At 72.1% G+C, this 55967-nt stretch carries 51 protein-coding genes and 2 tRNA genes (2 of these 53 running past the window's edge); 35 read left to right on the top strand and 18 right to left on the bottom strand.

Going from position 1 to position 55967, the window contains the following annotated elements; all coding sequences use genetic code 11:
- Positions 1-651, bottom strand: the 5' portion of a protein-coding gene (gene speB / locus ACIRB4_RS25655) for an agmatinase (protein ID WP_403294515.1). The gene continues 342 nt to the left of window position 1, outside the view; only the first 651 of its 993 coding nucleotides appear in the window; its start codon is at positions 649-651; its stop codon lies off the left edge, out of view.
- An 83-nt stretch (positions 652-734) separates the two neighbouring features.
- Positions 735-2237 carry a sodium:solute symporter gene (locus ACIRB4_RS25650; RefSeq protein ID WP_403294514.1) on the bottom strand — a complete coding sequence of 501 codons (1503 nt, stop codon included), beginning with the start codon at positions 2235-2237 and terminating at the stop codon, positions 735-737.
- A gap of 184 nt (positions 2238-2421) precedes the next feature.
- On the opposite strand from ACIRB4_RS25650, the gene ACIRB4_RS25645 reads away from it, so the two are divergent.
- The 4 genes from ACIRB4_RS25645 to ACIRB4_RS25630 all read left to right on the top strand — a co-directional run bounded on the left by ACIRB4_RS25645 (position 2422) and on the right by ACIRB4_RS25630 (position 5484).
- Positions 2422-3855 carry a PucR family transcriptional regulator ligand-binding domain-containing protein gene (locus ACIRB4_RS25645; RefSeq protein ID WP_403294513.1) on the top strand — a complete coding sequence of 478 codons (1434 nt, stop codon included), beginning with the start codon at positions 2422-2424 and terminating at the stop codon, positions 3853-3855.
- 85 nt (positions 3856-3940) lie between these two features.
- The gene (locus tag ACIRB4_RS25640) at positions 3941-4735 is read left to right on the top strand and encodes a helix-turn-helix domain-containing protein (RefSeq protein ID WP_403294512.1); all 795 of its coding nucleotides are present in this window, start codon (positions 3941-3943) and stop codon (positions 4733-4735) included.
- Positions 4728-4940, top strand: a complete 213-nt coding sequence (locus tag ACIRB4_RS25635) for a DUF397 domain-containing protein (RefSeq protein WP_403294511.1) — start codon at positions 4728-4730, stop codon at positions 4938-4940. The genes ACIRB4_RS25640 and ACIRB4_RS25635 overlap by 8 nt, the downstream gene beginning before the upstream one ends.
- A 76-nt stretch (positions 4941-5016) precedes the next feature.
- On the top strand, positions 5017-5484 hold the full coding sequence (locus ACIRB4_RS25630) for a hypothetical protein (protein WP_403294510.1): 468 nt from the start codon (positions 5017-5019) through the stop codon (positions 5482-5484).
- 3 nt (positions 5485-5487) lie between these two features.
- On the opposite strand, the gene ACIRB4_RS25625 is transcribed toward ACIRB4_RS25630, so the two are convergent.
- Positions 5488-6093, bottom strand: coding sequence for a hypothetical protein (locus ACIRB4_RS25625; RefSeq protein WP_403294509.1), 606 nt, complete (start codon positions 6091-6093; stop codon positions 5488-5490).
- 140 nt (positions 6094-6233) lie between these two features.
- Here ACIRB4_RS25625 and ACIRB4_RS25620 point away from each other — a divergent pair, with 140 nt between their 5' ends.
- The 3 genes from ACIRB4_RS25620 (at position 6234) to tesB (ending at position 9591) form a co-directional block, all read left to right on the top strand.
- Complete coding sequence (locus ACIRB4_RS25620) at positions 6234-7433, top strand: helix-turn-helix domain-containing protein (RefSeq protein WP_403294508.1); 1200 nt, start codon at positions 6234-6236, stop codon at positions 7431-7433.
- 131 nt (positions 7434-7564) lie between these two features.
- Positions 7565-8722, top strand: coding sequence for an acyl-CoA dehydrogenase family protein (locus ACIRB4_RS25615; protein ID WP_403294507.1), 1158 nt, complete (start codon positions 7565-7567; stop codon positions 8720-8722).
- 5 nt (positions 8723-8727) lie between these two features.
- On the top strand, positions 8728-9591 hold the full coding sequence (tesB, locus tag ACIRB4_RS25610; RefSeq protein WP_403294506.1) for an acyl-CoA thioesterase II: 864 nt from the start codon (positions 8728-8730) through the stop codon (positions 9589-9591).
- Positions 9592-9663: 72 nt separating this feature from the next.
- Here the strand turns inward: tesB and ACIRB4_RS25605 are convergent, their stop codons facing one another.
- From ACIRB4_RS25605 to ACIRB4_RS25595, 3 genes are all read right to left on the bottom strand, one after another.
- Positions 9664-10443, bottom strand: coding sequence for a phosphatase (locus tag ACIRB4_RS25605; RefSeq protein WP_403294505.1), 780 nt, complete (start codon positions 10441-10443; stop codon positions 9664-9666).
- An 81-nt stretch (positions 10444-10524) separates the two neighbouring features.
- Positions 10525-10743, bottom strand: coding sequence for a hypothetical protein (locus tag ACIRB4_RS25600; RefSeq protein WP_403294504.1), 219 nt, complete (start codon positions 10741-10743; stop codon positions 10525-10527).
- A 65-nt stretch (positions 10744-10808) separates the two neighbouring features.
- The gene (locus ACIRB4_RS25595; protein ID WP_403294503.1) at positions 10809-11420 is read right to left on the bottom strand and encodes a TetR/AcrR family transcriptional regulator; all 612 of its coding nucleotides are present in this window, start codon (positions 11418-11420) and stop codon (positions 10809-10811) included.
- A gap of 87 nt (positions 11421-11507) precedes the next feature.
- Here ACIRB4_RS25595 and ACIRB4_RS25590 point away from each other — a divergent pair, with 87 nt between their 5' ends.
- From ACIRB4_RS25590 to ACIRB4_RS25540, 11 genes are all read left to right on the top strand, one after another.
- Complete coding sequence (locus tag ACIRB4_RS25590) at positions 11508-13115, top strand: carboxyl transferase domain-containing protein (RefSeq protein WP_403294502.1); 1608 nt, start codon at positions 11508-11510, stop codon at positions 13113-13115.
- Positions 13116-13122: 7 nt separating this feature from the next.
- On the top strand, positions 13123-15060 hold the full coding sequence (locus ACIRB4_RS25585) for a biotin carboxylase N-terminal domain-containing protein (RefSeq protein WP_403294501.1): 1938 nt from the start codon (positions 13123-13125) through the stop codon (positions 15058-15060).
- Complete coding sequence (locus ACIRB4_RS25580; RefSeq protein ID WP_403294500.1) at positions 15057-16004, top strand: hydroxymethylglutaryl-CoA lyase; 948 nt, start codon at positions 15057-15059, stop codon at positions 16002-16004. Before ACIRB4_RS25585 ends, ACIRB4_RS25580 begins: the two co-directional genes overlap by 4 nt.
- Positions 16005-16006: 2 nt before the next feature.
- Positions 16007-17173, top strand: coding sequence for an acyl-CoA dehydrogenase family protein (locus ACIRB4_RS25575; protein WP_403294499.1), 1167 nt, complete (start codon positions 16007-16009; stop codon positions 17171-17173).
- A 344-nt stretch (positions 17174-17517) separates the two neighbouring features.
- A complete protein-coding gene (locus ACIRB4_RS25570) occupies positions 17518-18558 on the top strand; it encodes an ABC transporter substrate-binding protein (RefSeq protein ID WP_403294498.1) in 1041 nt (346 codons plus the stop codon).
- Between the two features lie 4 nt (positions 18559-18562).
- The gene (locus ACIRB4_RS25565) at positions 18563-19402 is read left to right on the top strand and encodes a siderophore-interacting protein (protein WP_403294497.1); all 840 of its coding nucleotides are present in this window, start codon (positions 18563-18565) and stop codon (positions 19400-19402) included.
- Between the two features lie 119 nt (positions 19403-19521).
- Positions 19522-21000, top strand: coding sequence for a pyridoxal phosphate-dependent decarboxylase family protein (locus tag ACIRB4_RS25560; RefSeq protein WP_403294496.1), 1479 nt, complete (start codon positions 19522-19524; stop codon positions 20998-21000).
- On the top strand, positions 20981-22252 hold the full coding sequence (locus ACIRB4_RS25555; protein WP_403294495.1) for a lysine N(6)-hydroxylase/L-ornithine N(5)-oxygenase family protein: 1272 nt from the start codon (positions 20981-20983) through the stop codon (positions 22250-22252). The genes ACIRB4_RS25560 and ACIRB4_RS25555 overlap by 20 nt, the downstream gene beginning before the upstream one ends.
- Positions 22249-22800, top strand: coding sequence for a GNAT family N-acetyltransferase (locus ACIRB4_RS25550; RefSeq protein WP_403294494.1), 552 nt, complete (start codon positions 22249-22251; stop codon positions 22798-22800). The genes ACIRB4_RS25555 and ACIRB4_RS25550 overlap by 4 nt, the downstream gene beginning before the upstream one ends.
- Positions 22797-24572, top strand: a complete 1776-nt coding sequence (locus ACIRB4_RS25545; RefSeq protein ID WP_403294493.1) for an IucA/IucC family protein — start codon at positions 22797-22799, stop codon at positions 24570-24572. Before ACIRB4_RS25550 ends, ACIRB4_RS25545 begins: the two co-directional genes overlap by 4 nt.
- A gap of 180 nt (positions 24573-24752) precedes the next feature.
- Positions 24753-25400 carry a hypothetical protein gene (locus ACIRB4_RS25540; RefSeq protein WP_403294492.1) on the top strand — a complete coding sequence of 216 codons (648 nt, stop codon included), beginning with the start codon at positions 24753-24755 and terminating at the stop codon, positions 25398-25400.
- Here ACIRB4_RS25540 and ACIRB4_RS25535 read toward each other — a convergent pair.
- Together ACIRB4_RS25535 and ACIRB4_RS25530 are read right to left on the bottom strand one after the other, a co-directional pair.
- The gene (locus ACIRB4_RS25535) at positions 25390-26403 is read right to left on the bottom strand and encodes a hypothetical protein (protein ID WP_403294491.1); all 1014 of its coding nucleotides are present in this window, start codon (positions 26401-26403) and stop codon (positions 25390-25392) included. The genes ACIRB4_RS25540 and ACIRB4_RS25535 overlap by 11 nt on opposite strands.
- Positions 26404-26481: 78 nt before the next feature.
- Complete coding sequence (locus tag ACIRB4_RS25530) at positions 26482-28098, bottom strand: beta-N-acetylhexosaminidase (protein ID WP_403294490.1); 1617 nt, start codon at positions 28096-28098, stop codon at positions 26482-26484.
- A 187-nt stretch (positions 28099-28285) separates the two neighbouring features.
- Between ACIRB4_RS25530 and ACIRB4_RS25525 the strand changes: the two genes are divergently transcribed.
- Together ACIRB4_RS25525 and glmS are read left to right on the top strand one after the other, a co-directional pair.
- Positions 28286-28561, top strand: a complete 276-nt coding sequence (locus ACIRB4_RS25525; RefSeq protein WP_356894081.1) for a hypothetical protein — start codon at positions 28286-28288, stop codon at positions 28559-28561.
- Between the two features lie 57 nt (positions 28562-28618).
- Positions 28619-30436 carry a glutamine--fructose-6-phosphate transaminase (isomerizing) gene (glmS, locus tag ACIRB4_RS25520; protein ID WP_403294489.1) on the top strand — a complete coding sequence of 606 codons (1818 nt, stop codon included), beginning with the start codon at positions 28619-28621 and terminating at the stop codon, positions 30434-30436.
- A gap of 253 nt (positions 30437-30689) precedes the next feature.
- Here glmS and ACIRB4_RS25515 read toward each other — a convergent pair whose 3' ends face one another.
- Positions 30690-31253, bottom strand: a complete 564-nt coding sequence (locus tag ACIRB4_RS25515; RefSeq protein ID WP_403294488.1) for a GPR1/FUN34/YaaH family transporter — start codon at positions 31251-31253, stop codon at positions 30690-30692.
- A 161-nt stretch (positions 31254-31414) separates the two neighbouring features.
- A complete protein-coding gene (locus tag ACIRB4_RS25510; protein ID WP_403294487.1) occupies positions 31415-31936 on the bottom strand; it encodes a universal stress protein in 522 nt (173 codons plus the stop codon).
- Positions 31937-32252: 316 nt separating this feature from the next.
- Between ACIRB4_RS25510 and ACIRB4_RS25505 the strand changes: the two genes are divergently transcribed.
- The 5 genes from ACIRB4_RS25505 to ACIRB4_RS25485 all read left to right on the top strand — a co-directional run bounded on the left by ACIRB4_RS25505 (position 32253) and on the right by ACIRB4_RS25485 (position 37214).
- Entirely contained in the window at positions 32253-32636 is a 384-nt protein-coding gene (locus ACIRB4_RS25505; RefSeq protein ID WP_403294486.1) for a hypothetical protein, read from the top strand.
- 480 nt (positions 32637-33116) lie between these two features.
- A complete protein-coding gene (locus ACIRB4_RS25500) occupies positions 33117-34286 on the top strand; it encodes a helix-turn-helix domain-containing protein (RefSeq protein ID WP_403294484.1) in 1170 nt (389 codons plus the stop codon).
- 151 nt (positions 34287-34437) lie between these two features.
- Complete coding sequence (gene orn, locus ACIRB4_RS25495; RefSeq protein WP_403294482.1) at positions 34438-35040, top strand: oligoribonuclease; 603 nt, start codon at positions 34438-34440, stop codon at positions 35038-35040.
- A 104-nt stretch (positions 35041-35144) separates the two neighbouring features.
- Positions 35145-35217, top strand: a tRNA-His gene (locus ACIRB4_RS25490).
- Positions 35218-35339: 122 nt separating this feature from the next.
- Positions 35340-37214, top strand: a complete 1875-nt coding sequence (locus tag ACIRB4_RS25485; protein ID WP_403294481.1) for a rhamnogalacturonan lyase — start codon at positions 35340-35342, stop codon at positions 37212-37214.
- Here the strand turns inward: ACIRB4_RS25485 and ACIRB4_RS25480 are convergent.
- Positions 37201-38193 carry an endo-1,4-beta-xylanase gene (locus ACIRB4_RS25480; RefSeq protein WP_403294479.1) on the bottom strand — a complete coding sequence of 331 codons (993 nt, stop codon included), beginning with the start codon at positions 38191-38193 and terminating at the stop codon, positions 37201-37203. The genes ACIRB4_RS25485 and ACIRB4_RS25480 overlap by 14 nt on opposite strands.
- 115 nt (positions 38194-38308) lie before the next feature.
- Here ACIRB4_RS25480 and ACIRB4_RS25475 point away from each other — a divergent pair, with 115 nt between their 5' ends.
- Positions 38309-39109, top strand: a complete 801-nt coding sequence (locus tag ACIRB4_RS25475) for an alpha/beta fold hydrolase (protein ID WP_403294478.1) — start codon at positions 38309-38311, stop codon at positions 39107-39109.
- A gap of 94 nt (positions 39110-39203) precedes the next feature.
- Here the strand turns inward: ACIRB4_RS25475 and ACIRB4_RS25470 are convergent, their stop codons facing one another.
- From ACIRB4_RS25470 to ACIRB4_RS25460, 3 genes are all read right to left on the bottom strand, one after another.
- The gene (locus ACIRB4_RS25470; protein ID WP_403294477.1) at positions 39204-40691 is read right to left on the bottom strand and encodes a cellulose binding domain-containing protein; all 1488 of its coding nucleotides are present in this window, start codon (positions 40689-40691) and stop codon (positions 39204-39206) included.
- Between the two features lie 141 nt (positions 40692-40832).
- Positions 40833-42245 carry an ATP-binding protein gene (locus tag ACIRB4_RS25465; RefSeq protein WP_403294476.1) on the bottom strand — a complete coding sequence of 471 codons (1413 nt, stop codon included), beginning with the start codon at positions 42243-42245 and terminating at the stop codon, positions 40833-40835.
- Positions 42242-42949 (bottom strand): response regulator transcription factor, encoded by a 708-nt coding sequence (locus tag ACIRB4_RS25460; RefSeq protein WP_403294475.1) that lies wholly within the window; start codon positions 42947-42949, stop codon positions 42242-42244. Before ACIRB4_RS25460 ends, ACIRB4_RS25465 begins: the two co-directional genes overlap by 4 nt.
- 78 nt (positions 42950-43027) lie before the next feature.
- Between ACIRB4_RS25460 and ACIRB4_RS25455 the strand changes: the two genes are divergently transcribed.
- Entirely contained in the window at positions 43028-43582 is a 555-nt protein-coding gene (locus tag ACIRB4_RS25455) for a hypothetical protein (RefSeq protein WP_403294474.1), read from the top strand.
- A gap of 13 nt (positions 43583-43595) precedes the next feature.
- Here ACIRB4_RS25455 and ACIRB4_RS25450 read toward each other — a convergent pair whose 3' ends face one another.
- Both ACIRB4_RS25450 and ACIRB4_RS25445 read right to left on the bottom strand, forming a co-directional pair.
- Complete coding sequence (locus ACIRB4_RS25450) at positions 43596-44471, bottom strand: spermidine synthase (protein ID WP_403294532.1); 876 nt, start codon at positions 44469-44471, stop codon at positions 43596-43598.
- Positions 44472-44645: 174 nt separating this feature from the next.
- Positions 44646-45086: a hypothetical protein gene (locus tag ACIRB4_RS25445; RefSeq protein ID WP_403294473.1), complete on the bottom strand. Its 441-nt coding sequence runs from the start codon at positions 45084-45086 to the stop codon at positions 44646-44648.
- A gap of 225 nt (positions 45087-45311) precedes the next feature.
- On the opposite strand from ACIRB4_RS25445, the gene ACIRB4_RS25440 reads away from it, so the two are divergent.
- Positions 45312-46604 (top strand): tetratricopeptide repeat protein, encoded by a 1293-nt coding sequence (locus ACIRB4_RS25440; protein ID WP_403294472.1) that lies wholly within the window; start codon positions 45312-45314, stop codon positions 46602-46604.
- Positions 46605-46645: 41 nt separating this feature from the next.
- Here the strand turns inward: ACIRB4_RS25440 and ACIRB4_RS25435 are convergent, their stop codons facing one another.
- On the bottom strand, positions 46646-47239 hold the full coding sequence (locus ACIRB4_RS25435) for a histidine phosphatase family protein (protein ID WP_403294471.1): 594 nt from the start codon (positions 47237-47239) through the stop codon (positions 46646-46648).
- Between the two features lie 498 nt (positions 47240-47737).
- Between ACIRB4_RS25435 and ACIRB4_RS25430 the strand changes: the two genes are divergently transcribed.
- The 6 genes from ACIRB4_RS25430 (at position 47738) to ACIRB4_RS25405 (ending at position 53238) form a co-directional block, all read left to right on the top strand.
- Entirely contained in the window at positions 47738-48928 is a 1191-nt protein-coding gene (locus tag ACIRB4_RS25430) for a hypothetical protein (protein WP_403294470.1), read from the top strand.
- 34 nt (positions 48929-48962) lie between these two features.
- A complete protein-coding gene (locus ACIRB4_RS25425) occupies positions 48963-50552 on the top strand; it encodes a hypothetical protein (RefSeq protein WP_403294469.1) in 1590 nt (529 codons plus the stop codon).
- Positions 50553-50585: 33 nt separating this feature from the next.
- Entirely contained in the window at positions 50586-51914 is a 1329-nt protein-coding gene (locus ACIRB4_RS25420) for an AAA family ATPase (protein WP_403294468.1), read from the top strand.
- A gap of 100 nt (positions 51915-52014) precedes the next feature.
- Positions 52015-52371, top strand: a complete 357-nt coding sequence (locus ACIRB4_RS25415; RefSeq protein WP_403294467.1) for a hypothetical protein — start codon at positions 52015-52017, stop codon at positions 52369-52371.
- A 167-nt stretch (positions 52372-52538) separates the two neighbouring features.
- Positions 52539-53174, top strand: a complete 636-nt coding sequence (locus ACIRB4_RS25410) for a bifunctional DNA primase/polymerase (protein WP_403294466.1) — start codon at positions 52539-52541, stop codon at positions 53172-53174.
- A tRNA-Lys gene (locus tag ACIRB4_RS25405) sits at positions 53165-53238 on the top strand. The genes ACIRB4_RS25410 and ACIRB4_RS25405 overlap by 10 nt, the downstream gene beginning before the upstream one ends.
- 119 nt (positions 53239-53357) lie before the next feature.
- On the opposite strand, the gene ACIRB4_RS25400 is transcribed toward ACIRB4_RS25405, so the two are convergent.
- Positions 53358-54584, bottom strand: a complete 1227-nt coding sequence (locus ACIRB4_RS25400; RefSeq protein ID WP_403294465.1) for a M6 family metalloprotease domain-containing protein — start codon at positions 54582-54584, stop codon at positions 53358-53360.
- A 734-nt stretch (positions 54585-55318) separates the two neighbouring features.
- Between ACIRB4_RS25400 and ACIRB4_RS25395 the strand changes: the two genes are divergently transcribed.
- Positions 55319-55967 carry the beginning of a putative bifunctional diguanylate cyclase/phosphodiesterase gene (locus ACIRB4_RS25395; protein WP_403294531.1) on the top strand. It continues 1061 nt past the right edge of the window, so the window shows 649 of its 1710 coding nt (coding positions 1-649); its start codon is at positions 55319-55321; the stop codon falls past the right edge of the window.

Genomic DNA, 55967 nt, shown 5'->3' with positions numbered 1-55967 from the left:
GTCCGCCGACGTGACGATGCCGAAGCCCATCTTCTCGTCATCGGTGAGGTCCTGCTTGCCGTACAGCGGGCCGCGCGTGCCGACGTGCGAGAGGGCGGAGGTGTCCAGGATGCCCTCCTCGACCGCGCGGCGGAACGGCGTGCCGTGCGTGTACTCGGCGCCGAAGTACGTGTCCCAGGTGTCGAGGTGCGCGTCGAAGTGGAGCAGGGCGACCGGGCCGTGCTTCTTGGCGACGGAGCGCAGCAGCGGCAGGGCGACGGTGTGGTCGCCGCCGAGGGTCATCATGCGGGCGCCGGTGGCGAGGAGGTCGTCGGCGGCGGCCTCGATCGTCTCGACGGCCTCGTTGATGTTGAACGGGTTGGCGGCGATGTCACCGGCGTCGGCGACCTGCGCGAGGGCGAACGGCGAGGCGTCCTGCGCCGGGTTGTACGGGCGGAGCAGGCGGGACGCCTCGCGGATCGCGTTGCCGCCGAAGCGGGCGCCGGGCCGGTAGGAGACGCCGCTGTCGAAGGGGATGCCGACCACGGCGATGTCGGCGGTGCCGACCTCGTCGAGCCGCGGCAGCCGGGCGAACGTCGCGGGACCGGCGTACCGCGGGATGCGGGACGAGTCGATCGGGCCTCGGAAAGCGCTCTGGTCGCTGCTGCTCATGGTCGGGTCCTCCAGGGGTGTGTCGGTGGGGTCCGGTCGGGGGCCTCGGGTCTCGGGGCCCCCGACCGGAAGTCTGCGGTGCGTCAGCCGGTCGGGGCGGCCGGCACGGTCTTCGGCGTCACGTCCGCCTCGCCGCCTTCGGCGGCATGCGCGGCTTCGGGGTCCTGGCCCGCCAGCCGCGCCCGCCAGGTCGCCAGCACGGCGGCGTCCGTCGGGCGGGTGACCAGGGAAACGATCACATATGCGGCGAGCGACGCCAACAAACCATAGTAAACAGGCTCATTTGCCAGGATTCCGTAAGCCCCCATCAAGCCGATGACGGACAGGCCGCCGACCGTCACCGCCGCCAGCGCGCCCTGCACCGTGCCGCGGCGCCACAGCAGCCCGCCGAGGATCGGCACGAGCAGTCCGCCGACCAGCAGGTTGTAGGCGACGGTCAGGGCCTGGACGACGTCGTTGAGGGCGATGGCGATGCAGATGACGGCGGTGCCCATGATGAGGATGAAGAGGCGGTTGCCCTTCACCTCGTCGTGCCCGTCCTCCTTCGACGACACCACCACACCGCGCAGACGCGACCAGATGTCGTTGTTGGCGACGGTGGCGCAGGCGATGAGCGCGCCGGAGGAGGTGGACATGACGGCGGCGAGCGCCGCCGCGAGCACCAGTCCGCGCACCCCCATGGGCAGTTCGTCCTTCACGATGGTCGCGAAGGCGTCGTCGGCGCTGGGCAGCTTCGGGTACAGCACCTTGGCAGCCGTGCCGATGACGGCGCCGGCGAGCGCGTACACCAGGCAGTACGTACCGGCGACGGTGCCGCCCCACTTGGCGACCTTGTCGGTCCGGGCGGTGAAGACGCGCTGCCAGATGTCCTGACCGATGAGCATGCCGAAGGTGTAGATCAGCACGTACGTGAAGATCGTCTCGCCGCCGATGCCGAGAGGCGCGAAGTACTCGGTGGGCAGCTGCGCCCTCATCTCGGCGAACCCGCCGGCCTTGATGACCGCGATGGGGAGCAGCAGGATCAGCACGCCGATGGTCTTCACCACGAACTGCACCATGTCGGTGAGGGTGATGGACCACATGCCGCCGAGCGTCGAGTACGCGACGACGATGGCGCCGCCGAGGACGATCGCGACCGTGCGGGGCAGGTCGAAGAGGACGTCGAAGATGGTGGCGTACGCGATGGTCGAGGTGACGGCGAGCATCAGCGTGTACGCCCACATGACCACACCGGAGATGACGCCGGCCCGGCCGCCGTAGCGCAGGTCGAGCATCTCGGAGACGGTGTAGACCTTCAGGCGGGCGATCCGGGCGGAGAAGAAGAGGGAGAGGGCCAGCAGGCCGAGGCCGATCGTGAAGACCATCCAGGCGCCGGAGAGGCCGTACTTGTAGCCGAGGCCGACGCCGCCGATCGTGGAGGCGCCGCCGAGGACGATGGCGGCCATGGTCCCGGAGTACATCCAGGGCCCGAGCCGGCGGCCCGCGACCAGGAACTCGCTCTTGGACTTGGCGCGGCGCATGCCCCACCAGCCCATCGCGAGCATGCCGGCCAGATACAGGGCGATCACTGCGTAGTCGACGGCCATGGGCCCTCCCTCGTTCACTTCGGTGGCGTGTCGTGCGGGTGGAGTGACTCCAGTGACTGATCGCGGGGACATCCGCCCGTACCCGCGGCCGCTGGATGCCACGACAGTAGGTGGCCGGAAAGCGACGCAGAAGTGTACGTTTCATCCATCGTTCCCGCTCCGGATGTACGAAGGATCCATGGCGATGCCCGTGACGCAGGAGCCCGCCTCCACTCCCCCGGCACCACCGGTCTCGCTGGCGGCACTGCTCGGCCGCCGGGACCTCGGGCTGCGCATGCTCGCCGGGCCGGAGGACGCCTCCGTCCACTGGGTGCACACCTCGGAGATGGCCGACCCCTATCCGTACCTCCTCGGGGGCGAGCTGCTGATGACGGCGGGCGTGCAGCTCACCGACCCGGCGCGGTATGTCGAGCGGGTGGTGGAGGCGGGGGCGGCGGCGCTCGGTTTCGGCGTCACACCGGTGTACGACACGGTCCCGGCCGCGCTGGTCGAAGCGTGTGAGCGCCATGGGCTGCCGCTGCTCGAAGTGCCCCCGCACACGCCGTTCACGGCGGTGGCCCGGGCGGTCTGGCGGCTGATGGCGGAGGCCCGCCACCAGGAGCTGCGCCGGGTGACCGAGGCGCAGCAGTCGCTGGCGACGGCGGCGGCCCGGCCCGCCCCCGTTCCGGCGGTGCTCGGCGCACTGGCGTCCCGGCTCGGCGGGCGGGCGGCGCTCTTCACGGCGGACGGCACGGAGTACGCGGCGGCGGGCCGCGCGGTCCCGCCGGAGGTGAGCGACGCGCTGCGGCAGCTGGTGGGGGTGGTGGGCCCGCGCCCGGGCGGACCGGCCTCCGCAAGCGGCGACGGGGGCGGGCTGCGGCTCGCGGTGTACGCGCTGGGCGGCGGCGAGGGGCTGGCCCTGGGCCTCGCGGCGGAGCGCCGGGAGGCGGCGGACCACACCATCGCCGGGGTGGCGGTGGTCCTGCTGTCACTGCTGACCGCCCCGCACCGGGGCGCCGACGTCTCGGCGCGGGACGCGGCCCTGGTCCGCCTGCTGCTCGGCGCGTCCCCGGCGGACGCGGCGCCGGCCCTGGGCCCCGGCCCCTGGACCGTGATCCACGCGCGCGGCGGCGACGGAACCGCCTTGTCGGCGGCGACCCTGGCGGCGGCCCTGGGTACGCCCCTGGTCGACGCGCCGACCGAGGGAGCGGTACGGCTCCTCCTGCCGGCCGGGCGGGAGGTCGAGCCGCAGCCGGGCTGGGTCCTCGGGGCCAGCGCCCCGGTCGAGGCCCGCGACCTCGCCGCCGCCGACACGCAGGCCGCGCGGGCGCTACGGCGGGCCGAGGCGACCCGGACCCCCCTCGCCCGCCACCGGCCCGCCGGGTTCGGCGGCCTGATGGACCCGGCGGAATCGGCCGCGTACGCCCGCACCCTGCTCGCGCCCCTCTCCGAGCCGCTGACCGAGACCCTGCGCGCCTGGCTCTCCCTCCACGGCAACTGGGACCGCACGGCCGTCGCCCTGGACATCCACCGCAACACCGTCCGCCAGCGCATCGCCCGCTGCGCCACCCTCCTGGACAGGGACCTGGACGACGCGGACGTACGGATGGAGCTGTGGTTCGCCCTTGGCGCTCTGTAGCGATTCCCTCACAGCGTGAGACCGGCAGGGCTAACCTGGCCAGCGGGTTCGGCGTGACGGCGCTTTCGCCGCAAGGGAGTTGACCATGACCAACGTCTACGGCCAGTGGCTGAAGGCCCAACGCGAGGCCGCCGGCCTCACCCAACAGGAGGTGGCGGACAGCGCGATCATGACCCGCTCACACATCGCCCACATCGAGGCGGGCCGCCGGATCCCCTCACAGGAGGACGCCCGCCGACTGGACAGGGCGCTGGGCACGGGGGATGTGCTGCAGAGCTTCCTGCCGAAGCAGGACGTGGCGGTCGCGGACTATTTCGAGGCGGCGCTGGTCCTCGAACGACAGGCGACGGTGATCCAGGAGTTTGCCCTGTCCCTCGTGCCAGGCATCCTCCAGACAGAGGGGTACGCCCGTGCGGTTCTGCGGCCGAGTGTCACTCCCAGAAGCGAAGAGGAATGCGACAGGCTCCTCGCCACACGACTGAAGCGAGGACAGATCCTCTCCGACCCCGTCACACCGCTAATCTGCGCCCTCGTGGACGAGGCGGTACTGCGCCGCCACGTGGGGAGCCCGGAGATCATGGCGGAGCAACTGACCCACATCGTCGGCATGGTGGAGTGCGAGCGGGTTCGCGTGCACGTACTGCCCTTCGGGGCTGGCTATCACCCCCTACTCCAGGGCATGTTGTCGCTGATGATGTTCGACGACCAGCCGCCGGTCGCCTACGGCGAGGGCGTGCTCATGGGCAAGCTGCACGACTCCCCCGTCCTGGTCGAGACGTTGCAGCGGACCTACACTCTCGCCTTGGGCGACGCCCTCCCCCGCAAGGAATCGCTGGCCCTACTGAGGGCGACGGCAAAGGAATACAAGCGCCATGACTGACCGCACGATCCCGAACGCGGCCGCACTGAGCGGCTGGCGCAAGTCGTCCTACAGCAGCGGGGATGGCGGCAGCTGTGTCGAGGTCGTGGACGACTACCGGTCAGGCGTTCCCGTCCGCGACTCCAAGAACCCCCACGGCCCCGCGCTCGTCTTCACCGCCGCCGGTTGGGCCGCGTTCGTCGCGGACCTCAAGGCCGGGCAGTAGACATCCACCCCCTTTGACCGGCGCGATGCCCACCCGTAGCGTTTGACCCAAGCCTGAACCGCCGGTGGGGTCGCTCATGAGCATCAACGGAGACACGCGGAAGTCGGCGCGGTCCGCCATGGGCATCGTCGCGGCCACCGCGTGCCTCCTCTCCGTACCGCTGACAGCCTGCGGATCGGGCACCCCGGAGCCCGATCCGCAGAACAGCGAGAGCACTCACGTCTCGCTCGTCGCCGAGGCCCGCGCCGTGGGTGAGAGCCTGCAGCGCCAAGCCACAGCCCAGCACGCGGCGGCGCAGAAGGCGGCGAAGGCCGAGGAACCCGCGGAGAAGGGTCTCTGCACCACCGACCCCGCCGACCGGGCGAACTGTCGGAACCCGGGCGGCAGGATCGACCCCGACGGCGGGGATCTGGACGGAGACGGCGTGTTCGAGGACCACGAACCCGTCGGGCCCGGCTACCGGGACCCCCGGGCGTACGACGGGGGCAGGACGTCGGGCGAGACGCAGTGCGACTGGCTTCGCTCTCAGGGGCTCACCTGCTGAGGCTCACCAGAGCTTGTTCACGGCGGTACGGGTGGTGTTCTTGAAGTCCCGCAGGGGCGCGTCCTTCAGGTCGCCCATCTGTCCCCAGCGGACGAGGGTGACGGTGCGGCCGTCGCGGCCGACGGAGAAGAGGTGGATGTCGGTGATGCCGATCTGCGGGTCGGCGGTGTCCAGGCTGTAGACCCAGGCGCCCTCCTCGACGGCGAGCTTGCCGTGGGAGGCGCTGACGGCGTCCAGGCCCGGGTTCTGCTGCTCCAGCAGGGGCCCGCAGCCGGCGAGGGCCTTGCGGAGGGTGTCGACCAGCTTCACGGCGTCGGCCTCGGTGCGGGCGACGGTGGTGATCTGGACGCCGTTGGTCTCGAGCTCGGTGGTGAACTCGCGGTAGCGGGTGTTCTGCGCCGGGATCTTGTACGGGGCGCAGAGGGCGCCGCCGTTCTCCGGGACGCCGGTGAAGACCTGGGTGGCGGTCCACGGCGTCGACGACGGCGGCATCTGGGAGGCGGCGAGGAAGGCGGGCTGGGCGGCTGCCTGCGCCGGGGCCGTGGCGAGGGCCGCGAGGCCCAGTGCGGCAGCGGCGGCGGTGGCGAGTGCGGTACGGAGCTTGTTCATGGTGGTGGATCCCCCGTCGGGTCATTCGTTCGGTCAGTGCTCAACCAGCGTGGGGCCGGCGCCCGCCGCCTGCAACGATCACGCGCCCACCATCCGTCCCGGAACCATTCCACCCCTGTTGACGTGCAAGGACGTGAAGCATGGGACGCAGGGTCGAGGGGGATGGAATGCCGAAGGACGCCGCCGTGGAGGAGTTCGCGCGGCTCGTGCGCGCGCTGAAGGCGCGGGACGGGCGCAGTTACGAGGCGCTGGGCCGGCGCCTGAGCGTCAGCGCGTCCACCCTCCACCGCTACTGCTCGGGCGCGACCGTCCCGGAGGAGTTCGCCGTGGTCGACCGGTTGGCCCTGCTGTGCGGGGCGGACGAGGAGGAGCGGGGGGCCCTGGAGGTGGCCTGGAGCCGCGCGGACCGCACCCGTCGCCCTCCGGTGCCGGAGCCCGACGCGGAGCCCGTGCCCGGCCCGGAACCGAAGCCGACGCCGACGCCGACGCCGAAGCCGACGCCGGAGCCGGAGCCTGCGTCCGAGCCCGAACCCGAGCCCGAGCTGGAACCCGTGCACGCGCGCGTGCCGGGCCTCCCGTCCGAGCGGCGGAGGCGCCGGTGGGGGTGGTTGGGCTTGGTCGGCGGGACGCTGGCGGTCGTGGGGACGATGACGCTCGGAGCCGTACTCCTGCCCGGGAAGACCCGGGAGCGGGCCGCCGAACCACCGGCGCCGCTGACGTGGACGGTCGCCTCGCACATCTATGAGGACGGGTGCGGCCACACCTACCTCGTGGAGCGGACACCCCCTCCCCCGCCGGGGTCGGCCGACGCGCGGAGCTGGGCGGCGGCGCAGGGGGCCGTGGACGGCGGGGAGACGCTGGTGCGGGTGTCGGTGCAGGGGAAGGGCGCGGCGGCGGTGGTACTCCAGGCGCTGCACGTGCGGGTGGTGGAGCGGGGCGCGCCGCTGCCGTGGCCGGCGTACCGGATGGGCGGCGGGTGCGGCGGGGCGGTGACGCCGCGCCGTTTCGAGGTGGACCTGGACCGGCCGCGGCCGGTGGCGCGGGCGCTGGACGGGTACGACGCCTCCGGACAGGAGGGCCGGACGCTCCCGGCCATCTCCTTCCCGTACGCGGTCAGCGCCGCCGAGCCGGAGGAGCTGCTGGTCTCGGCGGGGGCGGCGGGGTGCGACTGCCGCTGGTACCTGGAGCTGGAGTGGAGCTCGGAGGGGCGCCGGGGCACGGTCCGGATCGGGGACGAGGACGGCGCACCCTTCCGGACGAGCGGTCTGCGGGGCCGCCCGGCGTGGGAGTACGACTCCGTCGGCCTCCGCTGGGTCCCCGGCGAGGTGCCCGAGGCGTGAGCCGAAGTGATGTGGACAACCCTGGGGTCCCAGATCTGGACAGCGGCGCGAACCGATGGGTAACTTGACTGAGCAAGCGCTTAGGCATGCTGCGTCAGTCACTCAGGACAGGACTCCGAAGGAGGCGGCTCGTGCGCCGTACCGTATTCAACGAGGACCACGAGGCGTTCCGGGAGACCATCCGCGCCTTCATCGAGGCCGAGGTCGTCCCCGTCTACGACGAGTGGTTCGCCGCGGGCCAGGCGCCGCGCGAGTTCTACTACAAGCTCGGTGAGCTGGGCATCTTCGGCATCAACGTCCCCGAGGAGTTCGGCGGCGCGGGCCTGGACACGCACAAGTTCGAGGCCGTCCTCTACGAGGAGACCGCCCGCGCGGGCGTGCAGTTCGGCGGCTCCGGCGTGCACGTGCTGCTCGCCCTGCCGTACCTCAAGATGCTCGCCACCGACGAGCAGAAGAAGCGTTACCTCCCGAAGTTCGTCTCCGGCGAGGAGATGTGGGCCCTCGCGATGACCGAGCCGGGCACCGGCTCCGACGTCGCGGGCATGAAGACCACCGCCAAGCTCTCCGAGGACGGCACGCACTACGTCCTCAACGGCGCCAAGACCTTCATCACCGGCGGTGTGCACGCCGACCGCGTGATCGTCTGCGCCCGTACGTCCGCCCCGACGGCCGAGGACCGCCGCCACGGCATCTCGCTCTTCGCCGTGGACACCACGTCCGAGGGTTACTCCATCGGCCGCAAGCTGGACAAGCTCGGCCTGCGCACCTCCGACACCGCCGAGCTGGCGTTCGTCGACGTCAAGGTGCCCGTCGAGGACCTGCTCGGCGAGGAGAACAAGGGCTTCTACTACCTCGGCCACAACCTCGCCTCCGAGCGCTGGGGCATCGCCTTCGGCGCGTACGCGCAGGCCAAGGCCGCCGTCCGGTTCGCGCAGCAGTACGTGCAGGAGCGCACCGTCTTCGGCAAGCCGGTCGCGCACTTCCAGAACACCAAGTTCGAACTGGCCGCCTGCCAGGCCGAGGTGGACGCCGCCGAGGCCGTCGCCGACCGCGCCCTGGAGGCCCTGGACGCCGGCGAGCTCACGCCCGCCGAGGCCGCCTCCGCCAAGCTGTTCTGCACCGAGGTCGCGCACCGCGTGATCGACCGCTGCCTCCAGCTGCACGGCGGCTACGGCTACATGAACGAGTACCCGATCGCCCGCCTGTACGCCGACAACCGCGTGAACCGCATCTACGGCGGTACCAGCGAGATCATGAAGTCGATCATCGCCAAGTCGATGGGCCTGTAGTCCAGGTGCCCGAAGCGCTCGACGACCTGCTCGATCTGCTCGACCTGGAGCAGATCGAGCAGAACTTCTTCCGTGGGCAGTCCCGTTCGGCCCTCGTTCCCCGCGTCTTCGGCGGCCAGGTGGCCGCCCAGGCGCTGGTGGCGGCGGGCCGGACGGTCCCCGGTGACCGGCTCGCCCATTCCCTGCACGCGTACTTCCTGCGTGCCGGGGACCCGGGCGCGCCGATCGTGTACCAGGTCGACCGGATCCGGGACGGCCGCTCCTTCACCACCCGCCGGGTCGTCGCCGTCCAGCACGGGCAGCCGATCTTCCACCTCTCCGCGTCCTTCCAGACGTACGAGGAGGGGCTGGAGCACCAGGACGACATGCCGGCCGCCCCGGATCCGGAGACCCTGCCGACGGCCGCCGAGATGCTGCCCCGGCACCTGCCGGAGGACGTGGCCCGGCGGCTGATCGAGGCGCGGGCGGCGGTGGACCTGCGGTACGTCGACACACCCCCCTGGGGCAGCGTCGGGGAGCCGCGCGCACCGCGCTCGCAGGTGTGGTTCCGTACGAACGGCAAGCTGGCCGACGACCCGCTGCTGCACGTCTGCCTGGCGACGTACGTCTCCGACATGACGCTGCTCGACTCGGTGCTCCTCGCCCACGGGCGGGGCGGCTGGGCGGTCGGCGACGTCGTCGGCGCGTCCCTGGACCACGCGATGTGGTTCCACCGGCCGTTCCGCGCCGACGAATGGCTGCTGTACGACCAGGAGTCGCCGTCCGCCTCGGGCGGGCGGGGCCTGGGCCAGGCCCGGATCTACACCCAGGACGGGAAGCTGGCGATCTCCGTCATCCAGGAGGGTGTCGTCCGCGTCCCGCGCGGCTGAGGCAGATGGGAAAGCCCCCCGACCGAGGGGCTCTCGATCGTATGGACGGATGCCGGGTCCGCCCGGTGAGCGTCAGAGCAGCCCGGACGCGTCGAGCAGGTAGTCGGTGAGCGGCTCGTAGTAGCGGGGGTCGACGACGTGGTCGTCCAGGGGGATCGTGACCTGCATGGTGCCCTCCGCCTCGCCGATGAAGAGCGCCGGGTCGTTGCAGTCCGCGTAGCCGATGGAGTCGATGCCGCGCTGGGCCGCCCGGCCGGCCCAGCCGTGGTCGGCGACCACGAGGTCCGGTCGCGGCTCGCCCATGAGCTCCAGGCCGTCGAGGACCGCGTTCATGGGCTCCGGCGAGTGCGTGTGCCACAGGGTCGCGCCCCGCTCGAAGACGGCGACGTCGGCGAACTGCACGACGTACCCCTCGTCCGCCGTGAGCCCGCCGGGGATCCGTACGATCTCGCAGCCCGCCGCCCGCAGCCCCGCCGCCACCCGGCTGTGGACGTCGATCAGCGCGCCCGGGTGGCCCGTCGCGAACAGCACCCGCTCCTTGCCCGCGGCCGCCTTGCGCAGGCGGGCGGCCATCCGGTCGAGGCCGTCGACGGTCAGCTCGGGGTCGATGGTGTCCTGCCCGGCCCGGTGGGCGGGATCGTCGTTCACGCCGCACCGCTCGGCCATCACGGCGAGCACGTCCTGCTCGTCGGTCCACCGGTCTCCGAGCTCCAGGCCGAGCCAGTAGTGCCGGTCGCCGTTGGCGAGCTTGCGGTAGTGGGAGAGGTTGTTGTCACGCGGGGTGGCGACGTCTCCCGCGATCCGGGTACGGACGAGGTGCTCGACGAGGGCGGGGCGGCTGAGTATCGGCATGGCCCCCATTGTGCCGTCATGTGCCGCCGGGGTCCGTCCGTCTCGAACGCCGGACGGTCGGCGGCGCCGCCCCACAGGCCCTCACAAGCGCCACTTGTACTTGCCGCCGCCGACCCATCTCACTTGCGCGGGGTCATCGAGATCGACGTGCTTCCAGCCGACCTGACGCGCCAGCCTGATCACGTCCATCATGTCGTGGGCCACGCCCAGTGTCTCCCCGCCGGCCTGGACCGGACGGAACGGTGGGTCGCCGGGCACGACTCCCAGGACGACGACCGGCCTCCGTACGTCGTCACTCATGCCTCCAGCATGAGCCCCCGGCCGGACACACGCATGTGCTCCGGCACCGTCCCGTCAGACCCCCGTCACACCCCGTCGGCCGCCGCCGCGAAAGCGCCCCGCGCCAGGCGGTGGAGGAGCTCGGCCGTCGCGGTGCGGCCCGGGAGTGAGCCCGCGGGGGTGAGGTGAGGGGTCGAGTTCAGCAGGCCGAAGACCGCGTGCACGGCGGCTCGCGCGTCCGCCTCGACGAGGGCGGGGTACGTCTCGCGGACGGCCTCCACCCACAGCTCGACGTACTGCCGCTGCAGCTGACGCACCAGCTTCCGGTCGCTCTCCCGGAGGCGGTCCAGCTCACGGTCGTGGAGGGTGATGAGCGGACGGTCGTCGAGCGCGAAGTCGATATGGCCCTCGATGAGCGCGTCGAGCAGCGCCTCGGGCGGGGCCGAGTCCTTTTCCCGCTCCATGGCGCAGCGTTTGCCGCCGGTCAGCAGCCGCTCGCTGATCCCGACGAGGAGCTCCGCGAGCATCGCGTCCTTGCCCGCGAAGTGCCGGTAGAGCCCGGGGCCGCTGATTCCGACGGCCGCTCCTATCTCGTCGACGCCCACGCCGTGGAAGCCGCGCTCGGCGAAGAGGCGGGCAGCCTCCTTGAGGATCTGCTCGCGTCGCGTCGGGGCGTCGGTCCTGGCGGTCGTGGTCATGCGATCGATTCTAGACAACGCGGTTAGCGGTCGTTAACCTGAGCGATATACGTTAACGCTCATTAACCGAGCAAGGGAGCTCAGTCGATGCAGCAGGCACCTGTGCTGACGAGCGCGGCGGACCCCGCCTCGCCGGCCTGGCAGGCCAACGAGGCAGCCCATCACGAGCTGGCCGCGACCCTGCGCGCCAAGCTCGCCGAGGCCGCTCTCGGCGGTGGAGAGAAGGCACGCGCCCGGCACACCGCGCGCGGCAAACTGCTGCCCCGGGACCGGGTGGACGCGCTTCTGGACCCCGGCTCGCCCTTCCTGGAGCTCGCCCCCCTCGCCGCGAACGGCATGTACGGCGACCAGGCACCGGCCGCCGGGGTCATCGCGGGCATCGGACGGGTCTCCGGCCGCGAGTGCGTGATCGTCGCCAACGACGCGACGGTCAAGGGCGGCACGTACTACCCCATGACCGTGAAGAAGCACCTGCGGGCCCAGGAGGTGGCGCTGGAGAATCGTCTCCCCTGCCTCTACCTCGTGGACTCGGGCGGCGCCTTCCTGCCGCTGCAGGACGAGGTCTTCCCCGACCGGGAGCACTTCGGCCGGATCTTCTACAACCAGGCCCGGATGTCCGGCGCCGGCATCCCGCAGATCGCGGCGGTCCTCGGCTCGTGCACGGCCGGCGGCGCCTACGTCCCGGCGATGAGCGATGAGGCCGTGATCGTACGGAAGCAGGGCACGATCTTCCTGGGCGGACCGCCGCTGGTGAAGGCCGCGACGGGCGAGGTCGTGACGGCCGAGGAGCTCGGCGGCGGCGAGGTCCACTCCCGTACGTCCGGGGTCACCGACCATCTCGCCGAGGACGACGCCCACGCGCTCCGTATCGTCCGCAACATCGTCGCCACGCTCCCTGAGCGCGGCCCGCTGCCGTGGTCGGTCGAGCCGGTCGAGGAGCCGAAGGTCGACCCGGCGGGGCTCTACGGCGCGGTGCCGGTGGACTCCCGCACCCCCTACGACGCCCGCGAGATCATCGCGCGGGTCGTGGACGGCTCGCGCTTCCAGGAGTTCAAGGCGGAGTACGGGCAGACGCTGGTCACCGGGTTCGCCCGGATCCACGGCCACCCGGTCGGGATCGTCGCCAACAACGGCATCCTGTTCTCCGAGTCCGCCCAGAAGGGCGCCCACTTCATCGAGCTGTGCGACCAGCGCGGCATCCCGCTGCTGTTCCTGCAGAACATCTCGGGCTTCATGGTGGGCCGGGACTACGAGGCGGGCGGTATCGCCAAGCACGGCGCCAAGATGGTGACGGCGGTGGCGTGCACGCGCGTGCCGAAGCTGACCGTCGTCGTCGGCGGCTCGTACGGCGCGGGCAACTACTCCATGTGCGGCCGGGCCTACTCCCCCCGGTTCCTGTGGATGTGGCCCAACGCCAAGATCTCCGTCATGGGCGGCGAGCAGGCCGCGTCCGTGCTCGCCACGGTCAAGCGCGACCAGCTCGGCGACGACTGGAGCGCGGAGGACGAGGACGCCTTCAAGGCCCCGATCCGCGAGCAGTACGAGACCCAGGGCAACGCCTACTACGCGACGGCCCGGCTGTGGGACGACGGGGTCATCGACCCGATGGAGACCCGGCAGGTGGTCGGCCTCGCGCTCACCGCCTGCGCCAACGCCCCTCTGACCGAACCCGCCTTCGGCGTCTTCCGGATGTGAGTGACAGATGACCATGTTCGACACAGTTCTGGTCGCCAACCGCGGCGAGATCGCGGTCCGCGTCATCCGTACGCTGCGGGCGATGGGCGTGCGCTCGGTCGCCGTGTACAGCGACGCGGACGCGGAGGCCCGTCATGTACGGGAGGCCGACACGGCGGTACGGATCGGTCCGCCGCCCGCCTCGGAGTCCTATCTCTCGATCCCGGCGCTCCTGGAGGCCGCACGGCGGACCGGGGCCCAGGCGGTCCACCCGGGGTACGGATTCCTGGCGGAGAACGCCGGGTTCGCCCAGGCGTGCGCGGAGGCCGGTCTCGTCTTCATCGGGCCGCCGGCCCCGGCGATCTCGCTGATGGGCGACAAGATCCGGGCGAAGGAGACCGTGAAGGCCGCGGGCGTCCCGGTCGTGCCGGGCGCCGCCGACCCCGAACTGGAGGCCGCCGCCCGGGAGCTGGGCGCGCCCGTACTGCTGAAGCCCTCGGCGGGCGGCGGCGGCAAGGGCATGCGCCTGGTGCGCGATCTGTCGACGCTGACGGAGGAGATCGCGGCGGCGCGGCGCGAGGCCCGGTCGTCGTTCGGTGACGACACGCTGCTGGTGGAGCGGTGGATCGACCGGCCCCGCCACATCGAGATCCAGGTGCTCGCGGACGCGCACGGGAACGTCGTGCACCTCGGTGAGCGCGAGTGCTCGCTCCAGCGGCGCCACCAGAAGATCATCGAGGAGGCGCCGAGCGTCCTGCTGACGCCCGAGATCCGCGCGGAGATGGGCGCGGCGGCCGTGGAGGCGGCCCGCTCCTGCGGCTATGTCGGCGCGGGCACGGTGGAGTTCATCGTCCCGGGCGTGGACCCCTCCTCGTACTACTTCATGGAGATGAACACCCGTCTCCAGGTCGAGCACCCGGTGACCGAGCTGATCACCGGGATCGACCTGGTCGAGTGGCAGCTGCGGGTGGCGGCGGGCGAGGAGCTGTCGTTCGCCCAGTCGGACATCACGCTGACCGGTCACGCGATCGAGGCCCGGATCTGCGCCGAGGACCCCTCCCGCGGCTTCCTGCCGTCGGGCGGCACGGTCCTGTCGCTGCGCGAGCCGCAGGGCGACGGCGTGCGGACGGACTCGGGCCTGAGCGAGGGCACGGAGGTCGGCAGCCTGTACGACCCGATGCTCTCGAAGGTCATCGTCCACGCCGCGGACCGCCCGACGGCGCTGCGCAAGCTCCGGGCCGCGCTCGCGGAGACGGTCACCCTGGGCGTTCCGACGAACGCGGGCTTCCTGCGCCGGTTGCTCGCACATCCGTCGGTGGTGAGCGGTGACCTGGACACGGGTCTGGTGGAGCGCGAGGCGGACAGCCTGGTCCCGAAGTCCGTACCGGACGAGGTCTACGCGGCGGCGGCCGCCGTACGGCTCGCCCGGCTGGCCCCGGCCCCCTCGGCCGGCTGGACCGACCCGTTCTCCGTACCGAACGGATGGCGCCTCGGCGGCCGCCCGGCCCCCCTGGACTTCCCGCTGCGCGTGGCGGGACTCGAACCCGTCACCGCGCAGGCGCCCGCCGGGGCGAGCGTCACGGCCGACACGGTCACCGTGCACCTCGACGGGCTCACGCACCGCTTCCGGCTCGCCCCCTCCCCGGAGGGCATCTGGCTCGGCAGGGACGGCGACTCCTGGCACGTACAGGATCACGACCCTGTCGCCGCCGCCCTGTCCGGCGCCCGGCACGGGGGCGCCGACACCCTCGCCGCGCCCATGCCGGGAACCGTCACCGTCGTGAAGGTGGCCGTCGGGGACGAGGTGGAGGCCGGTCAGAGCCTGCTCGTCGTCGAGGCGATGAAGATGGAGCACGTCATCTCCGCCCCGCATGCCGGCACCGTCACCGAGCTGGACGTCACGCCCGGCACCACCGTCGCCATGGACCAGGTCCTCGCCGTGGTGACCCCCAGGGAGGAATCATGACCACGGGCCTGCCCATGAAGGTGCCCGCCCCCGGGCTCCCCGCCCGCGTCCGGATCCACGAGGTCGGGCCCCGCGACGGGCTGCAGAACGAGCAGACGGTCGTCCCGACCGCCGTGAAGGCCGAGTTCGTCCGGCGGCTCGCCGACGCTGGTCTGACGACCGTCGAGGCCACCAGCTTCGTCCACCCCAAGTGGGTGCCCCAACTCGCCGACGCCGAGCAGCTGTTCCCGCTCCTCCAGGGCGTCCCCGCCCGGCTGCCCGTCCTCGTGCCCAACGAGCGCGGCCTCGACCGCGCCCTCTCCCTCGGCGCCCGCGAGATCGCCGTCTTCGCCTCCGCCACCGAGTCCTTCGCCAAGGCCAACCTCAACCGGACGGTCGACGAGGCCCTCGCCATGTTCGCGCCGACCGTCACCCGGGCCATAGAGCAGGGCCTGAAGGTGCGCGGCTATCTCTCGATGTGCTTCGGCGACCCGTGGGAGGGCCCGGTCCCGGTCGACCAGGTCGTCCGGGTCACCAAGGCCCTGGCCGAGATGGGCTGCGACGAGCTGAGCCTCGGCGACACCATCGGCGTCGCCACCCCCGGGCACGTCGAGGCGCTGCTCACGGCGCTGAACGAGGCCGGCGTCCCCACCTCCCGCCTCGCCGTGCACTTCCACGACACCTACGGCCAGGCCCTCTCCAACACCCTCGCCGCGCTCCGGCACGGCGTCACGACCGTCGACGCCTCCGCCGGCGGCCTCGGCGGCTGCCCGTACGCCAAGAGCGCCACCGGCAACCTCGCCACCGAGGACCTCGTGTGGATGCTCGACGGCCTCGGCATCGAGACCGGGGTCGATCTGGCCGCCCTCACCGCCACCAGCGTGTGGATGGCCGAACAGCTGGGCCGACCGAGCCCTTCCCGTACCGTCCGCGCGCTCGCGGCGAACTCTCACAAGGAGTCCTAGCCATGTCCCTCGACCACCGGCTCTCCGAAGAGCACGAGGAACTCCGCCGCACCGTCGAGGAGTTCGCCCACGACGTCATCGCCCCCAAGATCGGCGACTACTACGAGCGCCACGAGTTCCCGTACGAGATCGTCCGCGAGATGGGGCGCATGGGCCTGTTCGGCCTGCCCTTCCCGGAGGAGTACGGCGGCATGGGCGGCGACTACCTCGCGCTCGGCATCGCCCTGGAGGAGCTGGCCCGGGTCGACTCCTCGGTGGCCATCACCCTGGAGGCGGGCGTCTCGCTCGGGGCGATGCCGGTCTACCGCTTCGGCACCGAGGAGCAGAAGCAGGAGTGGCTGCCCCGGATGTGCTCCGGGGAGATCCTGGGCGCGTTCGGGCTGACCGAGCCGGGCGCCGGCTCGGACGCGGGCGGGACCCGGACGACGGCCGTGCGCGACGAGTCCACGGGCGAGTGGGTCATCAACGGTTCGAAGTGCTTCATCACCAACTCCGGTACGGACATCACGGGTCTGGTCACCGTCACCGCCGTCACCGGCCGCAAGCCGGACGGCCGACCGCTGATCTCCTCGATCATCGTGCCCTCCGGCACCCCCGGCTTCACGGTCGCCGCCCCCTACTCCAAGGTGGGCTGGAACGCCTCGGACACCCGCGAGCTCTCCTTCGACGACGTACGGGTCCCGGCGGCGAACCTGCTGGGCGAGGAGGGCCGGGGGTACGCGCAGTTCCTCCGCATCCTCGACGAGGGCCGGATCGCGATCTCGGCGCTGGCGACCGGTCTCGCGCAGGGCTGTGTCGACGAGTCGGTGAAGTACGCCAAGGAGCGCCAGGCGTTCGGGCGCCCGATCGGTGACAACCAGGCCATCCAGTTCAAGATCGCGGACATGGAGATGCGGGCTCATATGGCCCGGGTCGGCTGGCGGGACGCGGCGTCCCGGCTGGTGCTCGGCGAGCCGTTCAAGAAGGAGGCCGCGCTGGCGAAGCTGTACTCGTCGACGGTGGCCGTGGACAACGCCCGCGAGGCGACCCAGATCCACGGCGGCTACGGCTTCATGAACGAGTATCCGGTGGCCCGGATGTGGCGCGACTCCAAGATCCTGGAGATCGGCGAGGGCACGAGCGAGGTGCAGCGGATGCTGATCGCACGGGAGTTGGGACTGTCGGGCTGAGTTGCCCGGGGAGGGGCGACCGGGGCGGGCCAGGCGTGTGAGCTTCTGGGTCGGCCGCCCTCGCTCCGAGTATGGCGCCCTCCGCCGGGCGCCTTTTCACACTCGGACAGAGGGCGGCCGACCAGGAATTCCCGGCCCCGGTCAATCCAGGCGCCCCGCCCTCCCGTTCACGAACGCGCCGCACACGACCGCCGCCACCAGGACCCGTAGCCCCCCGCCTATGCCACCGGCATGTGACGTACCGCCTCGATACCGGCCCTACTGATCCACGTGAGGTTAGGCTAACCTACCCTCGAATTGCTCAGCCCAGGCCGACCCCGGCACGTACCGAAAGCGACTTCGCCATGCCCAGCAACGCCCGAGCCACTCATCTCACCCGTCGCGGCCTCCTCGCCGCGGGCGGCGTCCTCGGGCTCGGTGCCGCGATCGCCGCCTGCGGCGGCGAGTCCAAGACCGGCACCGGTGCCGCCGAGAAGTCCGGCTCCTGGGAGTTCAAGGACGACCGCGGCCAGGTCGCCAAGTCCGCCTCCACGCCGAAGAACATCGTCGCCTTCACCGGAACCGCCGCCGCCCTCCTCGACTTCGGCATCGAGGTCGCGGGCGTCTTCGGTCCGACCACGGTCAAGGACCCCAAGACGAACGAGGACAAGCCCGACGTCCAGGCCGGCGATCTCGACATCAAGAAGGTCAAGATCATCGGCAACGTCTGGGGCGAGTTCAAGATCGAGGAATACCTCAAGCTCAACCCCGAGCTCCTCATCACGGACATGTGGGAGAAGAACGACCTCTGGTACGTTCCGGCCGAGCAGAAGGACAAGATCCTCAAGGTCGCCCCGAGCGTCGCACTGTGGGCCGCCGACCACTCGATGCCGCAGGTGCTCCAGCGCCACGCCGACCTCGCCGCCTCGCTGGGCGCCGACGTCAAGACCAAGAAGATCCTCGACGACAAGGCCCGCTTCGAGGCCGCCGCCGAGCGGGTGCGCAAGGCCGCCAAGGGCAAGAAGGACATCAAGGTCCTGATCGGCTCCGGCTCGCCCGACCTGTTCTACGTCTCCACCCCGGTCCGCCCGACCGACACGCTGTACTTCAAGGAGCTGGGCGTCAACATCGTCGTCCCCACCAAGCTCGACCAGGGCGGCTGGTTCGAGGGCCTGAGCTGGGAGAACGTCGACAAGTACCAGGCCGACATCATCATGCTCGACAACCGCACCTCGGCCCTGCAGCCCGAGGCCCTGAAGGCCAAGCCGACCTGGGCCGCGCTCCCCGCCGTCAAGGCCGGCCAGGTCATCCCGCGCGTGACCGAGCCCATCTACTCCTACGCCAAGTGCGCCCCGCTCCTCGAGGACCTGGCCAAGGCCCTGGAGAACGCGAAGAAGGTGGCCTGACCCGATGACGACCGCCGAGACCGCCCCGTTCCAGTTCTTCTCCCTCCAGGTCGACCGGACGAGGCGGCTCGGCCCGTCCCTGGTCCGGATCACCTTCACCGGGGAGGACCTGAAGGCCTTCGCCTCCGGGGGCCGCGACCAGTCGCTCTCCCTCTTCCTGCCGCACCCCGGGCAGCCGGAGCCCGTCCTGCCCCCGCTGGACGACCCGGACCTGTACGCCGTCCTCGGCGCCTGGCGGGCGATGCCCGACGACGAGCGCGCGGTGATGCGTTCGTACACCGTCCGCGAGCAGCGCACGGCGCCCGACGAGGTCGACATCGACTTCGCGCTGCACGAGGACGGCGGCCCGGCCTGCCGCTGGGCGCAGCAGGCCGAGCCGGGCGACAAGGTCGTGGTGCTGGGACCGGCGGTCGCCGACAACACGGGCGTCCGCTTCCGCCTGCCGGACGATGCCGACTCCGTACTGATCTGGGCGGACGAGACGGCCCTGCCGGCCGCGTCCGCCGTCCTGGAGTGGCTGCCGGCCGAGACGCGGGCGCAGGTGTATCTCGAAGTCCCCTGCTCGGGTGACCGGCTGGAGCTGGCGACGGAGGCCGACGCGACCGTGACCTGGCTGGTCCGGGAGGAGGGCGCGCCGTCGGCCGTGGACGCGGTGCGCGACGCCGAGCTGCCCGGTGACGCTCCGTACGTCTGGATCGCGGGCGAGTCGGGTTCCGTGAAGGCGCTGCGCCGTCATTTCGTGAACGAGCGTCAACTGGATCGCCGTCGGATCACGTTCGTCGGCTACTGGCGCAAGGGCCTGTCCGAGGACGCGCTGCGCGAGACGCCGGAGGACGACTCGTAGTCGTACGTCACCACTGAGTCCCCTGGGGGGCGAGGGTCGTTGCGATGCGAAGTTAGGTTAGGCTAACCTTACTTTCGCATCACCCCCTCGCCCCCTCTTCCGTCCGGAGGACCATCCCCATGCGCTCGCACCTGCTCAACGACGCCACGGCGGAGAGCTATCGGCGCTCCGTCATCGAAGGAGTCGAGCGGGTGGCGGAGAAACTCGCCACGACCCGACAGCCGTTCACCGGCGTCACGCCCGCCGAGCTCGCCCCGGTCATCGACGCCGTCGACCTCGACCAGCCGCTCGGCGACTCCTCCGCCGCCCTCGACGAGCTGGAGAGCGTCTACCTCCGCGACGCCGTCTACTTCCACCACCCGCGCTACCTGGGCCACCTCAACTGCCCGGTCGTCATCCCCGCCGTCCTCGGCGAGGCCGTCCTCTCGGCGGTCAACTCCTCGCTGGACACCTGGGACCAGAGCGCCGGCGGCACCCTGATCGAGCGCAAGCTCATCGACTGGACCACCGGCCGGATCGGCCTCGGACCGGCCGCCGACGGCGTGTTCACCAGCGGCGGTACGCAGTCCAACCTCCAGGCGCTGCTGCTGGCCCGCGAGGAGGCCAAGACGCGGGACCTGGCGAAGCTCCGTATCTTCTCCTCCGAGTGCAGCCACTTCAGTGTCCAGAAGTCGGCCACCCTCCTCGGCCTCGGCGCCGACGCCGTCATCTCCATCCCGGTCGACCGGACCAAGCGCATGCAGTCCGTCGTCCTCGCCGCCGAGCTGGAGGCCTGCCGCGCCGAGGGCCTGGTCCCGATGGCGATCGTCGCCACCGCCGGCACCACCGACTTCGGCTCCATCGACCCGCTGTCCGAGATCGCCACCATGGCCGCCGAGTACGGCGCCTGGATGCATGTGGACGCGGCCTACGGCTGCGGACTTCTCGCCTCCCACACCCGCCGCCACCTCCTGGACGGCATCGAGCGGGCCGACTCGGTCACCGTCGACTACCACAAGTCCTTCTTCCAGCCGGTGAGCTCCTCCGCCGTCCTGGTCCGCGACGGCGCAACCCTGCGCCACGCGACCTACCACGCGGACTACCTCAACCCGCGTCAGACCGGAGACATGGGGGCACCTCCCGCGTCCGAAGGACTGTGGGGGAAGATCCCCAACCAGGTCGACAAGTCGCTGCAGACCACCCGCCGCTTCGACGCGCTCAAGCTGTGGATGACGCTGCGCGTGATGGGCGCCGACGGGGTCGGCGAGCTCTTCGACGAGGTCTGCGACCTGGCCGCGGCCGGCTTCGAGCTGCTCGCCGCGGACCCCCGCTACGACGTGGTCGTCCAGCCGCAGCTCTCCACCCTCGTCTACCGCTACATCCCCGAGGCCGTCACCTCCCCCGCGGAGATCGACCGGGCCAACCTCTACGCCCGCAAGGCGCTCTTCGCCTCCGGCGAGGCCGTCGTCGCCGGGACCAAGGTCGACGGCCGCCAGTACCTGAAGTTCACCTTGCTCAACCCCGAGACGACCGTGGCCGACATCGCCGCCGTCCTCGATCTGATAGCCGGCCACGCCGAGCAGTACCTGGGAGAGAACCTTGTCCACGCAGCCTCTTGATTTCATCGGCATCGGGCTCGGTCCGTTCAACCTCGGCCTGGCCTGCCTGACCGAGCCGATCGACCATCTGAACGGTCTCTTCCTGGAGTCCAAGCCCGACTTCGAATGGCACTCGGGCATGTTCCTCGAAGGCGCCCACCTCCAGACGCCGTTCATGTCGGACCTCGTCACCATGGCCGACCCGACCTCGCCGTACTCCTTCCTCAACTATCTGAAGGAGAAGGGCCGGCTCTACTCCTTCTACATCCGCGAGAACTTCTATCCGCTGCGGACGGAGTACAACGACTACTGCCGCTGGGCCGCCGCCAAACTGAGCAGCATCCGCTTCTCGACGACCGTCAGCTCCGTCTCGTACGACGAGGTGAGCGAGGAGTACGTCGTCGCGACCGAGGCCGGAGAAACGTTCCGCGCCCGCCGGATCGTGCTCGGCACCGGCACCCCGCCGCACCTGCCCGAGCCCTGCCAGGGCCTCGGCGGCGACCTGATCCACAACTCGCGCTACCTCCCGAACAAGGAGGCGCTCCAGAAGAAGAAGTCGATCACCCTGGTCGGCAGCGGCCAGAGCGCGGCGGAGATCTACTACGACCTCCTCGCCGAGATCGACGTACACGGCTACCGGCTCAACTGGGTGACCCGCTCCCCGCGCTTCTTCCCGCTGGAGTACACCAAGCTCACCCTGGAGATGACCTCGCCGGAGTACGTGGACTACTTCCACGCGCTGCCCGAGCAGACCCGCTACCGCCTGGAGGCCCAGCAGAAGGGCCTGTTCAAGGGCATCGACGGCGAGCTGATCGACGCCATCTTCGACCTGCTCTACCAGAAGAACCTGGCGGGCCCGGTCCCCACCCGGCTGCTCACCAACTCCGCGCTGCACTCCGCCGCGTACGACGACACGAGCGGCACGTACACGCTCGGCTTCCACCAGGAGGAGCAGGAGAAGGACTTCACGGTGGAGACCGAGGGCCTGATCCTCGCCACCGGCTACAAGTACGCCGTCCCCGCCTTCCTGGAGCCGGTCCGCGACCGCCTCAAGTGGGACGGCCAGGGCCGCTTCGACGTGGCCCGCAACTACTCGATCGACACGACGGGCCGCGGCGTCTTCCTGCAGAACGCCGGTGTGCACACGCACTCCATCACCTCGCCCGACCTCGGCATGGGGGCGTACCGCAACGCCTACATCATCGGAGCCATGCTGGGCTCCGACTACTACCCCGTCGAGAAGACCATCGCTTTCCAGGAGTTCGCGGTATGAGCACCACCCTCCCCGCCGCCGGCATAGGCACCTTCGCCTTCCGGCCCCTCGACCCGCTCGCCGACGCCGAGCTGATCCACCCCTGGGTCACCCACCCCAAGGCCGCCTTCTGGCTGATGCAGGACGCGAAGCTCCAGGACGTCGAGCGCGAGTACATGGCGATCGCCGCGGCCGAGCACCACGACGCCTTCCTCGGTCTCCACGACGGCGAGCCCGCCTTCCTCATGGAGCGGTACGACCCCTCGAAGGTCGAACTGGTCGGCCTGTACGACGCCCAGCCGGGCGACGTCGGCATGCACTTCCTGGTCGCACCGAGCGACACCCCCGTGCACGGCTTCACCCGCGCCGTGCTCACCGCCGTGATGCGCGAGCTGTTCGCCGACCCGGCGACCGCCCGGGTCGTCGTCGAGCCGGACGTCCGCAACACCGCCGTCCACGCGCTCAACGCGGCCGTCGGCTTCGCCCCCGAGCGGGAGATCGCCAAGCCGGAGAAGAACGCGCTGCTCAGCTTCTGCACCCGCGCCCAGTTCGAGGCGGCGACGGCATGACGAGTCCGGTCTCCCACCTCACGCCCGCCCGCTGGGCCGACGCCAACCGCGCGCTGATCCGCAAGGGCCTCGCCGAGTTCATCCACGAGCGGCTGCTCGACCCGCGGGAGCTGGGCGAGAGCCGTTACAAGGTCCTCAGCGACGACGGCACGATCGAGTACCGCTTCACGGCCGACCGGTTCGCGCTCGACCACTGGCAGGTCTATCCCGACTCGATCAGCTGCCACCGCGGCGACGAGCAACTCCCCCTCGACGCGCTGCGGTTCATCACCGAGCTGCGCGGCTCGCTGGGCCTGAGCGACGAGATCCTGCCGGTCTACCTGGAGGAGATCTCCTCCACCCTGGCCGGTACGGCGTACAAGGCGACCAAGCCGCGCGTCCCCGCCGCCGAGCTGGCGCGCGCGGACTTCCAGGCCATCGAGACCGGGATGACCGAAGGCCACCCCTGCTTCGTCGCCAACAACGGCCGGCTCGGTTTCGGCGTGGACGAGTACCACGCATACGCCCCCGAGGCCGCGTCGCCCCTCCACCTGATCTGGCTGGCGGCGCGCCGCGACCGCACCACCTTCACGGCGGGCGCGGGCCTGGAGTACGAGACCTTCATCCGCGCCGAGCTGGGCGACAAGGCGGTCGACTGCTTCGCCGCGATCCTCGCCGAGCGGGGCCTGGACCTGGCCGACTACCTGCTGATGCCGGCCCACCCCTGGCAGTGGTGGAACAAGCTGTCCGTCACCTTCGCCGCCGAGGTCGCCCAGGAGCGGCTGGTGTACCTGGGCGAGGGCGACGACGCCTATCTGGCGCAGCAGTCGATCCGTACCTTCTTCAACACCTCCGACCCGGCCAAGCACTATGTGAAGACGGCGCTGTCCGTCATCAACATGGGCTTCATGCGCGGGCTCTCGGCGGCGTACATGGAGGCCACCCCGGCGATCAACGACTGGCTGCACGGTCTCATCGAGTCCGACCCGGTGCTGAAGGCCGCCCGGTTCTCGATCATCCGGGAGCGGGCCGCGATCGGCTACCGGCACCTGGAGTACGAGGCCGCCACCGACCGCTACTCGCCCTACCGCAAGATGCTCGCCGCGCTCTGGCGCGAGTCGCCGGTGCCGTCCCTGGCGCCCGGCGAGCGGCTCGCCACCATGGCCTCGCTGCTCCATGTCGACCACGACGGCGCCTCGTTCGCGGGCGCGCTGATCAAGGACTCGGGCCTGGCCCCGACGGAGTGGCTGCGCGGCTATCTGAACGCGTACCTGCTGCCGCTGCTGCACTGCTTCTACGCCTACGACCTGGTGTACATGCCGCACGGCGAGAACGTGATCCTCGTTCTCGACGAGCGGGGCGCGGTCGTCCGGGCGGTGTTCAAGGACATCGCCGAGGAGATCTGCGTCATGGACCCGGACGCGGTCCTGCCGCCCGCCGTGGAGCGGATCCGGGCCGAGGTCCCGGAGGACATGAAGCTGCTGTCGATCTTCACGGATGTCTTCGACTGCTTCTTCCGCTTCCTCGGGGCGACGCTGGCGGCGGAGGGCGTGCTCGACGAGGACGCGTTCTGGCGGACGGTCGCGGAGTGCGTGCGCGGCTACCAGGAGTCGAAGCCGGAGCTCGCGGACAAGTTCGCGCAGTACGACATGTTCGCGGAGACGTTCGCGCTGTCGGCGCTCAACCGGCTCCAGTTGCGCAACAACAAGCAGATGGTGGACCTGGCGGACCCGTCGGCGGCGCTCCAGCTCGTCGGCGACCTGGTGAACCCGATCGCGCGGTTCGCCCACTGAGGCCGGCGAGGGCCCGGGCGGAGTTTACGGTCCTCCGCCCGGGCCCTCGCCGTACGTCCCCCCTCCATTCAGGCGATCACGCTGTGTCACCGAGTCAATCGCGTCCACTACGTCCGGTAGTTGTGCCAGGTTGGCCCCGGGCCGGACCCGCCGGCCGGTAGCGGAGGTGCTGACGCCGTGATGCCTCGAATCACCCGTGTCCTCGTCGGAACGGCGGTGACCGTGGCCCTCGCCGGGGCGGCCGCCTGCGGGGGCGGAGGCGGCGGCGGCACGGAGCAGGGGGACGGAACGGAGACCGCGGCCTCTCCGACGGAGACGGGACAGGGCGAGACCCTGGGGACCATCTTCCCGGGGAAGGGCGGAGGCGGCCAGGCGGCCCCGGTCCGCGTGCCGACGGCCAAGGTGAACCAGCGGGTGGGCGGGAAGATGAGGGTCGTGAACGATACCGACAAGGCCGTCCCCCTGAAGGATCCGCAGCCGCAGCCCGACGACCCCGGCCAGGGGCAGACGCTGGCGGGGCGCGGCAACTGCCCCGATCCGCTGCCCGCTGGGCAGGCGTGTGAGATGACCATCGGTCACACGTCGTTCGTGGCGGGGTCCTACTCCGGAGTGGTGACCATCCCGACCGGAGAGGGCGAAGCGATGACCGTGCCCTACTCGGGGGAGGCGGTCGAGAACGGCCCCACGGAAACCGTGTCACCGACGACCGACACCCCGACGCCGACGACGACCGATCCCACCACCGATCCGACCACCGATCCGACCTATATCCCGCCGACCGACACCCCGCCGACGGACCCCGGGACCGAGGGCGACATCATCCCGTAGCGGCGGGCGAGGTCAGCTCCACGCGCACGGTGTCGTCGTCGGGCAGCACGACCGTCAGATAGTCCCTGTTCCGTGAGGCGTAGGAGACCAGATAGAAGCGGGACGGCGACTTCACGAGCAGGTGGAATCCGACGTACCGGTGCTGGTACGGGCCCTTGCCGGTACCCATGTCCCGGTATGCGATGGCCTTCGCGTTGTGGACGATCGGGATACGCGAATAGACCACCACCGGCAGGCTCTCCTGGTACCCCCCTTGGATCTCGTCCCAGGCATGGGTCTGCCCCTGCATCGCCACGTACCGGGTCGTGCCGAAGAACAGGCTCAGGGCCAGCAGCCCGATCAGCAGGGCGCCACCCGCGGACCACATCCGGTCGGCGGTTCCGTCGCCCCCGGCCGGGTCGTCCGCGCTCCGCTGAAGACGCTGCTGCACGGAGAAGAACGCCAGGGTGGCGCCCAGCGCCGCCACGAGCGACGGGACGATCGGGGTCACCCACCAGCTCGCGGGGAGAGGGACGGGAAGCCCTCCGAAGAAGAGCGGAAATCCCAGCAGCACCATGAGGATGCCGACGGCGAGGAGCCACCGGCTCACCGTGCGGCGCCGGCGCTCCTTCCCTGGGCGGGCCAGGACATGGCCGATCCGGCCGAGCACCAGCAGCACGGACAGTCCGCAGACCAGCAGGAACCACACCGGGCCGAAGACCGCGTCCGGGCTCTTGGCCAGGTAGGCCTGGACGGAGAGCTGCAGGTCGGCGGAGGGGACGCCGAAGCCGGCGTAATAGGCGTCGGTGTACACGCTGCCGAAGTAGTACAGCAGCCCGATGGCGGCGGTGCCCGGCGCCACCACGTACGCCGCCTTGTCGAAGAACGTCCCCGTCGGCGGCGGTGGCGCCGACGCCGGGGACGCGGGTGGTGGCGCGGGTTCGGGCGGTGGCGCCGGGTGTGGCTCGGGCGACTGCGCGGGCTCGGGTGACGGCCGGGACGGCTCCCCTTGCGGCACGGACATGCCGTCAGTCTCGGGGCCGCCGCCCGGCCGCGCACGCAGAGCGCGCCACCCGGCTGATCTCCGGCTACCCCCTACCGCCTACCGCCACGGAACCTGCGGCGAGCGGTAGAAGCCGATGCCGAGCGCCTCGAACCTCGGCCCCTGCTGCGCCAGCCGCTCCCGGTACGCCGCCCAGTCGTGGGAGGCCGCAGGCGACCAGCCCAGTTCGGCGATGCCCGGCAGGCGCGGGAACGCCATGTGGTCGATGTGGGCGCTCTCGGAGACCGTCTCCGTCCACAGCGGCGCCTCGACGCCCGCGATGCCCGACTCGGGCAGGCCGGGCAGGAGGGTGGCCGGGTTCCAGTCGTAGGACCGCTGGACCTCGACGTAGCCGGCCCAGGAGAGGCCGAGTTTGGTGTCCTTGGTGTACTTCATGTCGAGATAGGCCCGGTCGGCGGGCGAGAGGATCACCTTGGTCCCGGCCCGCGCGGCCGCCGCGACCTGCTCCTTCTCGGCCCCCGACGAGCGGTCGAGGCCCCAGTACTGGGCGAGCGCGCCCTCGGCCGGCCGGGCCCCGGTCAGCTGGTGCCAGCCGATGACGGTCTTGCCGTACTTCGCCACGACCGGCTGCACCCGGTCCATGAAGGCGACGTAGTCCTCGTGGGTGGTGGAGTGCGCCTCGTCGCCGCCGATGTGGAGGTACTTCCCGGGGGTCAGCGCGGCCAGTTCGCGGATCACGTCGTCCACGAAGTCGTACGTGACCGGCTTCGGCACGCACAGCGAGCTGAAGCCGACGGCGGTGCCGGTGTAGAGCGGCGGCGCGACGCCGTCGCAGTTCAGCTCGGCGTACGAGGCGAGGGCCGCGTTGGTGTGTCCCGGCATGTCGATCTCGGGGACGACCTCCTGGTAGCGGGAGGCGGCGTAGCGGACGATCTCCTTGTAGTCGTCCTTGGTGTAGTGGCCGCCGGGGCCGCCGCCGACCTCGGTGGAGCCGCCGTAGGTGGCGAGCCGGGGCCAGGAGTCGATGGCGATGCGCCAGCCCTGGTCGTCGGAGAGGTGCAGATGCAGCTTGTTGATCTTGTAGAGGGCGAGCTGGTCGATATAGCGCTTGACCTCGTCGACGGTGAAGAAGTGCCGGGAGACGTCGAGCATCGCGCCCCGGTAGGCGAAGCGGGGGGTGTCGGTGATGGTGCCGCCCGCCACCGTCCAGGGTCCCGGCCGCACCGTGTCCGCCTCGACGGCGGCGGGCAGCTGCTGGCGCAGGGTCTGGACGCCGCGGAAGAGTCCGGCGGGCCGCTGGGCGGTGAGGGTGATGCCTCCCGGGCCGGACGTCAGCCGGTACCCCTCCTCACCGAGGGCCCGGTCGCGGGGCGACAGACGCAGCAGGATGCCGCCGCGCCCCTTGTCCTCGTCGACGACGGGCAGCGGGTGGCCGGTGGAGGGGCGAAGGACGCCGGCGAGGTAGTCGCCGATGGCACGGGACTCGCGGGAGTCCTCGTCGACCCGGATGCGGGTGGCGGCGGTGATGGCGTACGGGGCACCGCGCGGCGCCACGGAGGCGGGGGCGGGGACGATCTGGCCGAGCGGGCGGGGGGCGGCTGCGGGGGCCGGGGCGGCGGCGGGTGCGGTGGCTCCGACGGAGGAGATACCGGCCGCGGCGACCAGGAGCACGGCACCGAGCACACGGGGGAACGTTCTGCACTGTTTCACAGGCATGGTCCCTTTCGACGGGCTTCGCGACTGTGGGATGCGTATCCGTTCGGTCACCATCCGTACCGTGAGCCCCTACACCGGTCAAGGTGTAGACCAATTTCGGGGGGCAAAAGCGTCGACCATGAGGACCCCTGCCCGATAGCGGGCAGGATTCTTGCAAAGAACCACCGGTACCCCTCAGTATTCACGGGTGCTCGAACGCCGCCCGTCACACGACGACCTCATCGACCATCTGGTGCGCAGCACCGCGCTCCAGCGCGGTGAGGCGGCCCGCGTGGTCCTCGATGTGCTGGCGTACTTCGACGAGTCGACCGAGGACTTCGTCCGTCGGCGCCACCGGGAACTGCAGTCCCGTGGAGCCGTGAACGCGGAGATCTTCGAACGCATCGCGGCCGAACTGCCGCACCGCGCGGTGGCGCCACCAGAGCTCTCGCTCCGGCAGCTGCGCCGCATCGTCTACGGCTGAGCGTCGTCCGCGGCTGAGTGCCGAGCACACCCACTGACTTGGAGGGGTTAAACCTTTATGTGCGGAATTGTCGGTTACATCGGAAAGCGTGACGTCGCCCCGCTGCTGCTCGAAGGACTCCAGCGGCTGGAGTACCGGGGGTACGACTCCGCGGGCATCGTCATCACCAGCCCGAAGGCCGGCGGCCTGAAGATGGTCAAGGCCAAGGGCCGGGTCCGCGACCTGGAAGCCCGCGTCCCCAAGCGCTTCACCGGCACCACCGGCATCGCCCACACCCGCTGGGCCACCCACGGCGCCCCCAGCGACATCAACTCGCACCCGCACCTCGACCCCGAGAACAAGGTCGCCGTCGTCCACAACGGCATCGTCGACAACGCCTCGGAACTGCGCGCCAAGCTGGAGGCCGACGGCGTCGTCTTCGCCTCCGAGACCGACACCGAGGTCATCACCCACCTGATCGCCCGCTCCCAGGCCACCACCCTGGAGGAGAAGGTCCGCGAGGCGCTCAAGGTGATCGACGGCACGTACGGCATCGCCGTCATGCACGCCGACTTCAACGACCGCATCGTGGTGGCCCGCAACGGCTCCCCGGTCGTCCTCGGCATCGGCGAGAAGGAGATGTTCGTCGCCTCCGACGTCGCCGCGCTGATCGCCCACACCCGCCAGGTCGTCACCCTCGACGACGGCGAGATGGCCACCCTCAAGGCCGACGACTTCCGTACGTACACCACCTCGGGCGCGTCGACCACCGCCACCCCGGAGACCGTGGAGTGGGAGGCCGCCTCCTACGACATGGGCGGCCACGACACGTACATGCACAAGGAGATCTCCGAGCAGCCCGACGCGGTCGACCGCGTGCTGCGCGGCCGGATCGACGACCGCTTCTCCACCGTCCACCTCGGCGGCCTCAACCTCGACGCCCGCGAGGCCCGCACCATCCGCCGGATCAAGATCCTCGGCTGCGGCACCTCGTACCACGCCGGCCTCATCGGCGCGGGCCTGATCGAGTCCATGGCCCGCATCCCGGCCGACGCCGAGCCGGCCTCGGAGTTCCGCTACCGCAACCCGGTCGTGGACCCCGACACCCTCTACATCGCCGTCTCCCAGTCCGGTGAGACGTACGACGTGCTCGCCGCCGTCCAGGAGCTGAAGCGCAAGGGCGCGCGCGTCCTCGGCGTCGTCAACGTCGTCGGCTCGGCGATCGCCCGCGAGGCCGACGGCGGCGTGTACGTCCACGCCGGCCCCGAGGTCTGCGTCGTCTCCACCAAGTGCTTCACCAACACCGTCGTCGCCTTCGCCCTGCTCGCCCTGCACCTGGGCCGCATCCGGGACCTCTCGGTGACCGACGGCAAGCGGATCATCGAGGGCCTGCGCAAGCTGCCCGAGCAGATCAGCGAGATCCTGAAGTCCGAGGACGAGATCAAGGAGCTCGCCGCTCAGTACGCGGGCGCCCAGTCGATGATGTTCATCGGCCGCGTGCGGGGTTACCCGGTGGCCCTGGAAGCGTCCCTGAAGCTCAAGGAGATCTCGTACATCCACGCCGAGGCGTACCCGGCCTCCGAGCTGAAGCACGGCCCGCTCGCGCTGATCGAGCCGGCGCTGCCGACGGTCGCCATCGTCCCCGACGACGACCTGCTGGAGAAGAACCGCGCCGCGCTTGAGGAGATCAAGGCGCGCAGCGGCCGCATTCTCGCCGTCGCACACCAGCCGCAGGAGAAGGCCGACCACACCATCGTCGTGCCGAAGAACGAGGACGAGCTCGACCCGATCCTGATGGGCATCCCGCTCCAGCTCCTCGCCTACCACACGGCGCTCGCCATGGGCCGCGACATCGACAAGCCGCGCAACCTGGCCAAGTCCGTCACGGTCGAGTAGCCCTCCGGGCCTGTCCCCCGGAGACTCGACCACGGTCGAGCGGTGAGTCCGGCCTGTCCCCGGACGCTCGACCGGACACCACGAAGCGGTCCCTGCACGCAGGGACCGCTTCGTCTTTTCTGGGGGCTCGGTTCACCTCCGGGCGCTGTGTGCCGGACTCCCAGGGCCGCGCGTGCTCGGCCCCTCGTTCCTCGGGGGCTGCGCGTGCTCGGCCCTGTTCCCCCGGCGCGCCCTTCGGCTCACTCGCCCCGCGTCAGGTCGTGGCCGTCGCGTTCTTCCTCGACATGCGGCCGAGCGACATCGGCCAGTGGGCCACCGCCGCCGTCGCGCCGTACCAGGCCGCGAGGCCCGCGACCGCGGCGATCCAGCCGCCCGCCTTGGCGAGGCCGCCGTTGCCCGCGAGGGCGCCTATGCCGTCCAGCAGCAGCGCCACGAACAACAGCCCGTACACGCCCTGCCCGAACAGACCGCTGCCCTTGGCCGCCATCGTCAGCGTGAGCGCCAGCATCGCCCACAGCAGCAGGAAGAGCCCCGACGCCTCGGCCGACGCGCCGCCGGCCCCGGTCCCCCAGGTGAACCAGAAGGCGCCGAGCGCCGCGTGGGCGGTGCCGGTCCCGCCGTTGCCCGCGTGCAGGGCGAGCAGACCGGCGAGGAAGAGCGCGACCCCGCCGACCCAGGTGGCGAGGGCTGCGGCGTCGGACGCCGCGACGTTGTCGATCACACCGGTGCCGCCGAGCCCGAAGGCCAGCAGAGTGAGTCCGAGTGCGAGTTGGCCGAGCATGGAGGTGGTGTTTCCCGCGGCGACGTCGTTGTCCACGGCGGGCTCCCTTCAGACGGGCAGTTGTGCTGCTTGGGCCGCTTTGTTCCGGTGACCCTTATCTACCCTTCACAAGCGCACAATTCACCTGAGGATGGCCGAATTTATGGCCGAGTCAAGGGAGTTGAGGAGGGTGGCGAGGGAGGCGTGCTACGGGATGACTACGGGATCACGACGACGGGCCGCTGGGCGCGGCGCGCGAGCCGTCCGGCCACGGAGCCGAAGATCCGGCCGACGATGCCGTGCGTGGAGCCGACCACGATCGCGTCGGCCGAGTACTCCCGGCCGACCTCCTCCAGTTCATGACAGATGTCGCCGCCGCGCTCGACGAGGATCCAGGGGACCTCGGCGAGATAGTCGGCGCAGGCGAGCTCCAGACCGAGGACCTCGGTGCGGTGGTCCGGTACGTCGACGAAGACCGGGGGCTCGCACCCCGCCCAGACCGTGGTGGGCAGCCGGTTGGCGACATGCACGATGATCAGGCCGGAGCCGGAGCGGCGGGCCATGCCGATGGCGTACGCGAGGGCTCGCTCGCTGGAGGTCGAGCCGTCGAAACCGACGACCACTCCGTGCCGGAAAGCGGGATCGCAGGAGTGACGTGGTTGTTCCGCCGCCAAGGGGTCCACCGTGGAATCGGCGACGCGCTTGCGGTCCGCGGGTTCGGAGAATTCGTGACCGGCCATCGGTGTCTCGGCGAAGAAGATCCTTCTGGGAAGGGAACGGAACAACGGTTGGCGGCGGAGCTGTGTCCGGGAATCATCTTCCCAACCCCATACCCCCAAGGGTACGGCGACACTCCTCCCGTGCCCAGAGCCGGCCGTGCTGCGCGCGGTGGTCGCACGGCGCCCCAGGGAGCATGCACGAGCCCGTCCCGTTATGGCAATGCCGGTTGTGTCCTACAGGTGTCCGTACGGGGGCCGAACGGACGCCTCCGGCAGTGACCGGAACGTTCCGCTCCTCGTTGCCACTGGTCCAGCCACCGTCGCAGGGAGACCGCCCGTGCCCGCACCAACGGCAGCCACCGCCGCCCAGCCCCCCGTCCCCGCTCCACCGCGCGGCCGTCGCCGCGCACCGGGCCGACCGGCGTCGGCGGCGGGAGCGACGACGGAGCCCGCGGGAAGAGCGAGCGGCTCCGCGGGGGTGGCGGGGGACACGGCGGGCGACGTCGTCCGCTGGGCGGTCTTCTGCTGTGTGCTCGTCCCGGTCGTCCTCGTCGTCTACGGCACCTCGCTGGCCGGGGCCGCGGGCGCGGCGCTGGGACTCCTCGCGGTGACGGCGGCCTGCCGGGTGCTGCTGCGCCGCTCCGAGCGCGGGCTGCGGGCCGAGGCCACCGGGCGCCACGCCATGCGCCCACCGGGCGGCCGGCGGCACCGTCAGGGCTGACCCGGGCCGACGCGGGCCGGTCGGACGACCGCTCGCGCCACCGCGCGCGCCACCCCGGCCCGGCACGCTCCGCCCCGACCTGACGAACCCCCCGTAGAGCTGACAGGTTCGTACACCTACACCCGTATGTTTTCAGCCAACTTCCACAGGTCGGCGAGTCCTTGACGGAACCGCTCCCCAACCCCGTTGCCACCAGGCGAGAAAGCCCCGCGGCGGGCCCGCGCACCCTACGGGGACGGGCCATGCACCGAACGCGCACTTCCCTGCGCGGGCCGTGAGTGGAACGCTTCGTGATCGAATGCTTCGCGCCAAGTTGCCTTGTCGACAATGTGCCGGATCGAGAACTTGTCACGCCGGCGCCACGGAACGCAGTAGATTCGATCATGGGTATCGAAGACTGGGGTCTCGTGCAAAACCGAGGGGAAACGTGCAGGAGCGACAGGACCAGGGAGACGCGAACACCGAGGGGGGCTTAGCGTCATGAGCCAGGACTCCGCCGCACCGGAGGCCGCCCGGAAACTTTCCGGGCGCCGCCGTCGCGAAGTCGTCGCGGTGCTGCTGTTCAGCGGCGGCCCCATCTTCGAGAGCTCCATCCCGCTCTCCGTGTTCGGAATCGACCGGCAGGACGCCGGGGTGCCCCGCTACCGGCTGCTCGTGTGCGCCGGCGAGGACGGCCCGCTGCGGACCACCGGGGGGCTCGAACTCACCGCGCCGTACGGCCTGGACGCGATCAGCCGGGCCGGCACCGTCGTCGTACCGGCCTGGCGGTCGATCACCTCGCCGCCGCCGCCGGAGGCGCTCGAAGCGCTGCGCCGGGCGCACGAGGAAGGCGCCAGGATCGTCGGACTGTGCACCGGGGCGTTCGTCCTGGCCGCCGCCGGCCTCCTGGACGGCCGGCCCGCGACCACGCACTGGATGTACGCGCCGACGCTCGCCAAGCGCTACCCCTCGGTCCATGTGGACCCGCGGGAGCTCTTCGTCGACGACGGCGACGTCCTCACCTCCGCCGGAACAGCGGCCGGAATCGATCTCTGTCTGCACATCGTGCGGACCGACCACGGCGCGGAGGCCGCGGGCGCCCTGGCGCGCCGGCTGGTCGTCCCGCCGCGGCGCAGCGGCGGTCAGGAGCGCTATCTCGACAGGTCTTTACCCGAGGAGATCGGCTCCGACCCCCTCGCGGAGGTCGTGGCCTGGGCGCTGGAGCACCTTCACGAGCAGTTCGACGTGGAGACGCTCGCCGCGCGCGCCTATATGTCGCGGCGGACGTTCGACCGCCGGTTCCGCTCGTTGACGGGCTCCGCGCCGCTGCAGTGGCTGATCACGCAGCGGGTGCTGCAGGCTCAGCGGCTCCTCGAGACCTCCGACTACTCCGTAGACGAGGTGGCGGGCCGCTGCGGCTTCCGCTCCCCGGTGGCGCTGCGCGGCCACTTCCGGCGCCAGCTCGGCTCCTCGCCCGCCGCCTACCGCGCCGCCTACCGGGCCCGTCGCCCGCAGAGCGAGACGGCCACGGCGGTCATGGACCCGGTCGTGCCCCCGCAGGTCTCCCCCGCGGTCCGGCGCCCGGGGGCCCCGATGGAGCACGGCAAGCCGCAGTCCGACGTGTACGCGGCCGGCCGCCCGGCCCTGCCGGGCCAGCGGAGCGCTCACTAGACCGCGCGCCACAAGCCGCGCACCGCAAGACGGCGGGCGCCCGGGGACACCCTCCTGGGCGCCCGTCGGCCTGTCGGCCCCGATCCGCCGGACAGGCGCCGGGAGCCACGAGCCGGGTCCGATCACCGACCGACCCCATAAGGTAGGACGCATGAACGATCGCATGGTGTGGATCGACTGCGAGATGACCGGGCTCTCGCTGACGGACGACGCACTCATCGAGGTGGCCGCGCTGGTCACCGACTCGGAACTGAACGTGCTCGGCGAAGGGGTGGACATCGTGATCCGCCCGCCGGACGCGGCGCTGGAGACCATGCCGGAGATCGTGCGCCGGATGCACACGGCCTCCGGCCTCCTCGACGCCCTGCCCGGCGGCACGACCCTCGCCGACGCCGAGGCCCAGGTCCTGGCCTACGTACGCGAGCACGTCAAGGAGCCCCTCAAGGCGCCGCTGTGCGGGAACTCGGTCTCCACCGACCGCGGCTTCCTCGCCCGGGACATGCCCGCTCTGGAGAGCCACCTCCACTACCGGATCGTCGATGTGTCCTCGATCAAGGAACTGGCCCGCCGCTGGTACCCGAGGGCTTACTTCAACAGTCCGGAGAAGAGCGGCAACCACCGTGCGCTCGCCGACATCCGCGAATCCATCGCCGAGCTGCGCTACTACCGCGAGGCGATCTTCGTCCCGCAGCCCGGCCCGGACTCCGACACCGCGAAGCAGATCGCCGCACGCCACGTCCTGCCCGCCGAATGAGCCCGCGCTCGCGCCCGACCTAATGCGGGCGCGAGCACCCGCCGGGACCCTGTAGACTTCTTCTCGGCCGGTCGGGGAAACCTTCGGGAAAACCGCCGGTCGTGGTGGGTATAGCTCAGCTGGTAGAGCACCTGGTTGTGGTCCAGGATGTCGCGGGTTCGAGTCCCGTTACTCACCCTGATGGCTCAAGGCCCCGGTTCTTCGGAACCGGGGCCTTGAGCGTTTCTCCGGGCAACCGATCCCGGCGCGGCGGCGACTGTGGGATACGCAACGGCTCTCTTCCCCCCGCAGGAGGACTCGTGCAGCACCCGCAACCACCCCGCCCCTCGCGTCGCCGCGGCCTTCCGGCCCTGCTCATGGCCGGGGTCCTCGCCGCCGCCGGGCTCGCCGTCGGCAGTCCCGGGGCGGCGGCCGCCCCCACCGCGCGGCAGGCGGAACGGCTCGACCGGGGTGTGGTCAGCGTCCACACCGGCACCGGGAACCTCGTGAGCTGGCGCTGGCTGGGCACCGACCCGGACACCGTCGCCTTCAACGTCTACCGGGCCGGTACGAAGGTCAACGCCACCCCGATCACCGCCTCCACCAACTACTTCCACGCCGGCGCGCCCAGCCACGCCGACTACACCGTCCGCGCCGTCGTCGGCGGCGTGGAACAGGGCGACTCCGTCCACGCCGTCCAGTTCCGCACCGGCTACAAGGACGTGCTCCTCACTCCCCCGGCCGGCGGCACCACGCCCGACGGGGTGGCGTACACCTACGAGGCCAACGACGCGTCCGTCGCCGACCTCGACGGGAACGGCTCCCTGGACTTCGTACTCAAATGGCAGCCGACCAACGCCAAGGACAACTCGCACTCCGGCTACACCGGCAACACGATCGTCGACGGCATCCGGCTCGACGGCACCCGGCTGTGGCGCATCGACCTCGGCCGCAACATCCGCTCCGGCGCGCACTACACCCAGTTCCAGGCGTACGACTACGACGGCGACGGCCGCGCCGAGGTCGCCATGAAGACCGCCGACGGAACCGTCGACGGGCGCGGGACGGTGATCGGCAGCCCGTCCGCCGACCACCGCAACAGCAGCGGGTTCGTGCTGGCCGGGCCCGAGTACCTGACCATGTTCGACGGCCTCACCGGCGCCGCGCTGGGCACCACCGGCTACGTCCCCGCACGCGGCACCGTCTCCTCCTGGGGCGACAACTACGGCAACCGGGCCGACCGGTTCCTCGCCGGAACCGCGTACCTGGACGGCGCCCGGCCCTCGCTCATCATGGCGCGCGGCTACTACACCCGGTCCGTGATCGCGGCCTGGGACTGGCGCGGCGGCCAGTTCACCCGCCGCTGGACCTTCGACTCGTCGAGCTCCACCAACGCCGGCAAGGGCTTCGACGGGCAGGGCTCGCACAGTCTGTCCGTCGGTGACGTGGACGGCGACGGCAAGGACGAGATCGTCTACGGGTCGATGGCCGTGGACGACAACGGCAACGGCCTGTGGACCACCAGGAAGGGCCACGGTGACGCCCAGCACCTCGGCGACCTCGACCCGTCGACCCCGGGCCTGGAGTACTTCAAGGTGTCGGAGTCGTCCTCCCAGCCCTCCGAGCTCTACATCAACCCGGCGAACGGCGCGATCCGCTGGCAGCTCGCGGCCTGCTGCGACAACGGGCGCGGGCTCGCGGGCGACATCTGGGCGGGGAACGCCGGCGCCGAGATGTGGTCCTCGGCCGACACCTCGATACGGGACGAGGCCGGGGCGGCCAAGGGGCGCGAGCCCTCCTCGGCGAACTTCCTGAACTGGTGGGACGGCGACACCACCCGCGAGCTGCTCGACGGCACCCGGATCGACAAGTACGGCACGGGGGGCGAGACCCGGCTGCTCACCGGCGCCTCGGTCGCCTCCAACAACGGTACGAAGGCGACTCCGGCGCTCTCCGGTGACATCCTCGGCGACTGGCGCGAGGAGGTCGTGTGGCGCACGGCGGACAACCGCGCGCTGCGGATCTACTCCACCCCGCACCAGACCGGTACGAGGATCACGACCCTGCTGCACGACACGATGTACCGCACGGGTCTTGCCTGGCAGAACACCGCCTACAACCAGCCCCCGCACCCGAGCTTCCACCTGGGCGCCGCTATGCGGACCGCCCCGCGTCCGCTGATCACGACCCCGTAGTACAGGAGAGATCGGTCGGGGGCGGATTCGTCCCCGACCAGGCGCCGTGGAGTCCGAAGCTGACCGAACCGCCCGGCGGCACCGAGGCGTTGAAGGAAAGGTTCGTCGCCGTGACCCGGGCCGCCGTCTGGGTCACGGTGGCGTTCCAGGCCTTGGTGACCCGCTGCTCAGGCGCGTAGGCCCACTCGGCCCGCCATCCGGCGAGCGCCGTCGTGCCGGTGTTGCGGATGGTGATCTGGGCGGTGAAGCCGGTGTTCCAGGTGCGCTTCACGGTGTACGTCACGGCGCACGTGGCCTTCGCCGGCGGGGGGTCCGTGACCGGGGCCAGCGCCTCGGCGATGCCGTGGTACGCGGGCTTCGGGGCGAGGTCCTCGTCGTACGGGGTGGCCGCGCCCTCGCCGGGGAAGAAGTCGGGGATCCACGAGTCGGAGTCGGTGAAGCCCCAGACCGTGACGCCCGTGCAGCGCTTGACGGCGAGGCAGGCGCGGATGACGGCGGCGTAGTCGGTCTTCTGCTGGGCCAGTTTCGCCTCCGTGGCCGGCAGCCGCATGCGGATGTCCAGCTCGGTGACGGCCACGTCCACGCCGAGGTCGGCGAAGCGCTTGAGGTTGGCCTCCAGGTCGGCGGGGACCTGCCCCAGGACCAGGTGGGCCTGGAATCCCACGCCGTCGACCGGTACGCCCTGCGCGAGGAGCCGCGCGACCAGGGCGTACATGCCGTCGCTCTTGGGGCCGACCGCCTCGGTGGAGTAGTCGTTGAGGTACAGCTTCGCCGCCGGGTCGGCGGCCCGCGCCGCGCGGAAGGCGTCGGCGATGTACGACTCGCCCAGCGCGGTGGCCCACATCGAGGGCCGCAGGGTTCCGTCGTCGGCCAGGGGCTCGTTGACGACGTCCCAGTGGTCGATCCGGCCCTTGTACCGGCCGACCACGGCGGCGATGTGGTCGGTCATGATCCCGCGCAGCTCGTCGGGCGTCCACACGCCGAAGCGGGACGATGGTCCGTCAGGCGGCGCCCCAGTGCGGCGTTGTGACATGCTGGCGCCATATTTTCGTAGCGCTTACTACAGATGCGTGCCACAGATGCGGGGGATCTCCATGACCACGTCCAGGACGACATCCGTGACGGCTGCCGGGACGGCGGACGCGGCCGGCCGCGCGCTGCTGCTGGCCCATGGCTCCGGCGGGGGCATCGAGTCCAACTACGGCCCGATCCGGAAGGTGCTGGCCGCGGACGGCCGCCGGGTCGTCGGGTTCGACCTGCCCGGGACGGGCGCCGCGCCGCGCGCCACGGCTCCGCTGGAGCTGGACGCGCTCGCCGACGGCCTGGTGGCCGCCGCCGACGCGGCGGGCGTCGAGCGGTTCGCCGTCTGCGGCTACTCCCTGGGGACGACGATCGCGATACGGGCGGCGGCCCGGCACCCGGACCGGGTGACCGCCCTCGTCCTGACCGCGCCCTTCGCCTACGCCGACCACGCGCTGCGGCAGGCGTCCCTGCTCTGGCGGGACCTCGCCGACAGCGGCCGGCACGAGCTGGTGGCCCGGCTCCTCGTACCCATGGTGTTCAGCCCCGCCATGCTCGATCCGATGACACCGGAGGTCGTGGAGGGTGTCGTCCGGCTGACGGGCGAGTCGATCCCGGCGGGGACGCCCGAGCACGCGGACCTCGTGGCCCGGGCGGACGTCCGGGACGACCTGGCGCGGGTGGCCGTGCCCACCCTGGTCATCTCGACGACCGAGGACCGGCTCGTCGCACCCGCCCTGCACCGGGCGGTCGCCGACGGTATTCCGGGCGCCCGCCTGTCCGAACTGGCTACGGGACACGCGCCGTTCGCCGAGAACCCGGCCGTGTGGGGAAAGCTGATCGGCGAGTTCCTGACCGAGGTGGAGGCGGGCTGAGGGGAGCGTCATGAGGTGCGCGCCCCGGCCGGTGGTGGGGTGGATCCGGCCGGGGCGCGCGGTGTGGGGGGGGTGTGGTGGTCCTGGTCGGCGGTCAGTTGTAGGCGGAGAAGGCCCTGGTGAAGGCCAGTGGCTGCTGGAGGATCGAGGAGCAGGTGGCGTCGGCGTGGTTCACGGCGCCGGCCGCGCACTGCTTGTCGCGGGTCGAGGACCACATCGACAGCCAGCCGATGCCCTTGGACTTCGCGAAGTCGACCAGCTGGGTGGCGTCGTCGACCCTGAAGATCTCGGTCGTGACGTCGTTGACGCCGATCATCGGGGTGACGGCGACGGTCTTCCAGGAGGCCGCGTCGGAGAGGCCGAGGACGCTCTTGATCTGGGCCTGGGTGGCGGTCGCGGCCTGGATCGCGTACTGGCCCATGTCGCCGCTGTAGGCGGGTCCGTAGTCCATCGCCATGATGTTGACGGCGTCGACCCGGACACCGTTCCGGCGCGCGTCGGCGAGCAGGTCGACGCCCGGCTGGGTCAGGCCCTCGGGCATGACGGGCAGGGTGAAGGAGACGTTCAGGCCGGGGTGGGACTTCTGGAGCCGGGCGATGGCCTGGGAGCGGCGGGTGTTGGCGGCGGTGTCCGGCAAAGCCGCGCCCTCGATGTCGAAGTCCACCTTGGTCAGCTTGTACTGGTCGACGACCTTGCCGTAGGCGGCGGCGAGATCGGCGGCGGTCGCACAGTTGAGGGCGAGCTCACGGCCCGCGGCGCCGCCGAAGGAGACCCGGACGTCACCGCCCTTGGCCCGCAGGGCGCCGATCTGGGCCGCGACCTTGTCGTCGGCGAGGCCGGTGATCCCGCCCCACAGCGGGGCGCAGGCGCCGCCGGAGGTGATGAAGGCGAGGTTGAACTCCTTCACACCCGTCGCGGCGGCGGTGGCGAGCAGGTCGTACGCAGGATGGAGGGAGGTGTCGACGTACGGCGCGTACTTCGCGGCGGTGGCGGGTGAGCCGGTGGCGGTCGCGGTGGGTTTCGGGGAAGCCGTCGGGGTGGCCGGCCGGCTCGGCGTGGCCGACGCGGTGGGGGTCGCGGAGGACGTCGGTGCGGCGGTGGCCGTGGGCTGCCCGGTCGGGCGGCCGCTCGGGGTCGGGGTGGCGCCGCCGACCGAGCAGGCGGCCTTGTTGATCAGGCAGTCGGCGGGGTCGCCGGCCTCGCCGGCGGCCGAGGTCACGAAGCCGACGGTGACGGACTGGCCGGGGGCCAGCCGCTTGTTCCAGCTCGCGGGCGTCACGGTGACGTGACGGCCGGAGACCGTGTGCTCGCCGTTCCAGAGGGAGCCGACGGTCGTCCCGGCGGGCAGGTCGAACTCCAGCGTCCAGTCCGACTGCGCCGTGGAGGTCTCGTTGGTGATGACGTACTGGCCGGTGTAACCGCCGGTCCAGGAGCTGGTCCTGGTGTAGGCGGCGCCGACGGCCGCCGCCTGGGCGGTGCCGGTGAACGCGAGGACCGCGCCGCCGATCACCGCCGCCGCGACGACCGCGCCGACGGCCTTGGTCCTGCCGCTCGCCGTGCGCCGGTGCGAACTGGTGCCCATCGCGTGCCTGCCTCTGTGCCGGGGGTGGGGGGTGGGTGCGGCAGCACGCTAGCGAGGGGGAAACGGACAAATGCGTACGGGGAGTGCAGGGTTCAGGATTCTTAGGCTCCGCTTAAGGGAGCCATCGGGAGGGCGAAAGGTTCAGCCGTCCGAGGCCCTGCGGAGGCCCGGCCCGCCCCGTCTGCGGCGGCCCTCCCGCTGTCCGCGCCGGCCTCCCGTACCGCCCGAGCGCCTGCCGTCGAGCCCGATCCAGACGCGGACCTCGGTGCCCCCGAGGACGGAGTGGCCGATGCGGACGTCACCACCCGTGGACTCGGCCATCCGGCGCACGATGTCCAGACCGAGGCCGGTGGAACCGTCACGGTGGCCGCTGTTGCCCCGGGCCAGGGCGGCCGCCGGGTCGGCGATGCCGGGCCCGGCGTCGGAGACCAGGACGATGACGGCGTCGTCGCCGTTGTGGACGTCCACGGAGAAGGCGGTGCCCTCGGGGGTGTGGCGGAAGACGTTGCCGAGCAACGCGTCCAGGGCGGCGACGAGTTCGGGCCGGGCGACCGGGATGCGCACCGGCCGTTCGACGCCCGCCACCCGTACCTTGCGGTCCTCGTCCTCGGCGAGCGCGGACCAGAACTCCATCCGTTCCCGTACGACTTCGGAGGCGTCGCACCCGGCGCCGGGCCCGGCCGCCCGCGTCTGCGGCTTGGCGTCCCTCGCCGTACGGATGATCGTGTCGACCTCGCGCTCCAGCTGCTCGACGGCGGCCCTGGTCTGCTCGGCGGCCGGACCGGAGCCGAGGGAGGCCGCGTTGAGCCGGAGCACGGTCAGCGGGGTGCGCAGCCGGTGGGAGAGGTCGGCGGCGAGCTCACGCTCGTTGGCGAGCAGCTGCACGACCTGGTCGGCCATGGAGTTGAAGGCGATCGCGGCCGACTTGAGCTCCGGCGGCCCCTCCTCGGGGACGCGGGCGCCGAGCTTCCCCTCGCCCAGGTCGTGGGCGGCGCCGGCGAGCCGCTGGGCGGGCCGGACCATCCGTACGCCGAGCCGGTCGGCGACGGCGACCGAGCCGACCATCAGCGCGACACCGACCCCGGCCAGGACCAGCCAGGCGGTGGCTACGCCGTTCGACACCTCGCCCTCGGGCACGAAGAGTTCGACGATGGCCACCTGTCCCGAGCTCAGGGCGGTGGGCTGGAGCAGCGCCGAGCCGCCCGGGACCTCGGCGATGGTGGCCCGCCCGAGCTTCCGCGTGGTCCGCAGGTCCTCCTCGCTCGCCCGGCGCGTCCCGATCTCCAGGGCCTTGCCGCCCGGCTCGTCGGCGGCCGGGACATGGACGGCCATCCGCCCGGCGGCCCCGTCCTCGGTGGTGGCGACGGCCCGGTCCAGCTCCTCGCGGTCGGTGGTGATCGCCAGGACCGGAGCGAGACCGGCGGCGCGCCGCTCGGCGTTGGAGAAGGCGCGGTCGCTGGCCATCTCCCTGACGACGAGCCCGAGCGGTACGGCGAAGGCGACGACGACCATGGCGGTGACGGCAAGCGCCACTTTGACGAGCGCCCATCTCACGGCCGGGTCTCCCGGGGCGGCTCCAGCTTCACGCCCACTCCGCGCAGTGTGTGCAGATAGCGGGGGCGGGCGGCCGTCTCGCCCAACTTCCGCCTCAGCCATGACAAATGTACGTCGATGGTCTGGTCGTCCCCGTAGGACTGCTGCCACACCTCGGCCAGCAGCTCCTTGCGGGGCACGACGACCCCCGGCCGGCCGGCGAGGAAGGCCAGCAGATCGAACTCCCGCCTCGTCAGGTCGAGCGTGGCCCCGTCGAGCTCCGCCTGGCGTCGCAGCGGGTCGACCGAGAGACCGCCCACCCGGAGCACCCGAGACGGCGGCGCCTCCCCGGCGGCCCGCGACCGGCGCAGCACGGCGGCCATCCGCGCGGAGAGGTGCTCCACCGAGAAGGGCTTGGTGAGGTAGTCGTCCGCGCCGTCGTTGAGGAGCCGGACGATCTCCGTCTCGTCGTCCCGCGCCGTCGCGATGATCACCGGTACGTCGGTGATCCCGCGCAGCATCTTCAGCGCCTCGGCCCCGTCGAGATCGGGCAGACCGAGATCCAGGACGACCACGTCGAACCGGAAATGGGCGACCTCGCGCAGCGCCTCCAGGGCCGTGCCGACGCTCCGTACGGTGTGGGATTCCGCAGGCAGCGCAGTCAGATGCCGGATGAGGGCGGAGCGCACGAACTGGTCGTCCTCGACCACGAGCACACTTGCCATGGCCCGCACCGTACGCCATACGGGGGAACGGCCGGGAGGCTCCACCCTCCGGTGGACCGGTGCGCACGGTGGTGCAGTATGGCCCGGATGCGTAGAGGACTTGTTCACGCCCTGGCGTGGTCGCTCGCCACGGGCGCGGCGGTCACGCTCTCGTGGTGGGGCGTGCACTCGGTACTGGCCGGCACGGCCTACGATCCGCCGCGCGCCCTGCCCATCCCGGCCGGCAGCACGGGAACACCACCCGCCGGGGCGGGTGACCCGCTCGCCTCCTCCACCCCTCGCCCCACCACGCCCCCGGCCTCCCCGAGCACCGAGCCGCGCACGACCGACAGGCCCACGAAGGCCCCGGCCCCGACACCGTCGCGCGAGCCGGCCGCGTCGAGGCCCGGCCCGGAGCGGAGCCCGGACGGCGGCAGCGTGAAGAGCTACGCCGTGGACGGCGGCCGGGTCGTCTTCGACCTCGGCCCGGCCTCTGCCGAGCTGGTCTCGGCGACCCCCGCGTCGGGCTGGCAGATGCAGGTCTGGAAGCAGCCGACCTGGATCCGGGTCACGTTCACCAGGGACGGCCGCGAGCTGTCGGTCTTCTGCGTCTGGCACGACACGGCGCCACGGGTGGAGATCGAGGACCGGTAGGGGTCGAGAGGCCTTAGCGGAACGCGGACGGCGGCGGTACGGGGGAGGGCCTGGCGCTGGCGTCGGTGACCGGGGACGCGCCGCCGGTGAAGTCGGCGAGCGCCCTGCCGTGTTCGACCCGCCCGGGGTGCGGGTCGGTCGCCACGCGCCGGGTCAGCTCGGCCACCGGAAGCTCGCGGTCGGAGGCGAGCAGCACGGCGTTGCCGAAGCGGCGGCCGCGCAGCACGGTCGGGTCGGCGGTCAGCGCCAGCTCGGGGAAGACGGTGGCGGCGGTCGCGATCTGGCCGCGCAGGTGGGTGAGCGGCGGCCCGTCGGCGAGGTTGGCTGCGTAGAAACCGCCGGGCTTCAGGACCCGGCGGACCTCGGCGAGGAACTCCGTACTGGTCAGATGCGCGGGGGTGCGGGCGCCGCTGAACACGTCCGCGATGATCAGGTCGGCCCATCCGTCCTGCACCTTGGAGAGCCCGGCGCGGGCGTCGGTGGAGCGGACCCGGATGCGGGCGGCCGCGTCGAGGGGGAGTTCGCGGCGGACCAGCTGGACCAGTGGGCCGTCGAGCTCGACGATCTGCTGGGTGGACCGGGGCCGGGTGGCGGCGATGTAGCGGGCGAGGGTGAAGGCTCCCCCGCCGAGGTGCACGGCCTGGACGGGCCGGTTGGGCGGGGCGGCGAGGTCGGCGATGTGGCCGAGGCGCCGCTGGTACTCGAAGGAGAGATGGGCCGGGTCGTCGAGATCGACGTGCGACTGCGGTGCGCCGTCGATCAGCAGCGTCCAGCCGCGCGGCCGCTCCCGGTCGGGTATGAGTTCGGCGAGCCCGCCGTCGACGGTCTCGACGACGGCGACGGCGCCCGCCACCCGTCCTCGCTGCTTGTTCCTGGCCACACCCCCCATTATCGGCACTGGCGAGGAACGGTTGCTCGGGGGAGGTGCGGCGGGGGCGAGGGGCCCGGGGGGCGTGGGGGTGAGGGCGAGGGGCCCGGGGGGGGGGCGGAAGCGCGTGGCGCGGGTGGCGGGAGCGCGTGGCGCGTGGCGTGGGAGCGTCGGGCGCGATTCGCCCGGCCGTCCTCAGCGGCAGCCGTCGGCCGCCTCGATCAGGCGGGCCGCCTGGCCCAGGGCCTCGCGGAGCACCGCCGGGTCCGTGACCTCGCCCGCGTCGCCTGGAGGCAGCAGCCAGCCCGCGGGGCGGGGGGCGCCGCCGGCGGCCGGCTCGGGGAGCTCCGGCAGCTCGGCGATGCGAAAACCGCGGCCTGAGGTCTGCGTACAGGCGCTGCCCGGCATGTCCCAGCCTTCGGCCGTGCCGGGCGGGACCAGGAAACCGAGGGTGTGGCAGGCCCCGTCGTGCACCACCGGGCCGACCGCAGGGGCGCCGCCCCGGCGCAGGATGTCGACGGCCTCGAGCCCCTGCCGGACGGGCACGGTCACCAGGTCGCAGGCCTCGCCGTGCGGGGTGCCGGCTTCCGGGGTGGGTGCGTGCCGCTCGGTCGACCGCGATCCGATCTCCATCATGGGGACCCCTCCTCGCTCCTGAGAAGACACGTTCCGTCTCTCCGCATGGTTCAACGCCCGTGCGCGTCAACGGCTACGGCGGCACGCCGCCGCAAAGGATGGCAGTTCATGGCAGATCGCGAGCGAGATATCCGATTTGTAGCCAAACTCCGCGTGTGCGCCCCGTCACAGCAGGTACGTTCTTGCCCCGCCGGAACACCGGCAGCACCAGGAGAGGGCTCGGCCATGGCGATGTCACGGGCAGTTCCCAATCTCGCCTTCCGCAGGCTCCGGGGGCAGCAGTCACCGGCGGAGTTCGCCGCCGCCGTCCGCCGGGCCGCGCGGGAGATCGGCGAGCAGGTCGCGTGCGACGCCCGCTACATCGGACGCGTGGAGGCGGGCGAGATCCGCTGCCCCAACTACGCGTACGAGCGGGTGTTCCTGCACATGTTCCCCGGTCTGGGCCTGGCGGACCTGGGCTTCTCGGCGCGGGAGACGGTACGCGGCCGACGACGGTCCGCCGTCGCGGCCGGAGCACCGCTCGTACCCGCCATCACGACCCGGAACGATGAGGAGAGCGACGTGCTGCGTCGCGCATTCATGACGAGCGGCACCGCCACCGTGGCGGCCGCCTCGCTGGGGCTGGGCGGCACGGCCGCCGCGATCCCCGCCCCCCGCGCAACCCACAGGATCGGCGAGACAGAGGTGAGGGCTGTCGAGGAAGCCGTCCGGCGGATCCGGCTGCTCGACGACCGGCACGGCGCCGAGGGGCTCTACAAGGCGGCCGCCCAGCCGCTGCGGGCGGCGTACGCCCTGCTCGACGCGGGCACGGCGACCCGCCGTTCCACCGAGGACCGGCTGCACGCGGGCGCCGGCGAACTGGCCATCTCCGTCGGCTGGCTGGCCCACGACTCGGGCCGCCTGGACGACGCCCGCTCCCACTACGCCGAGGCCCTCGCCACCGCGCGCGTGGCCGGTGATCCGGCCCTGGAGGCACACGCGTTCTGCAACACGTCGTTCCTGGCCAGGGACGCGGGGCGGTACCGGGAGGCGGTCCGGGCGGCCCAGGCCGGGCTGCGTGCGGCGCAGCCGCTCAACTCGGCCCGGCTGCTCTCGCTGCTCACCCTGCGCGAGGCGGGAGCGTGGGCGGGGCTCGGTGACCGGGCCGCCTGTGAACAGGCCCTCGGCCGCGCGCACGGCCTCTTCGCCCGGGGCCCTGTGGACAGCGACCCGGAGTGGATGTCGTTCTTCGGGGAGCCGGAGCTGGAGGCGCTGGAGGCCCAGTGCTGGTCGGCGCTGGGCGAGTGGGCCCGCGCGGCCCGCCACGCCCACCGCGCGACGGTCCTGCAGAACCCCCACTTCGCCCGCAACCTCGCCCTCTACCGCGCCCAGTTGGCGAGCGACCTCGCGCACGCGGGCCGCCGGGAGGAGGCGGCGGAGGAGGCGAAGCGCGTGGTGGACGCGCTGGGCGAGGTCCAGTCGTCCCGTATCCGCCGCATGCTGGCGGCGACGCAGCGGGTCCTGGCGACGACCTCCTGACTCCGGCCGGCTCCCTCCCGGCCTCCGGCCGGACGCAGGCCCTATTCCAGGTGGCCCGTGTCGTTCCAGCGCTCCACCGCGGGCGCGCCGTAGGCCCAGCCCAGGACCGACAGACTGGTCGGGTCGAGACGGATGCGGGAGCCGAAGGAGATGTCCTCGCCCAGCCAGCGGGCACCGATCGTCCGCAGGATGTGGCCGTGCGCGAAGACGAGCACGTCCCGGTCCGCCGACCGCGCCCACTCCACGACCTCGTCGGCGCGGGCGGAGACCTGTTCGCGGGTCTCCCCCTCGGGGACGCCGTCGCGCCACAGCAGCCAGCCCGGGGCGAGTTCCTGGATCTGGGCCGGGGTGAGGCCCTCGTACGCGCCGTAGTCCCACTCCATCAGCGCGTCCCACTCCCGCGCACGCTCGCCGAAGCCGGCGATGTCGCAGGTCTCACGCGCGCGTGCCAGCGGGCTGGTACGTATCTCCAGCTCCGGCAGGCCGCTCCACGGCGCCCTGTGCAGCCGTTCACCGAGCAGCTTCGCGCCGCGCCGGCCCTCGTCGAGCAGGGGGATGTCCGTCCTGCCGGTGTGGCGTCCGAGCAGCGACCATTCGGTCTGGCCGTGCCGGGCGAGCAGGATGCGCGGTGCCATGAAGGCTCTCCCTGGGGTACTCCGGGTTCACAAGCGGGTGCTCCCCCATCATCGCCCACGTGAACGCGGAGCAACGCCCGGGCGTTGCGCTCGCCTGCGGCGACCGCGCCAGGAGACGGTCGCGAACGGCTGCGACGCGGCTCGGGTCCGCGGTTTCAGGCGCCCGCGAGGCGGCTCGGGCCTGCGGTTCCGGCGCCCGCGGGCGGCTCGGACCGGCAGCTCCCGGCGCCCGCGGGCGGCTCGGACCCGCAGTTCCAAGCGCCTGCGGGCGGCTCGCGGACGGGGTGCTCCAACCCGGGCGAACCGGGTCTTCGTCCTCGGTCGGACCGGGTCCTGCGTTCCCGGGTGGACGGGTCCTTCGTCGCGGGCGGACGGGGTGCTTCACCCGGGTCGGGGCGGGGGCGTGGCGCCCGCGGCTGGGTCCTCCCTCCCCGGGCGGACCGAGTCACTCCCCCCGGTCGGACCCATGTGTCAGTGGCGGATGCGAGACTTCCGCGGGTGAGCGAATCCCTGGGCAGCGGAGCCCCTCGGCCTCCGCAGACGACACTCCGGCATGGGGCCTCCCCCGCTCCGGCGAAGCCGAGAGCGTGGGAGAGGCTCGCCGAGCTGCGCGGACCGGCCGCCGTGCCGCATCCGCTGGATGCGCGGGCGCTGGCGGCGCTGGCCGCCAACCCCGGCTGCCGGCGGCGCGCGCTGCTCGACGGCGCCGGGGTCGACAAGGGCGCGCTGGCATCCAAGCTCGGTGCTCCCGCGGCGTTCGGTCAGTCGCAGTTCGCGTTCATGCGGGGCAACGCCTTCGAGGCGAAGGTCAAGGCGGACGGCGGCCGTGAGCTGCTGCGGCTGCTCGGGATCGACGAGCCGGGGACGGTGCGGGTGCCGGATCTGGCGGCGGCCGGGCCCGAGGGGCGGGCGGCCCGCACGGCGCTCGCGCTGCGCGAGGCGACCGGGGCCGGCGGGTGGGCGCTGCTCGACCATCCGATGCTGGCCCTGGAGGTGGCGGGCTCCCCGGCCTATCTGGAACCGGACGCGGTCGTGGTCCACCCCGACGGGCGGTGGACGGTCGTGGAGATCAAGTCCTTCCCGATGATCGACGGTTCGGCGGACGCATCGAAGGTCGGCGCGGCCGCCCGGCAGGCGGCGGTGTACGTCCTGGCCCTGGAGCGGGTGGCGGCGCTGACGCGGGGCGCGGCGGTGGCGCACTCGGTGCTGCTGGTCTGCCCGAAGGACTTCTCCAATCTGCCGACCGCCTCGGTGGTGGACGTGCGCAAGCAGCTGTCGGTGACCCGCCGTCAGCTGGCCCGGCTGACCCGGGTGGAGGAGATCGCGGACGCCCTGCCGGAGGGTGTCACCTTCGATGTGGAGGGGTGCTCGGCGGAGCAGCTGGCGCAGGCAGTGGAGGCGGTGCCGCACGCGTACGCGCCGGAGTGTCTGTCCGCCTGCGAGCTGGCCTTCCACTGCCGTGAGCAGGCGCGGCTCGCGGGCGCGGTGGAGGCGCTCGGCCGGTCGGTACGCGGTGAGCTGGGCGGGTTGACCACGATCGGGGAGGTCCTGGCGGCGGCCCGGGGCGAGGCGGGCGACCCGGACGATCCGACCGTGGAGGCGGTCCGCCGGGCGGCGGCGCTCCGTGCGGAGGCGCTGGCGTGCGCCCCCGCCCGGGTTCCGAGGGAGGCCGTCGAATGCCCCTGCTGACTACGCACCCGCGCGCCACCGGAGAGGTCCCCGCATGTCGCTGATCTCCACCCTCGCCCGTCTGGAGGCCGTCGAGTCGGGGCGGGCCCAGCCGCTGGCCACCGTCCGGCACCGGCATCTGTCGGACCGGCCCCTCGTCCTCGTGCCGCTGACCACGGCGGGCGAGGCGGGCGCCCCGCTCGGGGCCCTGGTCGGCACCGACCGCGACGAGCCGCGTCTGCTCGTGGTGGCGCAGCCGCGCGACCGGGATCTGCGGTTCGCGTTCCTCGCCGACCTGGCCGGGGAGGTCCTGCCGTACATCGACTCGTTCACCGGCGTGGTCGAGGCGGCGGAGCGGAACGAGACGGACCCGGAGACCGGTAAGAAGGTGAAGGTCGAGGTCGAGCTGTGCGCGGACGCGCCGCAGCTGATCGTGCCGAGCCGGGCGGGCATCGAGTACGTACGGCTGCTCGGGCGGTCGATGCGGTTCCGGCGGACGGCCGAGCAGGATCCGGAGACGCCCTTCCCGGCGCCGCCGCGGGTGCCGCTCCTCGGCCGCTGGCTGACGCACTTCGGGGAGCGGGCCCGTGTGCCGGGCTCCTCGCTGCTGCTGTCGGCGACGGATCTGCTGAACCGGCACTGGGCGACGGGCCAGTCCTCCCTGGAGGACCAGCACCTGGGGGCGCTGCTGGCCTGGATCGATCCGCCGGAGGGTGAGTCGGGGGCCGAGGCGGCGCTCCGTGCCGAGCTGGCCCGGGACGGCGACGGGCAGTTGCTCTGCCCGCCGGCCGGCCCGGCGACGGACCCGGCCTTCGACAACCGGCTGCTCGCGCCGGCGATCGAGCGCTTCGACCGGGCCCGGCAGGCGCTGGCGTCGGCCGAGGACGGGGAGAGCGCCGACGAGCGGCTCGGTGAACTGCACCGTGCGGAGCGGGAGATCCGCCGGCTGATCGTCTCGCAGCTGAAGCCGACCTGGGAGGCGGTGTGGCGGTCGCTCGATCTGTTGCGGGAGCTGCCGCGGGGGGCGCGGGTGGCGGACCGCTGGACGCGCGACCGCTGGTCCTTCACCGGGCATCGCGACCGGGTCGTGGCCGGCGAACCGCCGCAGCCGCGCCGGGACGACGCGGTGACGGCGGCCCAGAAGCTGGCGGCGCGCGAGTCCGCGCAGGGTCAGCTGGAGGCGCAGGAGGCCCTCGACGATCCCCTGGTGCTGGCCGGGCGGCGGCTCGCGGGCGAGGCGTTCGTCGCCGAGGTGGTGGAGGTGACGATGGCCTGGTCGGAGTCGAAGCGCCCTTCGCCGCGCCCGCTGCTGACGGTCCGTACGGACGACCGGCCGCATCTCGGGGAGCGGATGAAGGTGTACCGCTCGTTGGAGGGCAAGCCGCAGACGGCCGAGTTCGTACGGTACGAGGAGGACGGCTCGCTGGTGCTGCGGGTCACCGACCGGATGGGGCGGTCCAAGGAGCCGGCGGAGGGGTCGGTTCCGGAGAAGGGCGAGCGGATCGCCTGGACGCTGTTCGAGCACGACCAGCGGGTGGGCGCGAAGCTGCCGGACCCGGAGGAGACGCCCTGGACGCACGGCGGGCCGCCGCGCTCCGACGCCGCCGAACTGCCCGACGCCGTGACCGTGGAGGACGTGCTGTGACCGAGGACGTGCTGTGACCGTGGAGGACGTGCTGTGACCTTCGATCCTTCCGCCGAGGCCGCCCGGGCGACGGACGGCATCCTGGCCGACACCCTGCACGGCAGCGCCCGCGGTGTCGTCGTGGACTCCCCGCCCGGCGCGGGCAAGTCGACGCTCGTCGTGCGCGCCGCGCTGGAACTGGCCGCGGCCGGGCGGCCGTTGATGGTCGTCGCGCAGACGAACGCACAGGTGGACGATCTGGTGCTGCGGCTCGCGGAGAAGCAGCCGGATCTTCCGGTGGGCCGGCTGCACTCCAACGACAGCGACCCCTACGACAAGGCGCTGGACGATCTGGAGAACGTACGCAAGTCGTCGAAGGCGGGCGACCTGGCCGGTCTGGACGTGGTCATCTCGACGGCCGCGAAGTGGGCGCATGTGAAGAACGTCGAGCCGTGGGCGCACGCGATCGTGGACGAGGCGTACCAGATGCGTTCGGACGCGCTGCTCGCGGTGGCGGGGCTCTTCGAGCGGGCGCTGTTCGTCGGCGACCCGGGGCAGTTGGATCCCTTCTCGGTGGTCGGCGCGGAGCAGTGGGCGGGGCTTTCGTACGACCCCTCGGCCAGCGCGGTCTCCACGCTCCTGGCGCACAATCCGGAGCTGCCGCAGCACCGGCTGCCGGTGTCGTGGCGGCTTCCGGCGTCGGCGGCGCCGCTGGTGTCCGACGCGTTCTATCCGTACACGCGGTTCCGCAGCGGTACGGACCACGGGGAGCGGCGGTTGACGTTCGGGGTGGCCTCGGACGGCTCGGGCCCGGACCGGGTCCTGGACGAGGCGGCCGCGTCGGGGTGGGGGCTGCTCGAACTGCCGGCCCGGCACACCCCGCGCACGGACCCGGAGGCGGTACGGGCGGTGGCGCTGGTGGTGCGCCGGCTTCTGGACCGGGGCGGCGCCGCCGTCTCGGAGCGGGGCCCCGACCCGGTGCCGCTGACCGCCGACCGGATCGCGGTCGGCACGGCACACCGCGACCAGGCGGCGGCGGTCCGGGCGGCGCTGGCGGAGCTGGGTGTCGTGGGCGTGACCGTGGACACCGCGAACCGCCTCCAGGGCCGGGAGTACGACGTGACGGTGGTTCTCCACCCCCTGTCGGGCCGCCCGGACGCCACGGCCTTCCATCTGGAGACGGGCCGCCTGTGCGTCCTGGCCTCCCGCCACCGCCACGCCTGCGTCGTGGTCTGCCGCGCGGGCGTCGCGGACCTCCTCGACGAACACCCGTCGACGGAGCCGGTCCAGCTGGGGGTGACGGTGAAGTTCCCCGACGGCTGGGAGGCGAACCACGCGGTCCTCTCCCACCTCTCGGAACACCGCGTCACGTGGAGCCCCTGACCGCCCGGTCGGCGGCCTCCCGCCCTCTTGCGCGAGGCGGGACAATGGAAGGTGACGGCCCGGGTGTCCGGGCCGTGTGTGTGCGAGGAGGAGAAGGACGATGGCGGAATCCGCGGAGCGGAACGGGCAGCGGCGGCTCCGGCCCGCACCGCTGATCTTCGAGCCTGCCGAGGCGACCGCCGACCCCGAGCACTTCTTCGACCTGGAGTCGATGGACGACCCGCGCGAGCTGCTGAGCCGGGCGACCGAGCTGACGCTCGCCTTCCGAGCGGCGACGGACCGGGCGATCGAGTTCCAGGCGATCGCGGCGGCCCAGCTGACGGACCCGCGGCGGTTCGACCGGCTGACGCCGGCGGACGTCGCCGAGCGGGCGGAGTGGACCGAGGACTACGCCCGCAAGATGATCGAGTTCGGCCGGGATCTGATCCGCCAGGGCGACCACGCGCCGGAGGGCTGAGCCGGATTCTTCGGCGGCCCTCCCGGCCCCGGCATGCCTCGCGGACGCGCCACCGCCACCACCCGGGGGCATATGCCGGGGCGAAAGATACTCCTCCGCTCCCCTCCCTGTCCGGGTTTCCGGCAACTCTGGGAAACGTCACGGTCACTGACGGTAGACCTGGCTCCATGAGCGCATGGCTGCGAGACGACTCCCCGACCGACCGGTCCGACATCTTCCGGTTCCTCCGCGAGCAGGACGAGGGGCGGCACCACACCGCCCACGTCACGCCCGACGGAGCCGGCTGGCTCGCCTCCGCCGCCTCCTACCCGCGCTCCACGCTCGCGCTCTGGGAGGCCAGGCCCACCGCCCCGGCAGTCCTGTCCTGCGGGACCGTCTTCGACGTCGTGAACGTGGACACGATCTTCGGGCGCCGGATGCTCGACCGGCTCTGGGCGGAAGGCCCCGGCACCGGCCCCGTCGCCCTCCACCGCGGCCGGATGCTGCTCTTCGCCGCCCCGGGGACCGCCCAGCGGTTACCGGCCCTGCTCGACTGGGAGGAGTGGGACGACGCCGTGCCCCGGCCGCTCTGCCACGGCACCGGCGACGCCGTGACCATCCCCCCGCTCACCCCGCTCCAGCCCGGCGGCCCCCGCTGGGTCGTCGCCCCCGACACCCGCCACCCATGGCTCCCGGGACCCGAGGTCATGCTGTGGGCCTGCGTCCGGGCGGTCCGCGCCGCCTCCGCCGCCGACGTGCGGATATCGATTTTTCCTCCCGCCGATCAGGGTGCTAAGGTCTACGACGTCAGCAGGCGCCGCTAGCTCAGTTGGTTAGAGCAGCTGACTCTTAATCAGCGGGTCCGGGGTTCGAGTCCCTGGCGGCGCACAGACGGGAAAAGCCCCTCGCGAGAGCGAGGGGCTTTTTCGTGCGCCGGGGACCAAGTGCCGGCGCCCGCACGCGCACCGGGGCCGCGTGACGACGCCGAGCGGCCAGGGCCCCGCGCCTCAGGTGCGGCTCTCCTCCACCGTCACCTTCACCGTCCACACCCCCGCCCGGGTCCGGTCCGCCACCTCCACCCGCGTCCCGTCCTCCGGCACCGTGAACGTCTCCCCCACCGCCAGCGGCGCGTCCGCCAGTGGCGGGTACACCGAGCGGTCCCAGCACGCCTCGGTCCGCGGGTGGGTGTCCATGACCTCGATCGGCCCGTTCCCGGACGCGGCCTCGTTCCGCACGCGGTAGATCAGCACACCCTCCGTACAGGTGTCCTCGTCGTTGCCGGTCGCCGCGCGGGCCTCGATCGCCAGGGCGGAGCCGGGGCCCGTCCGTACGACCGCGAGCCGGGTGCCGAGCGTGCCGCCCGCCACCGGCGCGGCCGCCAGCGGCTCCAGGCTGAGCAGCCGGGAGCCCGGCCCCTGGACGCAGGCCACCTGGCGCCGCTCCAGCCAGCCCAGCTTCCACTTGTGCCAGCCGAAGAGGTCCGGCGCGAGGCCGAACTGGCTGCCCATGACATCCCAGTCCCCCACATGGGTGTCCCAGTCGCCCTTGCCGTCCGTCGGCCGGTGGTAGAGGTCGGGCAGGTCGAAGACGTGCCCGGTCTCGTGGGCCAGCACGTTGCGGTCCGGCGGATGCCGCTCGAAGACCGTGACGACCCGCTTGATGTCCGTACCGTCGACGGTCAGCGGACGGTCGAGGTTGACGACCTTCGTGGCGTCGGAGTCCACTCCCGGCGCGTCGGGGTCCGCGACGAGATAGACGATGTCGTACCGCGAGAAGTCGACCTTCCCGTTCGCCGCCGCGATCGCGTCGCGCAGATACTGCGTCCGCCGGCCCGTGTCCCAGTCACGCTGTATCTCGTAGGCGGTGGAGGCCCGCGGCATGGCGATCCACTCGCGCTGCGGGTGCGCGCGCAGCGTGAACCGGCCGTACGAGGCGCGCCGGAAGAAGTCGGTGGTGCCCGGGAAGTAGTCCGCGACCAGTGCGTCGGTGCCGGTCAGCGGGGTGGAGTCCGGGAAGGACAGGAAGATCATGACCGCGTCGAGGGTGCGGGTGGGCTTGGGGTAGGAGCCGTTCCAGGTGTCCAGGCCCAGGGAGTGGTGGGCCGCGGTACGGGGCAGGGCGCACGGCCCCGCGGAGGGGGCGCCCACGGCGGGGCCCGCCACCAGGCCGGTCGCGGCGAGCGCCACGAGAGAGGTGAAGGCCGCCGCCGAGGCACGCAGCGACGGTCGCTCCACTCCCTCGGGTGTCTGCTGACCCCTCACATGGACCTCCGGCTACGGAATGCGGGACACCTCACCCACCTTGTGATGATTTGCGGCATTTCGCACTATTCCGCTGCCCCAGTCGAGTGAGGGGGCACCGCCGGGTCGACGCGACACGCCCCTACAAGGCTCACGGAAAGTCACATTCGGTCACGTCGTCGACGCCCCGCGTCAGACCCGCGCAGAAACGATCGGGCAGGGGTCAACGAAGCGCGACTTCGCCCCTCCCGAGGGGCGGGACGACCGCCCTGGAGCTGGATCGGTCCCCCGGACAGCCTCTATGATCGGCACACTTTGCCTTGGCCGACCCATCCCGACCACATCTGTACGGCCCAACTGCGCTAGGGGAGCGAGCGGTGAGCGGAACCCCCGAACGACCGGTGCACACCCAGCTCTCGCCCGCACGGGAGCCCACGCCTCCGATCACGGAGCGTCACCCCGACCCCATGGCCGAGGGCGGCCGGCGGGCGGGCGCGGGCTCCCCCAAGGGCACGGGCACCGCCTCCCGGGCGGGCGCGACTCCCCGGACGGGCGCCTCCAGGACAGGGGCGGCTCCCCGGGCGGGCACGGACGACCGTACGGGCGCGGCTCCCCGGACGACGGGTACGGCGCCCCGGGCCGGTGGGACCCCGCGCGCGGGGTCCCACCCCCGGACCGCCGCCGAGCTCCGCGACTACCGCGCCGCCTTCCGCGCCGCCCAGCTCGCCATGGCCGTCGTCGACCAGGACGGCGTCGTCGTCACCGCCAACGACGCGCTCGGCGCGCTCTTCGGCACCGACGCCGGCTCGCTGCGCGAGCAGGCCGCCGCCGATCTCGTCGACCTGGCCTCCGACGGGCGCACCTGGCACGCGTACCGCGAGGTGCTGCGGGGCCGCCGCTCCCGCTTCCGCTGCACCCGCCGGCTCAAGCACCCCGACGGGCGTTCCCTGTGGGCCGAGATCACCGTCTCCCCCGTCCCCGACAGCCGCCGCGTCCTGCTCTCGATCGCGGACATCAGCGACCGGCGCGAGCTGCAGGCGCGGCTGCGCCACCTCCAGATGCACGATCCGGTGACCCGGCTGCCCAACCGCACTCTGTTCTTCGAGCGCCTCTCGGCCGCCCTGGAGGCCGCCGCGCAGGAGGACGAGGGCCCGGAGATCAGATCGTCGTACGAGTCGTACGGGCATGGCGGAACAGGGCGGATCGGTCTCTGCTACCTCGATCTCGACGGCTTCAAGGCGGTCAACGACACCCTGGGCCACCGTGTCGGGGACCGGCTGCTCGCCGCCGTCGCCGCCCGTCTGACGGAGTGCGCGGACAGCGACGGGTACACCAGGAGCGGCGGACATCTGGTCGCGCGGCTCGGCGGTGACGAGT

The organism is Streptomyces sp. NPDC093600, assembly GCF_044764755.1.
Classification (GTDB): Bacteria; Actinomycetota; Actinomycetes; order Streptomycetales; family Streptomycetaceae; genus Streptomyces.
The sequence above is the reverse complement of the archived record's forward strand: the minus strand, read 5'-3'. Positions and strand labels throughout refer to the sequence as shown.

Excerpts from the sequence above, each read along its gene's own strand:
- ACIRB4_RS25650 (WP_403294514.1), bottom strand. The coding sequence starts at position 2,237 with ATGGCCGTCGACTACGCAGTGATCGCCCTGTATCTGGCCGGCATGCTC.
- ACIRB4_RS25645 (WP_403294513.1), top strand. The coding sequence starts at position 2,422 with ATGCCCGTGACGCAGGAGCCCGCCTCCACTCCCCCGGCACCACCGGTC.
- ACIRB4_RS25640 (WP_403294512.1), top strand. The coding sequence starts at position 3,941 with ATGACCAACGTCTACGGCCAGTGGCTGAAGGCCCAACGCGAGGCCGCC.
- ACIRB4_RS25635 (WP_403294511.1), top strand. The coding sequence starts at position 4,728 with ATGACTGACCGCACGATCCCGAACGCGGCCGCACTGAGCGGCTGGCGC.
- ACIRB4_RS25630 (WP_403294510.1), top strand. The coding sequence starts at position 5,017 with ATGAGCATCAACGGAGACACGCGGAAGTCGGCGCGGTCCGCCATGGGC.
- ACIRB4_RS25625 (WP_403294509.1), bottom strand. The coding sequence starts at position 6,093 with ATGAACAAGCTCCGTACCGCACTCGCCACCGCCGCCGCTGCCGCACTG.
- ACIRB4_RS25620 (WP_403294508.1), top strand. The coding sequence starts at position 6,234 with ATGGGACGCAGGGTCGAGGGGGATGGAATGCCGAAGGACGCCGCCGTG.
- ACIRB4_RS25605 (WP_403294505.1), bottom strand. The coding sequence starts at position 10,443 with ATGCCGATACTCAGCCGCCCCGCCCTCGTCGAGCACCTCGTCCGTACC.
- ACIRB4_RS25600 (WP_403294504.1), bottom strand. The coding sequence starts at position 10,743 with ATGAGTGACGACGTACGGAGGCCGGTCGTCGTCCTGGGAGTCGTGCCC.
- ACIRB4_RS25595 (WP_403294503.1), bottom strand. The coding sequence starts at position 11,420 with ATGACCACGACCGCCAGGACCGACGCCCCGACGCGACGCGAGCAGATC.
- ACIRB4_RS25590 (WP_403294502.1), top strand. The coding sequence starts at position 11,508 with ATGCAGCAGGCACCTGTGCTGACGAGCGCGGCGGACCCCGCCTCGCCG.
- ACIRB4_RS25585 (WP_403294501.1), top strand. The coding sequence starts at position 13,123 with ATGACCATGTTCGACACAGTTCTGGTCGCCAACCGCGGCGAGATCGCG.
- ACIRB4_RS25580 (WP_403294500.1), top strand. The coding sequence starts at position 15,057 with ATGACCACGGGCCTGCCCATGAAGGTGCCCGCCCCCGGGCTCCCCGCC.
- ACIRB4_RS25575 (WP_403294499.1), top strand. The coding sequence starts at position 16,007 with ATGTCCCTCGACCACCGGCTCTCCGAAGAGCACGAGGAACTCCGCCGC.
- ACIRB4_RS25570 (WP_403294498.1), top strand. The coding sequence starts at position 17,518 with ATGCCCAGCAACGCCCGAGCCACTCATCTCACCCGTCGCGGCCTCCTC.
- ACIRB4_RS25565 (WP_403294497.1), top strand. The coding sequence starts at position 18,563 with ATGACGACCGCCGAGACCGCCCCGTTCCAGTTCTTCTCCCTCCAGGTC.
- ACIRB4_RS25560 (WP_403294496.1), top strand. The coding sequence starts at position 19,522 with ATGCGCTCGCACCTGCTCAACGACGCCACGGCGGAGAGCTATCGGCGC.
- ACIRB4_RS25550 (WP_403294494.1), top strand. The coding sequence starts at position 22,249 with ATGAGCACCACCCTCCCCGCCGCCGGCATAGGCACCTTCGCCTTCCGG.
- ACIRB4_RS25545 (WP_403294493.1), top strand. The coding sequence starts at position 22,797 with ATGACGAGTCCGGTCTCCCACCTCACGCCCGCCCGCTGGGCCGACGCC.
- ACIRB4_RS25540 (WP_403294492.1), top strand. The coding sequence starts at position 24,753 with ATGCCTCGAATCACCCGTGTCCTCGTCGGAACGGCGGTGACCGTGGCC.
- ACIRB4_RS25535 (WP_403294491.1), bottom strand. The coding sequence starts at position 26,403 with ATGTCCGTGCCGCAAGGGGAGCCGTCCCGGCCGTCACCCGAGCCCGCG.
- ACIRB4_RS25530 (WP_403294490.1), bottom strand. The coding sequence starts at position 28,098 with ATGCCTGTGAAACAGTGCAGAACGTTCCCCCGTGTGCTCGGTGCCGTG.
- glmS (WP_403294489.1), top strand. The coding sequence starts at position 28,619 with ATGTGCGGAATTGTCGGTTACATCGGAAAGCGTGACGTCGCCCCGCTG.
- ACIRB4_RS25510 (WP_403294487.1), bottom strand. The coding sequence starts at position 31,936 with ATGGCCGGTCACGAATTCTCCGAACCCGCGGACCGCAAGCGCGTCGCC.
- ACIRB4_RS25500 (WP_403294484.1), top strand. The coding sequence starts at position 33,117 with ATGAGCCAGGACTCCGCCGCACCGGAGGCCGCCCGGAAACTTTCCGGG.
- orn (WP_403294482.1), top strand. The coding sequence starts at position 34,438 with ATGAACGATCGCATGGTGTGGATCGACTGCGAGATGACCGGGCTCTCG.
- ACIRB4_RS25475 (WP_403294478.1), top strand. The coding sequence starts at position 38,309 with ATGACCACGTCCAGGACGACATCCGTGACGGCTGCCGGGACGGCGGAC.
- ACIRB4_RS25470 (WP_403294477.1), bottom strand. The coding sequence starts at position 40,691 with ATGGGCACCAGTTCGCACCGGCGCACGGCGAGCGGCAGGACCAAGGCC.
- ACIRB4_RS25460 (WP_403294475.1), bottom strand. The coding sequence starts at position 42,949 with ATGGCAAGTGTGCTCGTGGTCGAGGACGACCAGTTCGTGCGCTCCGCC.
- ACIRB4_RS25455 (WP_403294474.1), top strand. The coding sequence starts at position 43,028 with ATGGCCCGGATGCGTAGAGGACTTGTTCACGCCCTGGCGTGGTCGCTC.
- ACIRB4_RS25450 (WP_403294532.1), bottom strand. The coding sequence starts at position 44,471 with ATGGGGGGTGTGGCCAGGAACAAGCAGCGAGGACGGGTGGCGGGCGCC.
- ACIRB4_RS25445 (WP_403294473.1), bottom strand. The coding sequence starts at position 45,086 with ATGATGGAGATCGGATCGCGGTCGACCGAGCGGCACGCACCCACCCCG.
- ACIRB4_RS25440 (WP_403294472.1), top strand. The coding sequence starts at position 45,312 with ATGGCGATGTCACGGGCAGTTCCCAATCTCGCCTTCCGCAGGCTCCGG.
- ACIRB4_RS25435 (WP_403294471.1), bottom strand. The coding sequence starts at position 47,239 with ATGGCACCGCGCATCCTGCTCGCCCGGCACGGCCAGACCGAATGGTCG.
- ACIRB4_RS25425 (WP_403294469.1), top strand. The coding sequence starts at position 48,963 with ATGTCGCTGATCTCCACCCTCGCCCGTCTGGAGGCCGTCGAGTCGGGG.
- ACIRB4_RS25415 (WP_403294467.1), top strand. The coding sequence starts at position 52,015 with ATGGCGGAATCCGCGGAGCGGAACGGGCAGCGGCGGCTCCGGCCCGCA.
- ACIRB4_RS25410 (WP_403294466.1), top strand. The coding sequence starts at position 52,539 with ATGAGCGCATGGCTGCGAGACGACTCCCCGACCGACCGGTCCGACATC.